The sequence below is a fragment of the Amaricoccus sp. genome (genome assembly GCF_017995835.1).
GTDB lineage: Bacteria > Pseudomonadota > Alphaproteobacteria > Rhodobacterales > Rhodobacteraceae > Amaricoccus.
On record NZ_JAGOID010000009.1, the window covers coordinates 1 to 53,669 of the forward strand.

51 protein-coding genes and 1 pseudogene are annotated in these 53,669 nt (G+C 69.7%); 16 read left to right on the top strand and 36 right to left on the bottom strand.

The window, feature by feature from the left end; genetic code table 11:
* Positions 1 to 344: 344 nt before the first annotated feature.
* Positions 345 to 2,711 (bottom strand): mechanosensitive ion channel domain-containing protein, encoded by a 2,367-nt coding sequence (locus KBA23_RS02775; RefSeq protein ID WP_290736623.1) that lies wholly within the window; start codon positions 2,709 to 2,711, stop codon positions 345 to 347.
* 455 nt (positions 2,712 to 3,166) lie between these two features.
* Between KBA23_RS02775 and KBA23_RS02780 the strand changes: the two genes are divergently transcribed.
* From KBA23_RS02780 to KBA23_RS02805, 6 genes are all read left to right on the top strand, one after another.
* The gene (locus KBA23_RS02780) at positions 3,167 to 5,029 is read left to right on the top strand and encodes an ATP-binding protein (RefSeq protein ID WP_290736749.1); all 1,863 of its coding nucleotides are present in this window, start codon (positions 3,167 to 3,169) and stop codon (positions 5,027 to 5,029) included.
* Entirely contained in the window at positions 5,029 to 5,649 is a 621-nt protein-coding gene (locus KBA23_RS02785) for a response regulator (RefSeq protein WP_290736625.1), read from the top strand. The genes KBA23_RS02780 and KBA23_RS02785 overlap by 1 nt, the downstream gene beginning before the upstream one ends.
* Positions 5,650 to 5,698: 49 nt before the next feature.
* Positions 5,699 to 6,103 carry a response regulator transcription factor gene (locus KBA23_RS02790; RefSeq protein WP_290736627.1) on the top strand — a complete coding sequence of 135 codons (405 nt, stop codon included), beginning with the start codon at positions 5,699 to 5,701 and terminating at the stop codon, positions 6,101 to 6,103.
* A complete protein-coding gene (locus KBA23_RS02795) occupies positions 6,100 to 6,555 on the top strand; it encodes a hypothetical protein (protein WP_290736629.1) in 456 nt (151 codons plus the stop codon). Before KBA23_RS02790 ends, KBA23_RS02795 begins: the two co-directional genes overlap by 4 nt.
* Before the next feature lie 30 nt (positions 6,556 to 6,585).
* Positions 6,586 to 8,145 (top strand): arylsulfatase, encoded by a 1,560-nt coding sequence (locus KBA23_RS02800; protein WP_290736632.1) that lies wholly within the window; start codon positions 6,586 to 6,588, stop codon positions 8,143 to 8,145.
* A 97-nt stretch (positions 8,146 to 8,242) separates the two neighbouring features.
* Positions 8,243 to 9,223, top strand: a complete 981-nt coding sequence (locus tag KBA23_RS02805; RefSeq protein ID WP_290736634.1) for an HAD family hydrolase — start codon at positions 8,243 to 8,245, stop codon at positions 9,221 to 9,223.
* A 270-nt stretch (positions 9,224 to 9,493) separates the two neighbouring features.
* Here KBA23_RS02805 and KBA23_RS02810 read toward each other — a convergent pair whose 3' ends face one another.
* Both KBA23_RS02810 and KBA23_RS02815 read right to left on the bottom strand, forming a co-directional pair.
* Positions 9,494 to 10,084 (bottom strand): DUF924 family protein, encoded by a 591-nt coding sequence (locus KBA23_RS02810; protein ID WP_290736636.1) that lies wholly within the window; start codon positions 10,082 to 10,084, stop codon positions 9,494 to 9,496.
* 65 nt (positions 10,085 to 10,149) lie between these two features.
* A complete protein-coding gene (locus tag KBA23_RS02815; RefSeq protein WP_290736638.1) occupies positions 10,150 to 10,566 on the bottom strand; it encodes a cupin domain-containing protein in 417 nt (138 codons plus the stop codon).
* 81 nt (positions 10,567 to 10,647) lie between these two features.
* Between KBA23_RS02815 and KBA23_RS02820 the strand changes: the two genes are divergently transcribed.
* On the top strand, positions 10,648 to 11,622 hold the full coding sequence (locus tag KBA23_RS02820) for a LysR family transcriptional regulator (RefSeq protein WP_290736640.1): 975 nt from the start codon (positions 10,648 to 10,650) through the stop codon (positions 11,620 to 11,622).
* 77 nt (positions 11,623 to 11,699) lie between these two features.
* On the opposite strand, the gene iolB is transcribed toward KBA23_RS02820, so the two are convergent.
* The 10 genes and pseudogenes from iolB to KBA23_RS02870 all read right to left on the bottom strand — a co-directional run bounded on the left by iolB (position 11,700) and on the right by KBA23_RS02870 (position 19,449).
* The gene (gene iolB, locus KBA23_RS02825; protein ID WP_290736642.1) at positions 11,700 to 12,506 is read right to left on the bottom strand and encodes a 5-deoxy-glucuronate isomerase; all 807 of its coding nucleotides are present in this window, start codon (positions 12,504 to 12,506) and stop codon (positions 11,700 to 11,702) included.
* Positions 12,503 to 12,712, bottom strand: a complete 210-nt coding sequence (locus KBA23_RS02830; protein ID WP_290736644.1) for a hypothetical protein — start codon at positions 12,710 to 12,712, stop codon at positions 12,503 to 12,505. Before KBA23_RS02830 ends, iolB begins: the two co-directional genes overlap by 4 nt.
* Positions 12,713 to 12,716: 4 nt before the next feature.
* Positions 12,717 to 13,187: a TIM barrel protein gene (locus tag KBA23_RS02835; RefSeq protein WP_290736646.1), complete on the bottom strand. Its 471-nt coding sequence runs from the start codon at positions 13,185 to 13,187 to the stop codon at positions 12,717 to 12,719.
* A gap of 2 nt (positions 13,188 to 13,189) precedes the next feature.
* Positions 13,190 to 13,330 (bottom strand): hypothetical protein, encoded by a 141-nt coding sequence (locus KBA23_RS02840; protein ID WP_290736648.1) that lies wholly within the window; start codon positions 13,328 to 13,330, stop codon positions 13,190 to 13,192.
* A gap of 12 nt (positions 13,331 to 13,342) precedes the next feature.
* A complete protein-coding gene (gene iolD, locus KBA23_RS02845) occupies positions 13,343 to 15,178 on the bottom strand; it encodes a 3D-(3,5/4)-trihydroxycyclohexane-1,2-dione acylhydrolase (decyclizing) (RefSeq protein ID WP_290736752.1) in 1,836 nt (611 codons plus the stop codon).
* Positions 15,179 to 15,201: 23 nt separating this feature from the next.
* Positions 15,202 to 17,127: a 5-dehydro-2-deoxygluconokinase gene (gene iolC / locus KBA23_RS02850; protein WP_290736650.1), complete on the bottom strand. Its 1,926-nt coding sequence runs from the start codon at positions 17,125 to 17,127 to the stop codon at positions 15,202 to 15,204.
* Between the two features lie 71 nt (positions 17,128 to 17,198).
* The gene (locus KBA23_RS02855; protein WP_290736652.1) at positions 17,199 to 17,405 is read right to left on the bottom strand and encodes a hypothetical protein; all 207 of its coding nucleotides are present in this window, start codon (positions 17,403 to 17,405) and stop codon (positions 17,199 to 17,201) included.
* A 10-nt stretch (positions 17,406 to 17,415) separates the two neighbouring features.
* Positions 17,416 to 17,625: pseudogene (locus tag KBA23_RS02860) on the bottom strand (hypothetical protein); the annotation flags it as partial.
* On the bottom strand, positions 17,613 to 17,819 hold the full coding sequence (locus KBA23_RS02865) for a hypothetical protein (protein WP_290736654.1): 207 nt from the start codon (positions 17,817 to 17,819) through the stop codon (positions 17,613 to 17,615). The gene KBA23_RS02865 and the pseudogene KBA23_RS02860, both read right to left, overlap by 13 nt.
* A gap of 130 nt (positions 17,820 to 17,949) precedes the next feature.
* Positions 17,950 to 19,449, bottom strand: coding sequence for a CoA-acylating methylmalonate-semialdehyde dehydrogenase (locus KBA23_RS02870; protein ID WP_290736656.1), 1,500 nt, complete (start codon positions 19,447 to 19,449; stop codon positions 17,950 to 17,952).
* A 76-nt stretch (positions 19,450 to 19,525) separates the two neighbouring features.
* Here KBA23_RS02870 and KBA23_RS02875 point away from each other — a divergent pair, with 76 nt between their 5' ends.
* The 3 genes from KBA23_RS02875 to KBA23_RS02885 all read left to right on the top strand — a co-directional run bounded on the left by KBA23_RS02875 (position 19,526) and on the right by KBA23_RS02885 (position 23,335).
* Positions 19,526 to 20,440, top strand: a complete 915-nt coding sequence (locus KBA23_RS02875) for a LysR family transcriptional regulator (protein ID WP_290736658.1) — start codon at positions 19,526 to 19,528, stop codon at positions 20,438 to 20,440.
* A gap of 111 nt (positions 20,441 to 20,551) precedes the next feature.
* A complete protein-coding gene (phaC, locus tag KBA23_RS02880) occupies positions 20,552 to 22,318 on the top strand; it encodes a class I poly(R)-hydroxyalkanoic acid synthase (protein WP_290736661.1) in 1,767 nt (588 codons plus the stop codon).
* A gap of 222 nt (positions 22,319 to 22,540) precedes the next feature.
* Positions 22,541 to 23,335 carry a DUF2189 domain-containing protein gene (locus tag KBA23_RS02885; RefSeq protein WP_290736664.1) on the top strand — a complete coding sequence of 265 codons (795 nt, stop codon included), beginning with the start codon at positions 22,541 to 22,543 and terminating at the stop codon, positions 23,333 to 23,335.
* A 95-nt stretch (positions 23,336 to 23,430) separates the two neighbouring features.
* Here KBA23_RS02885 and KBA23_RS02890 read toward each other — a convergent pair whose 3' ends face one another.
* The 3 genes from KBA23_RS02890 to bcp form a co-directional block, all read right to left on the bottom strand.
* On the bottom strand, positions 23,431 to 23,877 hold the full coding sequence (locus KBA23_RS02890) for a polymer-forming cytoskeletal protein (protein WP_290736667.1): 447 nt from the start codon (positions 23,875 to 23,877) through the stop codon (positions 23,431 to 23,433).
* 52 nt (positions 23,878 to 23,929) lie between these two features.
* Positions 23,930 to 25,213, bottom strand: coding sequence for a DUF5930 domain-containing protein (locus KBA23_RS02895; protein WP_290736669.1), 1,284 nt, complete (start codon positions 25,211 to 25,213; stop codon positions 23,930 to 23,932).
* Positions 25,214 to 25,395: 182 nt separating this feature from the next.
* Positions 25,396 to 25,863 (bottom strand): thioredoxin-dependent thiol peroxidase, encoded by a 468-nt coding sequence (gene bcp, locus KBA23_RS02900; protein ID WP_290736672.1) that lies wholly within the window; start codon positions 25,861 to 25,863, stop codon positions 25,396 to 25,398.
* Positions 25,864 to 25,971: 108 nt separating this feature from the next.
* Between bcp and queA the strand changes: the two genes are divergently transcribed.
* Complete coding sequence (gene queA / locus KBA23_RS02905) at positions 25,972 to 27,024, top strand: tRNA preQ1(34) S-adenosylmethionine ribosyltransferase-isomerase QueA (protein WP_290736675.1); 1,053 nt, start codon at positions 25,972 to 25,974, stop codon at positions 27,022 to 27,024.
* On the opposite strand, the gene KBA23_RS02910 is transcribed toward queA, so the two are convergent.
* Complete coding sequence (locus tag KBA23_RS02910; RefSeq protein WP_290736677.1) at positions 27,008 to 27,889, bottom strand: alpha/beta hydrolase; 882 nt, start codon at positions 27,887 to 27,889, stop codon at positions 27,008 to 27,010. The genes queA and KBA23_RS02910 overlap by 17 nt on opposite strands.
* Positions 27,890 to 28,074: 185 nt before the next feature.
* Between KBA23_RS02910 and KBA23_RS02915 the strand changes: the two genes are divergently transcribed.
* From KBA23_RS02915 to lpdA, 3 genes are all read left to right on the top strand, one after another.
* Positions 28,075 to 29,313, top strand: a complete 1,239-nt coding sequence (locus KBA23_RS02915; RefSeq protein ID WP_290736680.1) for an MFS transporter — start codon at positions 28,075 to 28,077, stop codon at positions 29,311 to 29,313.
* Positions 29,314 to 29,377: 64 nt separating this feature from the next.
* Positions 29,378 to 29,941 (top strand): DUF924 family protein, encoded by a 564-nt coding sequence (locus tag KBA23_RS02920; protein WP_290736683.1) that lies wholly within the window; start codon positions 29,378 to 29,380, stop codon positions 29,939 to 29,941.
* A 75-nt stretch (positions 29,942 to 30,016) separates the two neighbouring features.
* Positions 30,017 to 31,411 carry a dihydrolipoyl dehydrogenase gene (gene lpdA / locus KBA23_RS02925; protein WP_290736685.1) on the top strand — a complete coding sequence of 465 codons (1,395 nt, stop codon included), beginning with the start codon at positions 30,017 to 30,019 and terminating at the stop codon, positions 31,409 to 31,411.
* A 44-nt stretch (positions 31,412 to 31,455) separates the two neighbouring features.
* Here lpdA and KBA23_RS02930 read toward each other — a convergent pair whose 3' ends face one another.
* From KBA23_RS02930 to KBA23_RS02995, 14 genes are all read right to left on the bottom strand, one after another.
* Positions 31,456 to 31,689, bottom strand: coding sequence for a hypothetical protein (locus KBA23_RS02930; protein WP_290736688.1), 234 nt, complete (start codon positions 31,687 to 31,689; stop codon positions 31,456 to 31,458).
* Positions 31,690 to 31,806: 117 nt separating this feature from the next.
* Positions 31,807 to 32,151 carry a hypothetical protein gene (locus KBA23_RS02935; RefSeq protein ID WP_290736691.1) on the bottom strand — a complete coding sequence of 115 codons (345 nt, stop codon included), beginning with the start codon at positions 32,149 to 32,151 and terminating at the stop codon, positions 31,807 to 31,809.
* A gap of 193 nt (positions 32,152 to 32,344) precedes the next feature.
* Positions 32,345 to 34,081 carry an alkaline phosphatase gene (locus KBA23_RS02940; RefSeq protein WP_290736694.1) on the bottom strand — a complete coding sequence of 579 codons (1,737 nt, stop codon included), beginning with the start codon at positions 34,079 to 34,081 and terminating at the stop codon, positions 32,345 to 32,347.
* A gap of 134 nt (positions 34,082 to 34,215) precedes the next feature.
* Entirely contained in the window at positions 34,216 to 34,974 is a 759-nt protein-coding gene (locus tag KBA23_RS02945; RefSeq protein ID WP_290736697.1) for an SDR family oxidoreductase, read from the bottom strand.
* Complete coding sequence (locus tag KBA23_RS02950; RefSeq protein WP_290736700.1) at positions 34,974 to 36,251, bottom strand: L-fuconate dehydratase; 1,278 nt, start codon at positions 36,249 to 36,251, stop codon at positions 34,974 to 34,976. The genes KBA23_RS02945 and KBA23_RS02950 overlap by 1 nt, the downstream gene beginning before the upstream one ends.
* An 80-nt stretch (positions 36,252 to 36,331) precedes the next feature.
* A complete protein-coding gene (locus tag KBA23_RS02955; protein ID WP_290736703.1) occupies positions 36,332 to 37,276 on the bottom strand; it encodes an ABC transporter substrate-binding protein in 945 nt (314 codons plus the stop codon).
* 45 nt (positions 37,277 to 37,321) lie between these two features.
* On the bottom strand, positions 37,322 to 38,317 hold the full coding sequence (locus KBA23_RS02960) for an ABC transporter permease (RefSeq protein ID WP_290736706.1): 996 nt from the start codon (positions 38,315 to 38,317) through the stop codon (positions 37,322 to 37,324).
* A complete protein-coding gene (locus KBA23_RS02965; RefSeq protein ID WP_290736707.1) occupies positions 38,314 to 39,849 on the bottom strand; it encodes a sugar ABC transporter ATP-binding protein in 1,536 nt (511 codons plus the stop codon). The genes KBA23_RS02960 and KBA23_RS02965 overlap by 4 nt, the downstream gene beginning before the upstream one ends.
* Complete coding sequence (locus KBA23_RS02970) at positions 39,846 to 40,580, bottom strand: SDR family oxidoreductase (protein ID WP_290736710.1); 735 nt, start codon at positions 40,578 to 40,580, stop codon at positions 39,846 to 39,848. Before KBA23_RS02970 ends, KBA23_RS02965 begins: the two co-directional genes overlap by 4 nt.
* Positions 40,581 to 40,738: 158 nt before the next feature.
* Positions 40,739 to 41,614, bottom strand: a complete 876-nt coding sequence (locus tag KBA23_RS02975) for an alpha/beta hydrolase (RefSeq protein ID WP_290736713.1) — start codon at positions 41,612 to 41,614, stop codon at positions 40,739 to 40,741.
* On the bottom strand, positions 41,611 to 42,972 hold the full coding sequence (locus KBA23_RS02980) for an alpha/beta fold hydrolase (protein WP_290736716.1): 1,362 nt from the start codon (positions 42,970 to 42,972) through the stop codon (positions 41,611 to 41,613). The genes KBA23_RS02975 and KBA23_RS02980 overlap by 4 nt, the downstream gene beginning before the upstream one ends.
* Positions 42,973 to 42,992: 20 nt before the next feature.
* Positions 42,993 to 45,506 carry an alpha/beta fold hydrolase gene (locus KBA23_RS02985; protein WP_290736719.1) on the bottom strand — a complete coding sequence of 838 codons (2,514 nt, stop codon included), beginning with the start codon at positions 45,504 to 45,506 and terminating at the stop codon, positions 42,993 to 42,995.
* 71 nt (positions 45,507 to 45,577) lie between these two features.
* Positions 45,578 to 45,799 (bottom strand): hypothetical protein, encoded by a 222-nt coding sequence (locus KBA23_RS02990; protein WP_290736722.1) that lies wholly within the window; start codon positions 45,797 to 45,799, stop codon positions 45,578 to 45,580.
* On the bottom strand, positions 45,799 to 47,268 hold the full coding sequence (locus KBA23_RS02995; RefSeq protein WP_290736725.1) for a porin: 1,470 nt from the start codon (positions 47,266 to 47,268) through the stop codon (positions 45,799 to 45,801). Before KBA23_RS02995 ends, KBA23_RS02990 begins: the two co-directional genes overlap by 1 nt.
* Before the next feature lie 217 nt (positions 47,269 to 47,485).
* Here KBA23_RS02995 and KBA23_RS03000 point away from each other — a divergent pair, with 217 nt between their 5' ends.
* A complete protein-coding gene (locus KBA23_RS03000; protein WP_290736728.1) occupies positions 47,486 to 48,640 on the top strand; it encodes an alpha/beta hydrolase in 1,155 nt (384 codons plus the stop codon).
* The gene (locus KBA23_RS03005) at positions 48,630 to 49,277 is read left to right on the top strand and encodes a hypothetical protein (RefSeq protein ID WP_290736731.1); all 648 of its coding nucleotides are present in this window, start codon (positions 48,630 to 48,632) and stop codon (positions 49,275 to 49,277) included. Before KBA23_RS03000 ends, KBA23_RS03005 begins: the two co-directional genes overlap by 11 nt.
* A gap of 359 nt (positions 49,278 to 49,636) precedes the next feature.
* Here KBA23_RS03005 and tsaA read toward each other — a convergent pair whose 3' ends face one another.
* From tsaA to KBA23_RS03030, 5 genes are all read right to left on the bottom strand, one after another.
* On the bottom strand, positions 49,637 to 50,128 hold the full coding sequence (gene tsaA / locus KBA23_RS03010) for a tRNA (N6-threonylcarbamoyladenosine(37)-N6)-methyltransferase TrmO (protein ID WP_290736733.1): 492 nt from the start codon (positions 50,126 to 50,128) through the stop codon (positions 49,637 to 49,639).
* 134 nt (positions 50,129 to 50,262) lie between these two features.
* Positions 50,263 to 50,469 carry a molybdopterin-binding protein gene (locus KBA23_RS03015; protein WP_290736736.1) on the bottom strand — a complete coding sequence of 69 codons (207 nt, stop codon included), beginning with the start codon at positions 50,467 to 50,469 and terminating at the stop codon, positions 50,263 to 50,265.
* The gene (locus KBA23_RS03020) at positions 50,466 to 51,254 is read right to left on the bottom strand and encodes an ABC transporter ATP-binding protein (RefSeq protein WP_290736738.1); all 789 of its coding nucleotides are present in this window, start codon (positions 51,252 to 51,254) and stop codon (positions 50,466 to 50,468) included. The genes KBA23_RS03015 and KBA23_RS03020 overlap by 4 nt, the downstream gene beginning before the upstream one ends.
* Positions 51,254 to 52,297: an iron ABC transporter permease gene (locus tag KBA23_RS03025; RefSeq protein ID WP_290736742.1), complete on the bottom strand. Its 1,044-nt coding sequence runs from the start codon at positions 52,295 to 52,297 to the stop codon at positions 51,254 to 51,256. The genes KBA23_RS03020 and KBA23_RS03025 overlap by 1 nt, the downstream gene beginning before the upstream one ends.
* On the bottom strand, positions 52,294 to 53,340 hold the full coding sequence (locus tag KBA23_RS03030) for an iron ABC transporter substrate-binding protein (RefSeq protein ID WP_290736746.1): 1,047 nt from the start codon (positions 53,338 to 53,340) through the stop codon (positions 52,294 to 52,296). The genes KBA23_RS03025 and KBA23_RS03030 overlap by 4 nt, the downstream gene beginning before the upstream one ends.
* Positions 53,341 to 53,669 lie beyond the last annotated feature (329 nt).

Here is a 53,669-nt window from a genome sequence, read left to right on the forward strand (position 1 = left end):
GTGAGGCATCGGGCGATCCTTTGGAGAGAATCGTCCAGAAAATCACTTCACACCGCCCTCAGCTACCCCAGTGTCGTGCAGTGTGCTAACACGCGTGATAGATAGGGTAACTACCTGAATACACACGATAAAAATCCCAAAGGTCGAAAAAGGTCCGCGAGTCGTTTCATGAGCCCGCCGGTATCATGGCTCGGCAAGCCATTCTCCACCACCCCACGCTACCCCAAATCTCCAAATGCGATTCCCCTGGGTCGGGGCGGGCCCTGCACGTTGCCGGGTCGGCGCCGCGGCCTTCAACGTCTGGTTGAAGGCCGCTTTCGGCCAGCCATGGGGCTGGCCTCGGCCTAGGCAGCAACGGACTGCACGCTTGGCAGATTTCCGGACGTCGCGGTTGCGTCGCCGACGAAGTGGAGCGTCCCCGTCGGGCTGGCGAAGCGGACGCCCATCTCATGTGCGAGGGCCACGATATCTCCAAGCAGCCGATGCCGCGCCGCCTCGACCGCCGCGCCGTCCGTGCTCGCCAGGCTGCCGCTCAGACCGACCTCGATCGACGCCGACGTGATCTGCACCAGTGCGACGCGCGGATCGGTCTTTGCCAGGGGCTGCGTCGCAAAGACCTCGCGCAGCCGCTCGGCGAAGGCGTCGAGGGTCTCGCGTGGCGTCTCGTGGGCTACGCCGATCGTCAGGTCGATGGCGCTGTCCTCCTGCGTCTTCCTGGTCGGACGGCCGTAGTTGTTGACATTGCCATCGGAGAGCTGGGCGTTCGGCACGATCGTCACGGTTCCGTCGTCGGCGCGCAGGCGGGTCGAGCGCAGCCCGACGTGCTCGACGACGCCCTTGAGCCCGCCGGCCTCGATCAGGTCGCCCTTCTTGAACGGGCGGTCGGAGGCGAGGATGCCGGCGCCGATGAAGTTCGACACCGCGTCCTTGGCGGCGATACCCAGGGCGAGGCCGCCGACGCCGAGGCCGGCGATGACGCCCTCGTAGGGCAGGCCGAGCACGTCGGCGGCGAGGATCACGCCGCCGACGATCACCACCACCTTGGCGAGCCCGCCGCCGAGCGCGACGGCGATGTCGTCGATCTGGCTCGTGGTCTCGGTCGCCGAGCGCAGCAGCCAGACGAAGACCGCGTTGACGATGTGGTAGAGGAAGAAGGTGCCGCCGAGGAGCAGGAGCACCGCGGCGATGCCGTTGCCCACCGCCGAGACGTCCTGGCGGAGCCCGATCTCGCGCAGAAGCAGCGTCAGGATGCCGCCGGCGGCGAAGGCCCGTCCCGGCCAGCCGAACGCACGGGCGAGCGCCGCGCGCGTCTCGGGCCAGGCGCCGCGCCAGCGGAGCATGCCGTCGGCGACGACGCCGAGGGTGCGGTTCACCGCCCACGACAGCACGACGGTCAGGAGCACCGAGGCGAGCACGGCGATCCACTGCCAGTTCTCGAGCAGGAACGGTCGCTTCAGGAGCCGCGGCGAGACGTCCTTGATCTCCGAGCGGATGGCGAAGGCGCGGGTCAAAGGCTCGCTTCGCGTCATGCCCTCGGCCAGCGGCAGGTTCTGCATCGCCTCGTAGATCGCCGGCGCCGCCGCCAGCGAGGAGGCCGGGAACTGCCAGCGGACCGCGCCGTCCGCCTGCGTGACGCGGTCGACCTCGATCGAGCCGAGCGCGTGCTCGTAAAGGACGTAGGGCTGCCGGCGGTCGGCGTCGTCGGGCACTTCCTGCGGCACGATCTGGCCGAGGCGGTTGACGATCTGGCGGATGTACTCGGCGGCGATCGGCCCGTCGACGGGGCGCAGCTTCTCCGGGATCTCCGACATGTCGAGGGTGGCGAGCGCCCGCTCGACGCCGCCATCGTTCCAGTTCGTCGTGCCGACGACGAAGTCCTGCACGGCCTGCCTCGGGCTGTAGCGCCGCTTCTCGGCCAGTTCGTCGAAGGTCTTTACGCCGAGCGCCTCGAGCATCGCGAATTCCCGGGTGCGCAGCGTCTCGAATGGCGGCACCACCACGCCCCATTGTCCGCGTCCGGTCTTGACGAACTCGACCGGGAAGGTCCAGTCGACCCCCGCCGGCCCGATGTCGAACTTGGTCCGGCCGGCTTCGTCCTTTGCCGGCGCATCGTCCACGCGGAACGTCGAGAGGTCGATGAGCCTGAGGAACTGCGCAATGCGCTTGGTGCGCTCGCGGGTGTCCGCGTTGGCGTCCTCGAAGACCAGGTAGCGCCGCATCGAGAATTCGGCGGCGCTGTCGCCCTGGGCCGCGGCGTTCGCGGCCGACATCAGCGACGCGAAGGCCGCGCGCGGCGTGGCGACGCCGAAGGCGACCGAGGTGGCGTCGGTATCGTCGAGCCGCTCGCCGTTCCAGTACTCGCCGTTGCCGAAGCGGCCGACGAAGCTCTGCCCGTCGGGCGCCACCGCGAACTCGAACGGGCCCTCCGCCCCCGGCTGCTTCCAGATCCCCTTGATGATGACGCCGTCGAGCGTGCCGCTGATCTCGCCGTTCCCGGGCTCGTAGGAGCCGGTGATGGCCGTGCCGTCCTGCTCGATCTTCATCAGCGCCTGGCCGCCGCGCCAGAAGCTGCGCCAGCTCCCGGTCCAGTCGGCGGCGTCGGCATTCTCCACCACCGCGCCGGACTCTTCCGCCTCCTCGAGCTGCTCGACGGCCTCGGCGTCGGCCGGGGCTGCCGACCTGGCTGCGTCACCGACCTGCTGGGCCTGCACTCCGCCCGCAACGAAAGCGGCCGCCAGAAGGGCCGCGAAAACCGTCCCATGCGTCGCGGCGCGCCCCCGACGGGACCGGGCCTCGATATTTGCTGAAGGATTCTGGAGCATTGCCGCACCTCTGGCCTTGGGAGCGAGAAGGAGGCGCGCCCCGAAGGGCGCGCAGTGAACAGCACCCACCGCCTCACACCACTCCGGCGGGCAAGCAGCAACACATTCACGCAGTCCAGAGGGCCACCGGCGAACTCCGCCCGGACGAACTGGTCAAGCACCGGGTCGTGCAACCCGACACGGGCTGCCCGAGAGACCGCTCGGCATCGAGAGGATGCCGTCCGCTCCCATTCGGGGCGACCCGATCGGAGCGCTCAGAGCCTTGGCGTCGTAGCCAAGATCGCTCAGAATGCGAGCAAACTCTGCACCTGTAATCCCGGGCGAAGAAGTTGGACCAAGTGCCTATGACGCGCCCGGGCGGCCCGTCCTGGCAACGGCTTCGGCGGGCGGCCATCGAGGTGGCGCTCGCCCTTGCGCTCTGGGCGGTCGCGTCGGCCGCGCCGGCCGAGGAGACGCCCGTCCGGCGCATCCTGATCGTCTACCAGCACGACAGCCTGCTCCCGGCGAACATCGAGGCGGCGTCCGGCATCGAGGCGGCGCTCGCCGCCGGTCTCGGGACGCGGCGCGAGACCTTCACCGAATACCTCGACCTCGACCGGTTTCCCGGCCCCGAGCACCGCGCGCGGCTGGTCGAGATGCTGGCGGAGAAATACGCCGACATGCCGCTCGACGTGGTGATCGTGGGGGCATCCGGCGCGCTGCGCTTCGTGCTCGAGCACCGCGACGCTTTCGCGCCGGGCGTCCCGATCGTCTTCGGCGGGCTCAGCGCGCCGGAGATCGAAGAGATAGCGCCCCCGCCGGACGTCTTCGGCGCCTGGAGCGCCTACGACATCCAGGGGTCAGTCGACCTGGCGCGTCGGTTGCAACCCGATGCAGAGCGGCTGGTGGTGATGAGCGGCTCGGCGGGCCTCGACCGCGTCTGGGACAGGCGGGCGCGCAATGAGATCAAGGCGCCGGGGCTCGGCGTCGAATTCCTGACCGACCTCTCCCTTGAGGGCTTCAAGTCCCGGGCGAGTACGCTCGGCCGGGACACGATCCTGCTGGTACTGGGGATGAACCTTGACGCGGACGGACGAACTCTCGTGGGCCGGGCTGCAGCCGCCGAGATCGCCGCCGCATCCGGTGCTCCGGCCTACGGAATCTTCAGCACCTACGTCGGCGTCGGCTTCGTCGGCGGCAGCGTCGAAACCTTCCGCTCGATAGGCGAGGCGATGGGGAACCTGGCGCTGAAGGTGATGGCGGACCCCGCGACCGCGCCGCACCGGATCACGACGCCCGCACGCCCCATGGTGGACTGGCGACAGGTCCGGCGCTGGGGCATCAACCCGGAGCTGCTGCCGCCGGACACGCTGCGGCTCTACTACGAACCGACCGCCTGGGAGCGATACTGGCGCGAGATCGTCCTCGCCGCCGCCGTGATCCTCTTGCAGAGCGCCACCATCGTCGCGCTGATCATCCAGAGCCGGCGCCGCCGCCGCATCGAGGCCGAACTCGCCGAGGAGCGGCTCGAGCTCGCGCACCTCGCCCGCCGCACCCAGCTCGGCGAGCTGTCGGGCGCCGTCGCCCACGAGCTCAACCAGCCGCTGACCGCGATACTCGCCAACGCCGAGGCCGGCGCGAAGCTGCTCGCGCAGGAGCCGCCGGACCTCGCCGAGGTCGGCGCGATCCTCGACGACATCGCCGCCGACGACCGCCGCGCCGCCGACATCATCGCCCAGCTTCGCCGCCTGATGATCAAGGGCGACGCTGAACTCGTCGAGCTTGACCTCAACCAGGTGGTCGCCAACACCGTCGGCCTCGCACGCAGCGAGCTGGTGGCCCGGCAGACCACGGTCGAGGTGCAGACCGGAGAGGCGGCCTTGTCGGTCCGGGGCAACCTGTCGCAACTCCAGCAGATCGTGCTCAACCTCACGCTCAACGCCGCCGAGGCGATGGCCGAGCTGCCCCCCTCGGAACGGAAGATCGAGGTCGAGGCCCGGGCGCGCGACGACGGCACGCGGCTGCTCGCAGTCAGCGACCGCGGACGCGGCATGACCCCGGAGCGGCAGGCCGAGGCCTTCCGTCCCTTCGTCACCAGCAAGCCCGGCGGCCTCGGCTTCGGGCTCTCGATCTGCCGGACGATCGCCCAGGCCCACGGCGGAACCCTCGACTTCGACCTCTCGGTCAAGCACGGGGCGCGGGTCGTCCTCGTGCTTCCGGCGCCATGATGCCCGATCCCGTTTCGACCGCCGTGGTGCATGTCGTGGAGGATGACGCCGGCGTCGCCAGGGCGCTGGTGCGCCTCCTTGCCGCCGCCGGTCGCCAGTGCGAGACGCACGCCGACGCCGAGGACTTCCTCGCGCGCTACGACCCGGCGCAGCCCGGTTGCGCGATCGTCGACCTCGGGCTGCCGGGCATGGACGGCCTGAGCATGCAGGCGACGCTGGTGGCCCGCGGCATCGCCTGCCCGATCGTGTTCCTGACCGGAGCGGGCACGGTGCCCGCGAGCGTGCGGGCGATGAAGGCCGGCGCGGTCGATTTCCTGCTGAAGCCGGTCGACTCGCAGGCGCTGCTCGCCGCCGTCGACGCCGCCCTCGCGCGCGACGCGGCGGCGCGGCAAGCGCGCTCGATGAACCAGGACGGCGCGCGGCGGCTGGCCAGCCTCACCCCGCGCGAGCGACAGGTCCTCGACCTCGTCGTGGCCGGGCGCCTCAACAAGCAGGTCGCCGCCGACCTCGGCACGGCCGAGAAGACCGTCAAGGTGCACCGGGGCCGGATGATGAAGAAGCTCGGCGTTCGCACCGTCGCCGACCTCGTCCGGCTGGTGTCCTCGCTGCGATCCACATAGGCCCCAGGTCCAACTTGGGATACGCCCGGCAAGGGCGTACCCTCGTCCCATGGGCAACGCGCGCAACGTCATCGCGATCGTCGACGACGACGAGGGCGTTCGCCGCGCCCTGCGGCGGATGATCCTGTCGCTCGCGCACGCGCCGGTCACCTTCGCTTCGGGGGAGGAATTCCTCGACGGTCTCGCGGGGGCATCGCCCGACTGCGCGATCCTCGATCTGCACCTTCCGGCCCTGCGCGGGATCGAGGTTCTGGAGCGGCTGCGGGCCGAAGGCTCGATGCTGCCGGTGATCATCGTCACCGGCCTCGACCAGCCCGGCATGCGCGAGCGCTGCCTCGGGGCAGGCGCGGCCGCCTATCTGACCAAGCCGCTCGGCAGCGCCGACGTCTCGGCCGAGATCGAGGCCATCCTCGGAAACGCAAGGCACGTCTCGCAACGGGGGAGGGTCGGGTGAGGGGGTATTCGATTGTCATCATAGCCTTCGCAGACGAGGCGGGCGCGCGCCGCGGCGCCGCTTGCCTCCATGATCTCAAGGGCGTGGACGTGCTGGCGTCGGGGCTCGTCGTCGTCGGCGACGGCCGCTGCACGCGGACGACGTCGGCTGCGCCCGATGGCTGCGCCCCCGCCTTCTCGCGCCTGCTTCGCCGCGCGACCGAGGCGCAGGAAGCCGGGTCGGAGCCATCGTCCGATCCGGCCGACGCCAACAGCCAGGCTCTGGCCGGAGTGCTCGGAGTGCTGCCGAAGGATCACGTGGTCCTGGTGGCCGAGGTCTTCGAGCGCGATCCGTCGGCGCTCGCGCAGAAGATGGCGCATCTCGGCGGGCGGCTGCTTCAGCGACGCCCGGCACACCGCGCGTTCGACGCCGAAGCGCCGCGAGCTGACCCCGCGAAGGGGCACGCACTCTAGTTCAAGCGACAGCAAGAGGGAGGGAGGACGATGCTGAGGAGACTGGGAGCCGCGCTCGCCATGGCGGCGCTGTCGGGGGGCCTCGCTTCGGCCCAGGGCACGCCCGACAAGCCGAACATCCTGATCATCTGGGGCGACGACATCGGCCAGTTCAACACCAGCGCCTACAACCGCGGCATGATGGGCTACGAAACGCCCAACATCGACCGCATCGCCGCCGAGGGCGCGCTCTTCACCGACTGGTACGGCCAGCAGAGCTGCACCGCCGGCCGCGCCGCCTTCATCACCGGCCAGTCGCCGATCCGCACCGGCCTCACCAAAGTCGGCCTGCCCGGCGCGCCCGAAGGGATGATGCCCGAGGATCCGACGATCGCGACGCTGCTGCGGCCGCTCGGCTACATGACCGGCCAGTTCGGCAAGAACCACCTCGGCGACCGCGACGAGATGCTGCCGACGGCGCACGGGTTCGACGAGTTCTTCGGCAACCTCTATCACCTGAACGCCGAGGAGGAGCCGGAGAACCCCGACTACCCGGCCGATTTCGTCATGGCGGACGGCCGCACCTTCAAGGAGGTCTTCGGCCCGCGCGGCGTCATCAGGTCCTCCGCCGACGGGACGATCGAGGACACCGGCCCGCTGACCCGCAAGCGCATGGAGACGATCGACGAGGAGGTGACGGCCGGCGCGCTCGACTTCATGCAGCGCGCCCACGACCAGGACAAGCCCTTCTTCCTGTGGTGGAACTCCACCCGCATGCACATCTTCACCCACCTGAAGCCCGAGTCCGAAGGCGTGACCGGCCAGGGCATCTACGCCGACGGCATGGCCGAGCACGACGGCATGGTGGGCGAGCTGCTCGCCAAGCTCGACGAGCTCGGCATCACCGACAACACCATCGTCATGTACTCGACCGACAACGGCGCCGAGACCTTCACCTGGCCGGATGGCGGCACGACGATGTTCCGTGGCGAGAAGAACACCAACTGGGAAGGCGGCTACCGGGTGCCGACGCTGATCCGCTGGCCCGGCGTCATCGAGCCCGGCACGGTCATCAACGAGGTCGGCGCGCACGAGGACATGCTGACGACGCTGCTCGCCGCCGCCGGCGATCCCGGCGTCAAGGACGAACTCCTCGCCGGCAAGACCATCGGCGACAAGACCTACAAGGTGCATCTCGACGGCTACGACCTCGGCCCGGCGTTCCGGGGCGAGGCCGAGTGGCCGCGCCACGAGTTCCTCTACTGGACCGACGACGGCAGCGTCGCGGCGCTGCGCTACGACGACTGGAAGATCACGTTCTTGGTACAGGAAGCGGAGGGCCTGCGCGTCTGGCAGGATCCCTTCACCGAGCTGCGCGCGCCGCTGCTCACCAACCTGCGCATGGACCCGTTCGAGCGCGCCGAGCACGAGAACGCCATGGGCTACCAGCGCTGGTTCATTGACCGGATGTTCCTGATCGCCCCGGCGGCGAGCTATGTCGGCACGTGGCTCCAGAGCTTCCGCGACTTCCCGCCGCGGCAGAAGCCCGGCAGCTTCAACCTCGAACGGGTGATGGAGGCCGTCACCGCGCTCGCCCCCGGGGCGAACTGAAGTGGGGGACGGCCGTTCTCAGGCGCCGGCCGCTTGCATAGAATGGCCAAGCGGCGCTCCGGTCACCGGGGCGCCGCCCACAGAACGGGAGGCTCCGATGCTGCGACTCGTGCTGGCGTTCCTCGCGATGGCGGCGCCCGCCGTCGCGCAGACCGACCCGCTGCCGTCCTGGAACGACAGCGACGCCAAGACCGCCATCCTCGACTTCGTCGCCGCGACGGCCGACCCGGCCTCGCCGAGCTTCGTCGAGCCCGGCGACCGGATCGCCACCTTCGACAACGACGGCACGCTCTGGTCCGAGCAGCCGCTCTACTTCCAGTTCCTCTACGTGCTTGACAAGGCGAAGCAGCTCGCGGCCGCCGATCCGGCCTGGGCCGCGACGCCGGTCCTGAAGGCCGCCGCGGCGGGCGACGTGCACGGCGTGATCGCGGGTGGCATGGAGGGGCTCGTCGAGCTTTTCGACGCCACCGGGAGCGGCACGCCCGTCGAGGCGTTCCGCGACGACGCCGCCCGATGGCTGGCGACGGCGAAGCACCCCGAGAAGGACCGGCTCCTCGTCGACATGATCTACCAGCCGATGGTCGAACTGCTCGAATACCTGCGCGCCAGCGGCTACCAGACCTTCATCGTGTCGGGCGGCGGCATCGAGTTCATCCGCGCCTTCGCCGAAGAGGAATACGGCATCCCGCCGCCGCAGGTGGTCGGGTCCGAGGGCGAGCTCGACTTCGAGATGGTCGACGGCGCGCCGCAGGTGATGCGCGAGAAGGGCGTGGCCTTCGTCGACGACGGGCCCGGCAAGCCGGTCGGCATCGCCCGCCACATCGGCCAGCGCCCGATCTTCGTCGCCGGCAACTCCGACGGCGACCTCGAGATGCTGCAATGGGGCACGGCCGGCGACGGCGCGCGCATGGGCATCATCGTCCACCACACCGACGCGGCGCGCGAATGGGCCTATGATCGCGACAGCCACATCGGCCGGCTGGACAAGGCGCTCGACCTCGCGCCCGCGGAGGGCTGGATCGTCGTCGACATGGCCCGGGACTGGGGCGCCATCTGGCCGGACGCACCGGCGCAATAGCGGGCCGGCTGGCCGGGCCGCCATCAGGCAGGATTGCCTCCGGCTGCGCATTCACTTCCCCGATCTGTCGACAAATCTGGGCGCGGATCGCAGAAGCGGGGGCGCATCTCCGCAGGTTTCGCCCGAGGCAATCCGACGGAGATCGCATCAGGCCACCCGGCGCAACACGGGCCAACACGCGCTAACACGCGTGATAGATAGGGTAACTACCTGCGCATAAACGATAAAATCGTCAAAAGGCCCGCGAGTCGTTTCATGAGCCCGCCGGCATCATCCGGCGTAGCCGCCGCCGTCGAGGTAGTCCCGCTCTTCCGCCGTCGTGCTGCGCCCGAGAATGGCGTTCCGGTGCGGAAAGCGGCCGAAGGTGCGAACGACGTCGCGGTGATGGCGCGCGTGTTCGGCGCTCTCAGGGATCAGGGATTCTGCGAGACCCACCGACCGCTCCTGATCCGCGAGCCGCTCCGAGTGCCCGAAGGGCAGCAGGAGGAACACGCGGAGGTCGGCCGGCGCGGCGTCCCAGTAGCCGAGCGCCAGGGCCTGCTCCGCGACCAGCCGCGCCATCGCGTCGGTCGCGTACATCCACGGCGTCCCGCGAAACGCATTCCGCGGGTACTGGTCGAGAAGCAGCGCGAGTGCGAGCGCGCCGAGGGGCGAGGCGATCCAATGGGTCAGCGCGCCCTGCACCGCCTGACTGTACGCCGCCGCGAACCGGTCGCGAAAGGCGACGTCGAAGGCCGGATCCTTTGCGAACCACTTCTGCGGCCCGGCTTCTTGCCAGAACGCGACAATCGCCGCGGCCTCCGGGTCGAGGGCCGGGGGTTCGATCGCCGCCGTCGCAGAGGGATGGCTGTGAATGGTCATGGTGTCCTCGTCGGGTGTGGAGAGAGGGAGGGCCCGAACGTCCGCGACGTCCCGGGCCCGGGTCGTCATGTCGAATTCGGCTGGCCGGCGTCGTCGGCAAGCACCGTGTCGAACCGCCGCAGCATGGCGCGCAGGTCGTCGGTCTCCGACCTGGCGAGCAGTTCGGTGATGAGACGGTCGATCTTCGGCGTCAGGAAGATGAGGTATCGGCTCGGCTCGACGGCCGCATAGGTATGCGCCAGACCGGCGGGCACGAACACCGTCGTTCCCGGACCGGCGTCGAATTCCCGGTCCGGGAGCCTGAAGCGGAGCCTCCCCTCCAGCACGTGCCATGCCTCGTCGTCCGACGGGTGAACGTGCATCCATGCCGGGCCGGACATCGTCCACTCGCGAACCACCAGGGACGTTCCGACCGCGGCGATCGGCGGCGAGCCGGGCGCGGCAATGATCGGGCCGGCGAGCGTCTCGGGGGCTTGGGGCATGGGTCGTCTCCGCAGCGAAACCTTCGCCGCAGGAAGATCTCATTTGTCAGCCGCTGAATCCAGTGACATGATTTCACGATCATGCTGAACAGAATTGATCTTGCCCGTGTCGATCTCAACCTCCTCGTCCTGTTCGAGACGGTCATGGAAGAGCGGCACGTCGGGCGGGCGGCGGGGCGGCTGAACCTGTCGCCGTCGGCGATCAGTCACGGTCTGGGACGCCTGAGGCGGCTGCTCAACGATCCGCTCTTCCTGCGGACGCCGAAAGGGGTGGCGCCGACGGACCGGGCGCTGGAACTGGCCGAGCCGGTCGCGGACCTCCTCGCGCGGGCGCGGGCCGTCATCGCGACCGCCGCGCCGTTCGACCCGGCCACCTCCACGCGCCGCTTCACGATCGGCGCGCCCGACGGCGCCTCGGCGGTGTTCCTGTCGCCGCTGCTGGCCGCGGTGCGCCGGCTCGGGCCGGGCATCGACATCGGGATGCGGCAGATCCTGCCGCCCCGCTCCGCCATGATGACCGGCGAGGTCTGGGAGCCGGTTCTCGCCGACATCCAGGCGCGGGCGATGGACGTCGCCGTCGTTCCCGCGGACAGGGTCCCGGCGCGCTTCGTTGCCCGAACCCTCCACGACGAGCAGTTCGTGGTCGCGATGCGCGCCGGGCATCCCTTTGGCGACAGCCCGACGCTCGATGCCTTCTGCCGCGCCGAGCATCTGCTGGTTTCGCTCACCGGCGACGCCTACGGCTTCGTCGACGCGATCCTGGCCGAGCACGGACGTTCGCGCCGCGTGGCGCTCACCGTCCCCAACTTCATGTTCGCGATTTCGGTCGTCGCCGAGACCGACATCATCGCCGTGCTGCCGAAATCCTTCGCGGCGATCTACGCGGCACGCTTCGGCATCGTCAGCGTCGAGGCGCCGTTGCCGCTGGCGCGCTCCCGGATCAGCGCGATTGCATCCCGGGCTTCCCTCGCGGACGCGGGCGTCGCGTGGCTCTTCGACGTACTGGCGCGCACCGCGTCGCCGACACGCCCGTTCCGGAGCCCTGTCGAATCCTGAAAAAGCGGCAACGCGTTCCAGCCAGATAGGATCCCGTCTTTTCTACCGCTTGCCCCGCCCCGCCCGCGAAGGCGGTATCAGGCGTCGCGCTTCATGATCCACTCCACCTCTGGCGCGGGAACGAAGCGCCATTTCCGCAGCGGTCCGGCCATGACGTTGAGGTAATACATCTCGAAGCCATAGGGCGCGCCGCAGGGATGATGGCCGCGGGGGACCAGCACGACGTCCCCGTCCTTCACCGCCATCGTCTCGTCGAGCGTGCCGTCGTCGGTATAGACGCGCTGGACGCCAAAGCCGTCCTTCGGGTTCAGTCGGTGGTAGTAGGTCTCCTCGAGGTAGGTGATCCGCGGGAAGTCGTCCTCGTCGTGGCGGTGCGAGGGGTAGGAGGACCAGTGGCCGGCGGGCGTGAAAACCTCGGTGACGAGGAGCGAGTCGCACCAGTCCTCGGACTCCATGGCGATGTTGTTGATGTGGCGGGTGTTGGCATTCCTGCCGCGGGTCGTGAGCGTGATGCCGTCCGGGCCGATCCGCCGGGCCGGGTGGCCGCCATGGCCCGGCGCCGCGCAGACGGCGAGCACGCAGTCGGTCTCGGCGGTCGCGGTCCAGTCGCTGCCGTTCGGCAGATAGAGCGAATGCGGCGGGGTCTTCTCGAAGACGTCCATCCGCTCGCCGAGCACCCCCCAGTCCTTTCCGGCGCCGGTCAGGCGCGCCTTGCCTTCGACCATCACGAGGATGACCTCGTTGCCGCCTGTCGCCTCGGCGGCGGTGTCGCCGGCGCGGAGGCGGTAGAGCGAGAAGCCGACATGGCGCCAGCCCGCCGAGGCCGGGGTGATCTCGTGCACCTTGCCGTGCGTGCCGAAGGGCTTGCGAAGAAGAGCGTTCATTGGTCCTGCCTGTGGTCTGACCCGGGCCCCGGAAAGGCGATGAGGAGCTGATATGTGCAATAGACGCCGGCGGCGCCGAACAGCATGGCCCAGAACGGGTTTCCGGTCATGACCTCGAGTACGGCCCATCCGAGCGTCACCACGACGATGACGATGCGCCGCCAGAGCGGCGCGAAGAACGGATGCGCGGGATCGAGCAGCTTCATCGGCTCAGGCCCGCAGCGCGTCGCGCGTGTCGAGGCCGGCCTCGCGCGCCATCGCCCTGAGCGCCTTCAGGCCCATGTCCTGGTAGTGGAAGGGCTCGCGGACGGCGCTGTCCTGCTCGGCCTCGATCACCAGCCAGCCGGAATAGCCGTGATCGGCGGCGATCTTCAGCACCGGCTCGAAGGCGACGCAGCCCTCGGGGTCGCCGGGCACGGTGAAGGCGCCGCGGCGCACGCCCTCGAGGAAGGACAGGTTCCGCTCGCGGACTTGCCGAGCGATCTCCGGTCGGACGTTCTTGGCGTGGATGTGCGTCACCCGGTCCATGTACTTCCCGGCCACCTCCGCCGGATCGGCGCCGCCGAAGGTGCAGTGGCCGGTGTCGAGGAGGAGCCGCGTGTGGGGGCCCGCCATCGCCATGAAGCGGTCGATGTCGGCGGCGGACTCGATGATCGTGCCCAGGTGGTGGTGGTAGCCCATCTTCACGCCCTCATCGGCCGCGAAGTGCCGTCGAAGCCGATCTTTCGGCAGTCGCCGAGGCAATCCTCGAGGCTCAGGTGGTCGCCGAGGCTCCAGTCGTCGTCGTTCGACCAGGCGATGGGGTTGGTTCCATAAAGGATCATTTGCGTCGGCCCTCAGTTGAAGACGCGCTGGAGCGCGGCGTTGGCGTCGTAGCGTTCGCGGGCCTTTATGAGCCGCTCGGGGCCGCCGACCTGCGGCACCGCGACGTCCCACCAGTGGCCGCCGGCGCCGGTTCCGGAGACCGCCTCGGTGTCGATGACGATGACGGAAGGGATGTCGCGGCCGCGGGCGGCGACGATCTTCGCCTCGAGGTCGGCGATGCCGGCGGCCTTCTCGGCGTGCGCGCCCATCGAGGCGGCGTGCGCCACGAAGTCGATCTCGGGCTGAACCTCGACGTTCGCGTCCTTGTACATGTTGTTGAACTCGGCGCCGCCACACTCCTGCTGCAGGCGGTTGATGCAGCCGTAGCCGCGGTTGTCGGTCAGCACGATGGTGAAGGGCACGCGGCGCATCACCGCCGTCGCCAGCTCGGAGTTGGCCATCATGTAGCTGCCGTCGCCGACGAAACAGATCACCTCCCGGTCGGGCGCGGCGAGCTTGATCCCCATGGCGCCGGCGATCTCGTAGCCCATGCAGGAATAGCCGTACTCCATGTGATAGCCGCCCTTCGCCGCCTGCCACAGCACCTGCAGCGCGCCCGGCATGGTGCCGGCGGCGCACATGGCGACGGTGTGCTCGGTGGCGACGCGCTGCAAGGCGCCGATCACCTGGGCGTCGGAGGGGAGCTTGTTGGCGTCCTTGGCCGGCGCGGCGGTGACCTTCGCGACGGCGGCGTGCCAGTCGCTGCGCGCCCTGGCGTCGGCCGCGGCGAAACGGGTCTGCCCAAGGGCGGCGTCGATCTTCTCCAGCGTCACCTTCGCGTCGCCGACGACGCCGAGCGCGCCGTGCTTGAGCGCGTCGTAGCCGTGGACGTTGATCGAGACGAGGCGGCGCTCGGGGTTGGCGAAGACCGTCCACGAGCCGGTGGTGAAGTCCTGGAAGCGGGTGCCGACGCCGATGACGAGGTCGGCCGCTTCGCAGGCCGCATTGCCGCAGTCCGAGCCGGTGACGCCGGGCGAGCCGAAGTTCATCGGGTGTTCGAAGCTCGTCGCGCCCTTGCCGGCCTGGGTCTCGAGGATCGGGATGTTCCGCCGCGCGGCGAAGTCCGCGAGCAGCTCCTCGGCGCCCGAGTAGAGCACGCCGCCGCCCGAGACGATGACCGGGGCCTTGGCGGCCTTGATGGCATCCACGACCGCCGCGACCTCGACGGGGTCGGGCTCAGGGCGGCGGATGCGCCAGACGCGGGGCTCGAAGAACGCGGCGGGGTAGTCGAAGGCCTCGGCCTGCACGTCCTGGCAAAAGGCGAGGCAGACCGGGCCGCAGTCGACCGGGTCGGTCATCGTGCGGAGCGCGCGGGGGAGCGCGGTCAGGACGTGCTCGGGCCGGGTGATGCGGTCGAAGTAACGGGTGACCGGCCTGAAGCAGTCGTTCGCCGACACGGTGCCCTCGTCGAAGTCCTCGATCTGCTGCAGCACCGGGTCGGGGCGGCGGTTGGCGAAGACGTCGCCGCAGATGAACAGCACCGGCAGGCGGTTGACGTGGGCGAGCGCCGCGGCGGTGACCATGTTGGTCGAGCCCGGGCCGATCGAGGAGGTGACGGCATGCGCGCGGCGGCGGCGCTTGGTCTTGGCGTAGGCGATCGCCGCATGCGCCATGGTTTGCTCGTTCTGCCCGCGCCAGGTCGGCAGCACTTCGCTATAGCGGTGCAACGCCTCGCCGACACCGGCGACGTTGCCGTGGCCGAAGATCGCCCAGACGCCCTCGATGAAGCGCGTCCCCTCCTCGGTCACCTGCACGCTCAGCCAGCGCATCATCGCCTGCGCCGCCGTCAGCCGCACGGTTCCGCCCATCGGCTCGCCTCCCTTCGTGTCCTTCATGCCACTGCCTCCCGCGCTTTCGTCCGCGCCTTGTCCCAGACCCCGCAGAGCCGGGCATAGCGGCGGGCCATCTCGGCGACCGCCGTGTCGTCGTCGATGTCGCCCTTCATCCAGCCCCGCGCCACCTCGCCGAAGATCGTGCGGCCGACGGCGAAGCCCTTGACGAGGTCGAAGCCAGCCGCGGTCTCGAAGCTCTCGGCCAGCTCCGCCTCCGGCGCGTCGAGACCGAGGACGACGATGCCGCGGGTGTGGACGTCGCGCTCCTCGATCGCCGCGATGGCCGCGCCCCAGGCGGCGCGCGAGGTCATCGGCTCGAGCTTCCACCAGTCGGGCCAGACGCCGGCGGCGTAGAACTGCCGGATCAGCGTCGCGGTGGTCATGTCGTCGACGGGGCCGACCTTCGAGGGGATGATTTCCAGCAGGAATTCAAGCCGGTTGCGCCGCGACGCCTCCCACAGCCGCTTCACCGTCGCCTCCTGCCCGGCGCGCAGCTCCGGCGTGTCATCGGGGTGGCAGAAGCACAGCACCTTCACCACGTCCTCGCGCGCCCACTCGCCGAGCCCGCCGAGGTCGCTGCCAAGCTCGGGCTCCAGCGCCAGCGGCCGCGAGCCCGGCCATTCGCAGGGCCGGCCGATCCAGAGCCCCGAGCCGGAGGCGGCGTGCAGCGCCGCCCGCCCGAGACGGTTGTCGCAGAGGATGCCGTAGCCCGGGTGGCCGTCGGCGACCGCGAGCGCCGCCTTCAGGCACAACGCCTTGAAGGCGCCGATCTTCGCCGGGGTCGCCCCCTCCATCTCCTCGAGCTGCATCCGGTGGTCGAAGGCGAAGACCCGCATCTCCGACCAGTCGCCGCCGTGCTCGCGTTGCCGGTTGGTGGACCAGTGGACCTGTTCGAGCGCTGTGTCGTTCCTGAGGTCGGGTCGGACGACACCGCGATCGAGGAAGAACTCGAGCTCGGTCAGCGACGGATAGGCCGGGGTGCAGCCGTGGCGCGACACCGCGAAGGCGCCGCAGGCGTTGGCGAACTTCAGGCTCGTCGGCCAGTCCTCGCCGGTCAGCCAACCGCGCAGCAGCCCGGAGAAGAAGCCGTCGCCGGCCCCGAGCACGTTGAAGACCTCGATCGGGAAGCCGGGCCCGGTCTGGCCGTCGTCGAGCGAGGCCGGGATCGGCCCCTCGAAGGCCGAGGCGCCGCGGGCGCCGCGCTTGCAGATCAGGGTGGCGTTCGAGACGGCGCGCACGGCGAGCAGCGCTTCGAGCGTGTCGGTCGAGCCGCCGGCGATGTGGAACTCCTCCTCGGTGCCGACGATGAGGTCGAAGAGATGGAGCGTCGATTGCAGCTTCTTCGTCACCGCCGCGCTCTCGACGAAGCGGCTCTCGCCCTCGCCGTGGCCGGCGACGCCCCAGAGGTTCGGGCGGTAGTCGATGTCGAGCGCCGTCTTCGCCCCGTGCTTGCGCGCGAGGGTTAGGGCCTTCAGCACCGCTGCCTCGGTCTGCGGGTGGCTGAGATGCGTCCCGGTGGCGAGCACCGCCCGCGCCTCGGCGATGAAGCCCTCGTCGATGTCGGCCTCGGTCAACCCCATGTCGGCGCAGTTCTCGCGGTAGAAGATCAGCGGAAACCGCTCGTCGTCGCGGATGCCGAGCAGCACCAGCGCCGTCAGCCGCTCCGGGTCGACCTTGACCCCGCGCGTGTCGACGCCCTCGCGCGCCAGCTGCTCGACGATGAAGCGCCCCATGTGCTCGTCGCCGACCCCGGTGATCACCGCCGAGCGCAGCCCCAGCCGCGCCGTGCCGCAGGCGATGTTGGTCGGCGAGCCCCCGATATACTTCGAGAAGCTCCCCATGTCCTCCAGCCGACCGCCGATCTGGTCGCCGTAAAGGTCGACAGACGACCGGCCGATGGTGATCAGGTCCAATGTCTTCGTCATCGCAGAGCCCCCTCCCAATCCTTGCCTGCGGCCGCGTGCCTACGCCCCGGTCCGCTCCGTCAGCTCCTCGGTCACGGCGCCATGCTCGCGCGGAGCGCGGCCTCGGGATCTGCAAGACGAAGCCGAGGGCGACGAGTCTCGCGGATCTGGCGCATGTCAAGCCGGTCGGCCCCGTCGACCAGCACCGGCTGCGGATCGAGCATCGCGTCGACCGCGAGCGCGACGAAGTCCCCGACGGAGAGCTTCGGCGTGGTGATGTGGTTGAGGGCGAAACGCATGGGCCGACCCTCAGGCATGGAGCGCCGGGCGGGCCGGCACGGTGAACGGGACGATCCCCGGCGCTTCCTGCGCCGCGACGCAGGCGTCCGAGGCGATGGCGGCGACGTAGCCGTCCCACGAGGTCGGGCCCGAGGCCGTTCCCCTGGCGGCAGCGTCGTCGATGCGCACGCCCTTCGCCATCTCCAGCAGCACCACCTGCGGATCCCTCAGCCTGGAATGCCGACGCCGGCGTCGGCGAAGGCGCGCTTCACCGTCCTGATGCGGTCGGGAAAGACCCGCGGCGCCTTGAACCACTCGAGGAAGTCGGCCCGGGGGCTGAGCTCCACCCACTCGTAGCCGAGCCCGGCGACCTCCGCCGGCAGGGCTTCGAGCGACAATTGGCGGTGCATGAAAGGGTCGATGGCGAGCTTCATGACGGGACTCCTCGCTGTCGGGCGACAGCGTGCGACGGGATTGCGCCGGACCGGCGCTGGAGCGGACCGGTTCCGTCCCGCCCCCGCCGGTTCACTTGGAGCGATCGAGGTTCCCCCCATAGCTTCCCGATCACCCCATCGTCGGCATGACGAACTCGGCCTCGGCCCGCATCCCCGTCGGCCAGCGCGTCGTGATGGTCTTCAGCCGGGTGTAGAAGCGTACGCCCTCGGGCCCGTGCATGTGGTGGTCGCCGAAGAGCGACGCCTTCCAGCCGCCGAACGAGTGGAAGGCCATCGGCACCGGGATCGGCACGTTGACGCCGACCATGCCGACCTCGATGTCGTGGGCGAAGGCGCGGGCGGCGTCACCGTCGCGGGTGAAGACCGCCACGCCGTTGCCGTACTCGTGCTGGCCGACGAGATCCACGGCCTCGTCATAGTTCCTGGCGCGGACGACGGAGAGGACCGGCCCGAAGATCTCCTCCTTCCACACCGTCATGTCCGGGGTCACGTCGTCGAGCAGCGTGCCGCCGATGAAGTAGCCGTTCTCGTAGCCCTGCGGCGCCTTGAACCCGCGGCCGTCGACGACGACCTTGGCGCCTTCCTTCTCGCCGGCGTCGACATAGCCCCGGACCTTGGCGAGGTGCTGGGCGGTGACGAGCGGACCCATGTCCGAGGCGCGGTCCGAGGCCGGGCCGATCTTCAGGGCCTCGATCTTCGGGATCAGCTTCTCGATCAGGCGGTTCGCGGTCTCCTCGCCGACCGGGACCGCGACCGAGATCGCCATGCACCGCTCGCCGGCCGAGCCGTAGGCCGCGCCCATCAGCGCGCCCACCGCCATGTCGATATCGGCGTCGGGCATGATGATCGCGTGGTTCTTGGCGCCGCCGAGCGCCTGCACGCGCTTTCCGTTGGCGGTGCCGCGGGCATAGATGTAGCGCGCGATCGGCGTCGAGCCGACGAAGCTCACCGCCTTGACGTCGGGGTTGTCGAGCAGCGCGTCGACCGCCTCCTTGTCGCCGTTCACCACGTTGAAGACGCCGTCGGGCACGCCGGCCTGCGTGAGAAGCCCGGCGATGAAGAGCGGGGCGGAGGGATCGCGCTCGGAGGGCTTCAGCACGAAGCAGTTGCCGCAGGCGAGCGCGACGGGGAACATCCACATCGGCACCATGCAGGGGAAGTTGAACGGCGTGATGCCGGCGACGACGCCGAGCGGCTGGCGCAGCGAGTGGCTGTCGACGTTGGTGCCGACGTTCTCGGTCACCTCGCCTTTCAGCAGATGCGGGATGCCGACGGCGAACTCGACGACCTCGAGGCCGCGGGTGACTTCGCCGAGCGCGTCGTCGTGGGTCTTGCCGTGCTCGGCCGAGATCAGCTCGGCGATCCTGTCGGCGTTCTCGATCAGGAGGAACTTGAACTTGTCGAGGATTCGGGCGCGGCGCAGCGGCGGGGTCTTGGCCCAGGCCGGCCACGCCGCCTTGGCGACGGCGACGACCGCATCGACCTCGGCCGTCGTCGCAAGCGGCACGCGCTTCTCCGCGGCGCCGGTCGCGGGATTGAAGACGTCTGCGAAGCGGCCGGACTTGCCGGGGACCTGAGCGCCGGCGACGTAGTGGCTGAGATCGGTCATCGTTTCCTCCTTGCTTGCAGCAAAGGAAGTCGCACTGTAGCCAATGAATAGCAATCGTTCCAGATGAGTAACTGATATGCAGGAAACGACACTCACCTCCGGCCGCCCGGATTGGGACGACGCGCGGATGTTCCTCGCGATCGCCCGCGCCGGACAGATGCTCGGCGCCTCGCGGACGCTTGGCGTCAACCAGGCCACGCTCAGCCGGCGGATGGCGGCCCTCGAGGTTGCGCTGGGCGCCAAGCTCCTTGTCCGGCGCACGCATGGGTGCGAACTGACGGACGCTGGCGCCGTCCTCGTCGAATCCCTGGAGCGCGTCGAAACCGAAATCCTCGCCGTCCAGGCCCGGCTGCAGGGCGCCGACGCCGCCGCCGCGGGCCTGGTGCGGATCGGGGCGCCTGACGGTTTCGGCGTCGGCTTCCTCGCCCCGCGCCTCTCCCGCCTGGCCGACCGGCATCCCGACCTGACGGTGCAGCTCGTCCCGACGCCGCGCGGCTTCTCGCTTTCCCGCCGCGAGGCGGACCTGGCCGTGATGGTCGGCCGCCCCGAGAAGGGCCGTCTCGTCGCGCGCAAGCTGACCGACTACACGCTCGGGCTCTACGCCAGCCCCGCGTACCTCGCGGCCAACCCGGCGCCACGGGAGACCTCCGACCTCATGCGGCACCGCCTGGTCGGCTACGTCGAGGACCTGATCGCGACGCCGGCGCTCAACTATGCCGCCGACTTCCTGCGCGGCTGGCGCTCCACCTTCGAGATCACCAGCGCCGTCGGCCAGGTGGAAGCGGTACGCGCAGGAGCCGGGATCGGCGCCCTGCATGACTACCTCGCCGGCCGGCATGACCTGACGCCGGTGCTGCCGGAACTGAAGGTCGTCCGATCGTACTGGCTCGCGATACACGAGAACCTCCGCGACGTCGCGCGGGTCCGCGTCGCGGCGGAATTCCTGACCGAGACGGTCCGCGAGTCCCAGGCGGCTTTCGTTCGCGATTGACCCAGCGCCGAGAGCGGCGAGGATGAAGGCGTAGCTCCGGATGTCTGTGCTGGCGGTGCGGGCCGTGACGGACTATCGCCGGAAGCAAGGACAAGGACACGGAGGAACCCCATGCTGCCGACTCTTCCCGAAACGACGAAGACCAACCTCGAGCGCCTGTGGACGCTCACGCAGCGCGCGCAGCAGCTCAGCGCCGGGATCGTGGCGACGACGGCCGCCAAGGCGGCAGGTCGGGAATTCTCGATCGTCGACGCCCAGAGCGTCGGCTCCGCCTTCCTGCACGCCATGCAGGAGCTCGCCCAGCGCCCCTGGCAGGTCGCCGCCTACCAGCAGTCGTTGTTTTTCGACGTGGCGCGGGCCTGGACGGGCGCCACCAAGGGCGAGGAGCCGCCAGCGGACCGTCGGTTCCGCGATCCGAAATGGGAGCAGGATCCGACCGGACGGGCGCTGCGCGACGCCCATCTGGCGATTGAGAACGCCACCGTCGGCCTGCTGAAGGCGCTTCCCCAGGGCTCGAAGGAGCAGCTCCGTGCGGAGTTCTACACGCGCCAGCTCCTGAGCGCGCTCTCCCCCAGCAACTTCCTGATGCTGAACCCCGCCGCGCGGGATCGCTTCTTCGAGACCGAGGGCAAGAGCCTCGTCGACGGTTTCGAGAACCTGCTCGACGACCTCGAGGAGGGCGGCCGCCTCGACATCTCGACCAACGACCGCGAGGCCTTCGTCGTCGGGCGCGACCTCGCCACCACGCCGGGCAAGGTCGTCTGGCAGACGCCGCTGATGCAGCTCATCCAGTACGAGCCCACGACCGAGACCCAGTTCCGCAGGCCGCTGCTGTTCGTGCCGGCCTGGATCAACAAGTTCTACATCCTCGACATGCGGCCGAAGAACAGCGTGGTGCGCTACGCGCTCGACCGCGGCCACACGGTCTTCGTGATCTCCTGGGTCAATCCCGGCAAGGAGCACGCGGAGATGTCCTTCGAGGACTACATGAAGCACGGGCCGCTGGCCGCGCTCGACGCCATCGAGAAGCTGACGGGCGAGCGCCAGGTCGACATCCTCGGCTTCTGCATCGGCGGCATCCTCGTCACCGCGACCCTCGCCTACCTCGCCGCCAAGGGCGAGGGCGCGCGCATCGCCACGGCGACGACCCTCGCCACCATGGTCGACTTCACCGACGTCGGCGAACTCGGCGTCTTCATCGACCGCGACCGACTGGCGACGCTGCGCGCGCACATGGCGGAGACCGGCTATCTCGAGAACCACCACCTGCAAGACATGTTCTCGATGATCCGCGAGAACGACCTCGTCTGGTCGTTCCACGTGATGAACTACCTGATGGGTCACCGCCCGCCCGCATTCGATCTGCTCTACTGGAACGCCGATTCCACTCGGCTGCCGGCGGCGATGCTGCTCTGGTACCTCGAAAAGATCTACATCGAGAACGGCCTGAGGAAGCCGGGTCACCTGACGATGGACGGGGTGCCGATCGACATCTCCAAGGTCACGACCCCGTGCTTCGTGCTCGCGACCAAGGAGGACCACATCGCCCCCTGGACCTCGGTCTATCCCACGACCCACCTCCTCGGCGGCGAGGTACGCTTCGTCCTCGGCGGCTCGGGCCACATCGCCGGCGTGATCAACCCGCCGGGCGGCCGGCAGAAGTACGGCTACTGGACCCGCGACGACTACCCGGCCTCGCCGCAGGAATGGCTCGACGGCGCGACCTTCACGTCGGGCTCGTGGTGGCCGACCTGGGCGGAATGGATGGAGGCGAGGGCCGACGGCGAGAAGGTTCCGGCCCGGCATCCCGGCGCAGGGGGCCGGGGCAGGAAGAAGGCCCTGGAGCGGGCGCCGGGGAGCTTCGTGGCGGCGCCCTGAGGCGGCAAGTCACGCGCCGGGGCGGCGTCCGCGCCGCGAGCGCGCGCCCTGGACGGCGATGGCGTTCCATCCTGCCACGATCGCAGCGCCTCCTCGCTCTGCTCCCTGTCCCTCGCAAGCGTGAGGATGCGGTTTTCCGTCGCCCGGGGCTTGATCTGGAGTAGGGTTGGACGTCATTGAGCGACCAGCCTGCGCGTCGGACGCTGGAGGAGGAAGACAAGCATGACCGTGACCGCCACGCCGTCCGTCGGCGCGCCTCGGCCGCAGGTGCGGCCGATCACCAGGGACGACGTCTACGCGTCGCTCCACGCCGGATGGCTCGATTTCCGCGCCGCGCCGCAGTTCGGGCTGTTCTTCGGCGCGATCTATGCGCTCGGCGGCATGGCGATCTTCCTCGAGCTCTGGCGCCTCGAACAGCCGCTCTGGATCATCCCGCTCGCGCTTGCCTTCCCGCTGCTCGGCCCGTTCCTCGCCATCGGGCTCTACGAGGTCAGCCGCCGGCGCGAGGCGGGCGAGCCCCTCGACTGGTCCGATGTCCTCGGGGTGATCTGGCGCGAGCGCAACCGGCAGATGCCGACGATGGCCTTCATCGTGCTCGCGGGCTTCATGGTCTGGATGTGGTTCGCGCGGCTGATCCTGGCGGTCTCTCTCGGGCGGATGCGCTTCGCGGTCTATTCCGACCTCGACATCCTGTTCACGACCGGCGCCGGGCTCGGGATGCTGGTCGCGGGAACTCTGGTGGGCGGCGTGATCGCGCTCGTGCTCTTCTCCCTGACCGCCGTGTCGCTGCCGCTCCTGCTCGACCGCGAGGTGGACTTCGTCACCGCCATGGCGACGAGCGTGAAGGCCGTGACGATGAACCCGGCGGCGATGCTGACCTGGGCGCTGATCATCGCCGTCTCGCTCGCCGTCGCGATGCTGCCGTTCTTCCTCGGCCTGCTGGTCGCGCTGCCCGTCCTCGGCCACGCGACCTGGCATCTCTACCGCCGGGTGATCGCCCCTGTGGGGGCCGGCTGACGGGAGATCACCCCACGTCGGGCGGGCGGCCGGCGCGCGTGACGCGCGGCGGCCGCGCAGGCGGCGAACGATTCTCGGCGAAGCTCAGGCAGACGTCAGGGCGTCGCCTCGGCGAGGGCGCCCGACTGGCGCGACGGCCCGGTGATTCGGGCCGGCTGGCCTTGGCCGATCGGATCGTCCTGCCGGTGAACTGACCCCTCGAAATGCGCGCCGTTCTCGATCGCGATCGTCTTGTGGACGATGTCGCCCTCGACCCGCGCGGTGGCCGACAGGCGGATCTTGATCCCGCGCAGTCGACCGACGACCCGGCCGTGGACGACGACTTCCTCGGCGACGATCTCGCCCTGGATGGTCGCGGCCTCGCCGACGATCACCACCTGGGAACGAACGTCGCCCTCGACATTCCCCTCGATCTGGATGTCGCCGCTCGAGCGGATGTTGCCGCTGATCGTGATGTCCGAGGAGAGAACCGAGGCCGCGGGCTTCGGCTTGGGCGCGCTCGGCGCGAAGCTCGCGCGCGGCTCCGGCGCCGTCTCCGTCATCCCTGTCCCCGGGGGCGGGGCTGGCTGCGGCACCACGTCCGGCGTGCGGCTCTTAGAAAACATCCCGGGCGGCCTCCACATAGGTCATTGGGTTCACGGGACGGCCGTTGAGGTGAACCTCGTAGTGGAGGTGCACTCCGGTCACGCGCCCCGTTCGTCCCATATCACCGATGTGGTCCCCGCGCGAGACCCGTTGTCCGGGCTTCACGAGCATGCGGTTCTGGTGGGCGTAGAGGGTCTCGAAGCCGAACTCGTGGCGGATGCGGACGGCGAGCCCGTAGCCCGACTCGCGCCCCGCGCTTTCCACCACCCCGTCGGCGGCGGCATAGATCGGCGTGCCCTGCGGGGCAGCGAAATCGACGCCCGAGTGCATCCGCCGTCCGCCGCCCTTGGGGTCGCGACGATAGCCGAAGCCGGAGGTGAAGCGGTGGGGATCCTTGACCGGCATGGCGTAGGGCACCTTGCCGAGCGCGATGCGGAGCAGGTTGACCCGGTCGACGTCGACCATCAGCTCGTCGAACCTGCTCGCGGTCGGGTCCTCGCCCGGCACGGAGCGGCTGGAGACGCCGATCGGCACGAGCGGCCCGCCCTGGCCGGAATAGGCCATGCGCGTCGCGGCCAGCGTGCTGTCGACGTCGAGCCCGACTTCGCTCAGCGCGTTCTCGAGCGCGTCGCTCGACGAGGCGACGGCGGAGCGCAGCTCGTCGATCATCTCGTCCTGCCGCCGGTTGGCGAGGCGGATCTCCAGCTCGGCGGAGGCGAGTTCGCTCGACAGCGTGGCGCGCTCGGCCGCGACGGCGTCGCGATCCACCACCACCTCGGAGAGCTTGCCCGTCACCTTCTGAAGCGTCGCGATGAGATCGGCCGGGGACACGCCCTCGGCAAGGCGCTCCTTCTCGGCGACCGCCATGTCGCGCGCCTCGATGGTCTCGCGCAGCCGGGCCCGGGAGGCTTCGAGCGCGCCTTCCAGCTCGCGCTGCCCCTCGATCGCGCCGAGAATCGCGGTCTGCTGCTGGGCGATCTGGTCCATCGCCATCTGAAAGCGCTTCTGGGCGGCGACGGCTTCGACCGCCTTCGCGTCGCGCTCGGCGATCAGCGCATCGAGGCGGGCCTGATAGGCGGCGCTCAGCGCCGCGCCCGGTTCGCCGTCGCCGTCGGCCGCGATCCGGTCGACCGCGAAGTCGGCCGTGGCGGCGACGAGCCAACCTCCGAGCACGAGGCCCGCGACCACCAGAAGGGCCTGGGCCGCGGTGGAAATCCTGAGATAGCGGGCGCCGCGGTCGGTGTGGATGAAGATCCGCCGCTCCGGCAACGTCGCGGAGACGGCCCCCTTCAATCCTCGACCACGTCTTGTCATCGCCCGCCCGTCGGTCCGCTTCGCTCCGTTTGGCCCCCCTCGGACGCCGCGCGGACACTTACGGAGCGTTTTGCTGCCGTGCAATACGACGAGGCCGTGAATGGCGCGGGCGGGCTTCGGTCGGCGGATACCTGCTCACGCGGCGGGCGAGCGAGGCCCGGTCAGAAGGACTTCGCCGCCGCGAGAACCTCCTCGACATGGCCGGGAACCTTGACCTTGCGCCAGACCCTCGCCAGCTTTCCCTCGGCGTCGACTAGGAACGTCGCGCGCTCTATCCCCATGTATTTCTTGCCATACATCGACTTCTCGCCCCAGACGCCGTAGCGTTCGGAGACGTCGGATCCCTCGTCCGACAGCAGGATCACCCCGAGCGCGTGCTTGTCGCGAAACTTGTCATGGCTCGCCACGCTGTCCTTGGACACGCCGAGGACGATTACCCCCGCGGCCTCGAAATCCGTCGTCCGGGCCGAGAACTCGACCGCCTCGAGCGTGCATCCGGACGTGTCGTCCTTGGGGTAGAAGTAGACGACGACCTTGCGGCCGCGCAGGTCGGACAGCGCCACCTCGCCGCCCCCGTCGCGGGGCAGACGGAAGTCGGGCGCCATCTCTCCGGGGGCGAGATCGGTCATGGTCATTTCCTCCTCGGGCTCGAATTCCGGAGTCACCGCGAAACAACATGGGCCGCGGCCGGTCAAGCGCCGATTGTGGCGCGCCGCGTCGGCAACTATAGGCGCGGGATGCGCCTCGAGGACTTCGACTTCACCCTGCCGGAGGAACTCATAGCCCTCCGCCCGGCGCGCCCGCGGGCGGCGTCGCGGCTGCTCGTCGCCGACGGCGAGGCGATCGCCGATTCGACCGTCGCGCGCCTGCCCGACTGGCTCGCGCCGGGCGATCTGCTGGTGCTGAACGACACACGGGTGATTCCCGCGCGCCTGACCGGCACGCGCGCCCGCACCGGCGGCGCCGGCGCACACATCGAGGTCACCCTCGTCCAGCGCGAATCAGGCGCCGTCTGGCGGGCGCTCGCCCGGCCGGGAAAGCGCCTCGCCCCCGGCGACCGAATCGACTTCGCCGCGCTCTCGGCGGAGGTGCTCGACAAGGACGGCGCCGAGGTGCGGCTGCGATTCGACCGCGAGGGTGAGGCGCTGGCGGCCGCGCTGGATGCCGTGGGCGAGACGCCGCTGCCGCCCTACATCGCCGCCCGCCGCAAGGCCGACGCCGCCGACCGCGAGGACTACCAGACCGTCTTCGCGACCCGCCCGGGGGCCGTCGCCGCCCCGACCGCGGCGCTCCACCTCGACGAGACGCTCCTCGCCGCGCTCGCTTCGCGCGGGGTCGCCACGACCCGCGTCACCCTCCACGTCGGGGCGGGCACTTTCCTGCCGGTCAAGGACCTCGCGACGCACCGGATGCACGCCGAGTGGGGCGAGATCGGCCCCGCCGCCGTCGAGGCCGTCCGCGCCGCACGCGCCCGTGGCGGTCGGGTCATCCCGGTCGGCACCACGGCGCTGCGCGTGCTGGAAACTGCCGCCGCCGCGACCGGCGACCTCGCGCCCTGGCGCGGCGAGACCGACATCTTCATCCGCCCCGGCCACCGCTTTCGCGCCACGGACGGGCTGATGACCAACTTCCACCTGCCGCGCTCGACGCTCCTGATGCTCGTCGCGGCGCTGATGGGCCTCGACCGCATCCGCCAAATCTACGCCCACGCCATCGCCAACGGCTACCGGTTCTTCTCCTACGGCGACAGCTCGCTGCTGCTGCCCGGCGGACTCACGGCGCGCCGATGAAGCCGAGCGCCAGCTTGCCGAAGGCGTCCGCGTCCTCGATCGGGCCGCCATGCCCGACGCCTTCCATCACCGCGGTCGCGGCATGAGGCAGGCAACCCGCCACCGCCTTCGCCATCTCGGCGAACGCCGGCAGCGTCGTCGCGCCGGTGACGATCAGCGTCGGCGCCCGCACCTTGCCGAGTTCGTCGCAGGTCAGCGCCTTCGGCTTGTCGCCGCCGTTCCAGAACGCGGCGAACGAGGCGGCGTTGTCCTCCTGCATTTCCCGGATCGCGGGCGGCTCCTTGGCGAAGCCGCCGTCCCCGAGCCCGAGCACGGCCTCGACCGCCGCCCGGGTCGCGCCCTCTGTGTCGCCGGCCTCCATCGCCGCGGCGGTCGGCCCCCAGATGCCGTCGAAGGCCTCGGCCGCCGCGTCCGCCTCCGGCGTGCCGCCGAGCATCTCGGGCACGAAGGGCTCGAACAGCACCACCCGCCGCACCTGGTCGGGCTTCTCCGCCGCGACGCGCAGCAGGATCGGCCCGGAATAGGACCAGCCCACCAGATCGACCGGCTCGCCGAGGGTCGCGAGAATGTCCCCGAGGTCGGCGGTGTGCCGGTCCCGCGAGAACGACGCCTCCGGCCAGGCGCTGGTCCCGAACCCGCGCTGGTCGTAGGCGACGAAGCGATGCCCGGCGCCCACCGTGGCCTCCTCCACCCCGCGCCACGCCCGGCTGTCGCCGAGCATGCCGTGGACGAACACCACCGGGCTTCCCTCCCCGGCGACGATCGCCGGGTAGGACGTGCCCCCGGCCTCGATCGCCGTCTCGCCGGCGAGGGCGGGCAGAGCCGAGGCGAGCAATGCGGCGGGAAGAAGCGAACGCATGGTCATGATCCTGTCTCCGCGAAAAGTCGGGCGGCTGACGCGTCGTGCAGCCGATCCTACACCCGCGGCGCCACGCTGTGGAGCGCCGCCACCCGCCGCCGCAGCGGAATCGGCGTCCGCATGTCGGCTCCGGCGCAGCGCGGCGGGCTGCCGCGGTGCAGACTCGCCGCAAACCTGACACGGAAACCGCCATGCTCGCCGTCCTGAACCAATCCTGGGCGCTGCTCCTCGGGATGCTTCTGCTCCTCCTCGGCAACGGCCTCCAGACCACCGTGCTCGGCATCCGTGGCTCGATCGAGGGCTTCAACGCCGAGACGATGTCCTACGTGATGAGCGGCTACTTCGTCGGCTTCCTCGCCGGATCCTACCGCGCCCCCGGCATGATCCGCCGTGTCGGGCATGTCCGCGTCTTCGCCGCGCTGGCCTCGCTGATCTCGGCCGCGTTCATCCTCTACCCCGCGGTGCCCGAGCCCCTGGCCTGGACGGCGATGCGGATGATCGTCGGCTTCTGCTTCGCCGGCGTCTACGTGGTCGCCGAGAGCTGGCTCAACGCCGCCTCGACCAACGAGACGCGCGGCCAGACCCTTTCGCTCTACATGCTGACCCAGATCGTCGGCATCATCGCCTCGCAGGCTTTCGTCACCCTCGCCGACCCTTCCGGCTACGCGCTCTTCATCGTCATGTCGGTGCTCGTCTCGGTCGCCTTCACGCCCATCCTGCTGACGCCCGTCGCGGCGCCCGCCTACCAGGCGGGCAAGCGCATGTCGCTCGGCGAGCTGTTCCGCATCTCGCCGCTCGGCTGCGTCGGCACCTTCCTGCTGGGCGGCGTCTTCGCCGGCATCTTCTCGATGTCCTCGGTGTTCGGCGCCGAGAAGGGGCTCTCCGTCTCGCAGATCGCGCTCTTCGTCGCGATCAGCTACACCGGCGGCCTGGTCTTCCAGTTCCCGATCGGCTGGGTCTCCGACCGCATGGACCGCCGCCTGCTCATCATGGGGCTGACCGCCTTCGGCGCGGTCTTCACCTTTGCCGGCATGTTCTTCACCGGCCACATCGCCGCGGTCATGGCGATCGGCTTCGTCCTCGGCGCGGTGGCGAACCCGCTCTATGCGCTGATCATCGCCTACACCAACGACTTCCTCGACGCCGCCGACATGGCGGCGGCCTCGGGCGGGCTCCTCTTCATCCACGGCGTCGGCGCGGCGATCGGGCCGATCCTGATCGGCTCGGTGATGCAGCTTTTCGGCGCGGACGCCTTCTTCGCCTTCGTCGGCGGCTGCCTCGCGCTCATCGCGACCTATGCCGCCTGGCGAATGACGCAGCGCGCGGCCCCGACCGCAGCGGAGACCTCGTCCTACGCGCCGATGCTCGCCACCGCGACGCCGGTCGCCGTCGAGGCCGCGCTCTCGACCTCGGACGCGCCGGGACGCTGAACCGCCGCTTCCCTTTTTCCCGCCGCTCGGCGAGAATGCGGGAAACACAACGGGGGAAACGGCCGTGCGCGACTGGGAAGGGCTCCTGCGCTTCTGGTTCGACGAAATCGGGCGGGACGGCTGGTACAACGGCGGCGAGAAGGTCGACGCCGCCTGCCGCGACCGCTACCTCGACCTCTGGAACGAGGCCCGCGACGGGGGGCTGCGCGAGTGGATCATCGCGCCGCGCTCCGGTCTCGCGCTGATCATCCTGCTCGACCAGTTTCCGCGCAACATGTTCCGCGGCTCGGCGACGTCCTTCGCCACCGACGCCCGCGCCATGGCGGGCGCCAAGTGGATGCTGGGGCGCGGCCTCGACGCCACGCTCGAGCCCGTCGCGCGCCAGTTCATCCGGCTGCCGCTCATCCACTCCGAGTCGCTCCAGGACCAGGAGCAGGGGATCCGTCGCTGCCTGCTCGGCAAGGCGTCGGCCGACGAGGTGCGGCACGCCCGCGCCCATCGCGAGGTGATCCGCCGCTTCGGCCGCTTCCCCTTCCGCAACGCGGCGCTCGGAAGGGTCTCGTCTCGCGCCGAGACGGACTGGCTCGCCGGCGGCGGCTACGCGGCCGCGCTTCGCGCCGTCTCCTGAGCGCCTTCTCCGGGTTGGCGACAGGTTCCGCGATAGGCTAACGAGACTCGAACGACTCAACGGAGGAAACCGCTCATGGCCGCCAAGACCTACGACGTCGCCGTCATCGGCTCGGGACCGGGGGGCTACGTCGCGGCGATACGGGCGGCCCAGCTCGGACTCTCGACCGCGGTGATCGAACGCGAGAACCTCGGCGGCATCTGCCTCAACTGGGGCTGCATCCCGACCAAGGCGCTGCTGCGCTCGTCGGAGGTCTTCCACCTGATGCACCGCGCCAAGGAGTTCGGGCTCAAGGCCGAGGGCATCGGCTACGACCTCGACGCAGTGGTGAAGCGTTCGCGCGGCGTCGCCAAGCAACTCGCCGGCGGCGTCGGCCACCTGCTCAAGAAGAACAAGGTCGCCGTGACGATGGGCGAGGCCACCCTGACCGGCAAGGGCAGGATCAGCGTCAAGACCGACAAGGGGACCGAGGAGGTCGAGGCGAAGTCGATCATCCTCGCCACCGGCGCCCGCGCCCGCGACCTGCCCGGGCTCGAGGCCGACGGCAAGCGCGTCTGGTCCTACCGCCACGCGCTCGTGCCGCCGCACCAGCCGAAAAAGCTGCTCGTCATCGGCTCGGGCGCGATCGGCATCGAGTTCGCGAGCTTCTACAACACCCTCGGCGCCGAGACGACCGTCGTCGAGGTGCTGCCGCGCATCCTGCCGGTCGAGGACGAGGAGATCTCGGCCTTCGCCAAGAAGCAGTTCCTGAAGCAGAAGATGACCATCCTCGAAGGCGCAACGGTCAAGAAGCTCGACCGCGGCGCCGACAAGGTGACGGCGACGATCGAGCAGGGCGGCAAGACCACCACCGCCGACTTCGACACCGTGATCTCCGCCGTCGGCATCGTCGGCAACGTCGAGAACCTCGGCCTCGAGGCGCTCGGCGTGAAGATCGACCGCACCCATGTCGTGACCGACGAATACTGCCGCACCGGCGTCGACGGGCTCTACGCCATCGGCGACGTCGCCGGCGCGCCGTGGCTGGCGCACAAGGCGAGCCACGAGGGGGTGATGGTCGCCGAGCTGATCGCCGGCAGGCACCCCCACGCGGTCAACCCCATGTCGATCGCCGGCTGCACCTACTGCCAGCCGCAGGTGGCGAGCGTCGGGCTGACCGAGGCCAAGGCGAAGGAGGCGGGGTACGAGGTCAAGGTCGGCCGCTTCCCCTTCATCGGCAACGGCAAGGCGATCGCGCTCGGCGAGCCCGAGGGCATGATCAAGACGGTGTTCGACGCAAAGACCGGCGAGCTTCTCGGCGCGCACATGGTCGGCGCCGAGGTGACCGAGCTGATCCAGGGCTATGTCGTGGCGCGGACGCTGGAGACCACCGAGGCCGAGCTGATGGAGACGGTGTTCCCGCACCCGACGCTCTCGGAGATGATGCACGAGTCGGTGCTCGACGCCTACGGCCGCGCCATCCACTTCTGAGGACCACCGCCCCCCTCGCGCCCGGGTCGGCGCTGCGCCGCAGGTCACGCGCGCAGCGCCGTCTTCGGCGACCGGCGATAGGCGATCGCGGCGGGGATCAGGGCGCAGAGGCCGGCCGCGGCCAGGAGGCCGAGGAGGAGCCGGACGTCGCCGGCGTGGAACTCCACCGGCATCTGCATGCCGCGGGCGGCCCGGAGCTGCCGCGAGATCGCCCGGGCGACGCCGTAGCCGAGGGCGACGCCCGCGGCCCGCGGACGCCAAGGCTCGCCATCGCTCATACCGGCGAGTCTACCAGGCCACCCGGCGCAGCACGGGCTAACACGCGTGATAGGTAGGGTAACTACCTGAGTACACACGATAAAAGTGTTGAGGCTCAAAAAGGTCCGCGAGTCGTTTCATGAGTCCGCCGGTATCAGACCCTCTCGAAGCGCGCGCCGCGGAATGCGCACGAGGCTGACGAAGCCGGTCTCGGGATCGGTCCAGGAGCCGAGCTCCAGCTGGCCCGCGACCTCGATCCGCGCGTTCGCCTGTTCGAAGGTCTGCGCCCGGTCGAGATAGACGACGACGATGTCGGCCGGCCAGTCGGCGTCGGAGGAGCAGAACGGGCAGAGCGCCATCGGCCGCTCGGTCAGCACGAAGAACTTCGCCTCGGCCTTGAGCGGCGGGGCCATGAAGCCCTGCATCCCCACCGGCCTGCCGTCGAGGCTCTCGAGCTTGTCGGAGAAGGTCATCCCGAGCACGCGGACCGAGCCGTAGAGCTCGCCGAAGGCGAGCGCGCCCGGATCGCCGCCGGCGCGGACGGGCCCGGCCGCCGCAAGCGCGAGGGCGGCGAGAAGAAGGCGGCGGCGGTCAGGGCGGTGCGTCGGGTCTCCTCCCGAAAGCGCGGACGTGGCGCGCAGGGATGCGCACCACGATCGTCGCGGCAGGATCGGCTCAGTTCGACGGCTTGGACGGGGCGAGCGCCAGGATCTCGGCGATCACCCGGTAGACGTCGCTCTGCTCCATGTAGCCGTGGAAGCGCTCGGCGCCGGCGCCCGAGGCCTGCAGCAGGATGTCGTCGACGGCATGGACGCCGGTGTCGGCCGATTTCGGCAGGTTGCCCTCGCGCAGGACGGCGCCGGGGACGTCCCGGTACGCCTCGTTGGCGACGTAGTCCTTGTTCCCGTTCTGCACTGCCGGCTCGAAGGGGCCGTCGAGCTTCGGGCCCCAGGTCTCGTAATGGTCGGGGAAGTTGTTCGAGAACATCGCGATGCGCGGGGCGACGTCGAGGGCGTCGGGATAGCCGTCGTCGTTCGCATCCTCGTAGCCGAGGAAGCCCGCATCGGCATAGACGCCGACGCTCTCGCGGCCGGCGCCGCGGGCCGGGTCGATCGAGCCGATGAGCGCGTTGCCGTGGGTGTGGTCGCCGGTGACGACGAGCAGCGTGTCGGGATGCTCGGCGACGAACTTCCGCGCGACGCCGACCGCCTGGTCGAACTCGATCATGTCGATCATCGCCCGCTCCCAGTCGAGCGTGTGCTTCTGCTTGTCGACCGAGGCGGCCTCGATCACCGCGAAGAAGCCCTCCGGGTCCTTGGCGAGCTGGCCGAGCGCGACCTCGGTCATCCGCACGAGGCCGGGCTGGTCCGGGAACGTGTCGACGCTGCCCTTCTTCAGGAACATCCGGTCGAGCGCCACGTCCATGTTGCCGGTGTGGAAGAGGCCGAGGATCCGGCCCGAATTCGAGCCCGCCGCCGCCTCGAGGCCGGCCGCGTCGGTGGCGAGCGCATAGCCCGCGTCCTGGAACTGCTGGACCAGGTTCTCGTCGTCCTTGCGCTTCGAGCCCGGGGTCGACTGCGGCAGGAAATAGGCCGAGCCGCCGCCGAGCAGCACGTCGGGCTGGCGCTCGAAGATCATGGCGGCGATGGCGGCCTTGTCCGCGCGCTTGCGGGTATGGGCGACCGTGGCGGCGGGGGTGGCGTCCTGGAGCTCGGCGGTGGTGACGATGCCGATGGCCTTGCCGCCGGTGCGCGCCAGCGCCTCGGAGATCAGCTCGACCCTGGGGTCGTCCTGGCTGTCCTCGGTGCGGTCGGCATAGACGCCGAGGGCGTTGATCGCAGTCTTGTGGCCCGACATGTAGGCCGAGGCGGTGTTGGCGCTGTCGGTCGCCATGGAATTCGTCGAGGAGGTGCCGATCATCGCGGCGTATTGCAGGTCGTCGAGGTTCAGCCGGCCGTTCGCCTTGCCCTCGGTCATGCCCTTCGACATCAGCCGGGCGGCGGTGCGGTCGGCCATGCTGAGGCCGTCGGCGACCATGAAGATCACGTTCTTCGCCGCCGGGGTCTCGGGGGTGCCGTAGACTTCCCAGGAGACGGTCCGGGTCTCGTCGCCGGCCTTCGCCTCGACGGTGTAGACGCCCGGCGCCGTGATCGCGCCCGCGTCGATGCGGATCGCCGAGGCCTCGACGCCCGGCTCCTTCTCGATGAAGACCGCCTCCTTGCCGAGAACTTCCGCCGCCGGCCGGCCGTTGATCGTGACTGCGGCCTCGGGCGTCACCACCTTGTCGAACTCGACCTTCAGGTCGAAGGGCGAGCCGGCGAGGATCGTCGCGCGGTCGAGCGGCAGGATCGTGGCCGCCTGCGCGGCCGGCGCGAGGCAGGCGGAGGCGAGCAGCAGGGCAAGTCGGCGCATGATGAGTTCCCGTTCCAGCGGATCCGTGGTCCCCTACGCCGCGTGGGTGTCGGGCAGGTGGCGCTTCGATGACAATCGCATGTCGCACAGCCCGGCTCCAGAAGCCGCGCCCGTCGACCCGGGCCGTTCCGCCGTCAGATCGCCCGATCGAGGTGGGCGTAGCCGCCGTCGGGGAAGAGCCACTGGCCGGTGGTGTGCCCGGCCCGCTCCGAGAGCAGGAAGGCGCAGGTGTCGGCAATCTCCCGGGCCGTCGTCATCCGGCGGCCGAGCGGGATGCGGGCGGTGATCCGGGCGAGGGCCCCGTCCGGATCGGGCAGCGTGTCGAGCCAGCGGCGATAGAGGGGCGTCATCACCTCGGCGACGACGATGGCGTTGACCCGCACCCCGTCGGGCAGGAACTCGACCGCCCATTCGCGGGTGAGCCCGAGCTGCGCCGCCTTCGCGGCGACGTAGGCCGAGGTTCCGCCCTGGCCGGTCAGCGCGGTCTTGGAGGAAATGTTGACGATGGCCCCCCTCGTGGCGCGCAGCGCGTCGGCGAGCAGGTGGACCGTCGTGTAGTAGTGCACGAGGTTCGCGTCGAGGCTGGCGCGGAAGGCCTCCGGCCCCTTGTCGAGACCGACCCCGTCGTTGGCGCCGGCATTGTTGACGAGGCCGTGGATCGCCGGATGACGTGCGCGGATCGCCGCGATCGCCGCCCGGCAGGCGCCGTCGTCGGAAAGCTCGACCGGCTCGAAATCCGCGCCATGGGCGGCGAGCCAGCCGGCGTCGGGCGCGCGCCGCGCGAGGATCACCGGGACCGCGCCCTCCTCGGCGAGCACTTCGGTGATCCCGGCGCCGATGCCCGAGCCGCCGCCGGTGACGACGACGACCTTGCCGGCGAGCCCGAGGTCCATCAGGCCGCCCCGAAACGATAGGCGGCAAGACTCTCGGGCTTCATCTCGATCGAGAAGCCCGGCGCGTTCGGCGGCATGTAGGCGGCGTTCTCGATAACGCAGGGGTGCAGGAAGTGCTCGTGCAGGTGGTCGACGAACTCGATCACCCGGCCCTCGCGCGTGCCCGAGACGCAGACGTAGTCGATCATCGACAGGTGCTGGACGTATTCGCAGAGGCCGACGCCCCCGGCGTGCGGGCAGACCTTGAGGCCGTGCTTCGCCGCCATCAGCAGCACCGCGAGGATCTCGTTCACCCCGCCGAGGCGGCAGCTGTCGATCTGCACGACGTCGATGGCGCCTTCCATGATGAACTGCTTGAAGAGAACGCGGTTCTGGCACATCTCTCCGGTCGCGACCTGTACGGGCGCCACGCCCGCGCGGATCTTGCGGTGGCCGGCGACGTCGTCGGGCGACGTCGGCTCCTCGATGAACCACGGCTTCGCGAACGCGAGCTTGCGCGTCCACTCGATCGCCTGGTCGACCTCCCAGACCTGATTGGCGTCGATCATCAGGTTCACGTCCGGCCCCACCGCGTCACGGGCGATCGTCAGCCGCCGGATGTCGTCCTCCAGATCGCGGCCGACCTTGAGCTTGACGTACTTGAAGCCGGCGTCGACCGCCTCGCGGGCCAGCCGGCGGAGCTTCTCGTCGTCGTAGCCGAGCCAGCCGGCCGAGGTGGTGTAGCAGGGATAGCCCTCGGCCTTCAGCGTCGCGATGCGCTCCGCCTTGCCCTCCGCCTGCTTCGCGAGGAACTCGACAGCCCATTCCGGCGTGATGCAGTCGGTCAGATAGCGGAAGTCGATGCAGCGCACGAACTCTTCCGGGCTCATGTCGGCGACCAGCCGCCAGACCGGCTTGCCTTCGATCTTCGCCCAGAGATCCCAGACCGCGTTGACGACCGCGCCGGTCGCGAGGTGGATGGCGCCCTTGTCCGGGCCGATCCAGCGCAGCTGGCTGTCGCCGGTGACGTGCCGCCAGAAGCGGCCCATGTCCGCGGCGATCCACGCCATGTCGAGGCCGACCACCAGCGGGCGCAGCGCCTCGATGGCGGCGACGCAGATCTCGTTGCCGCGGCCGATGGTGAAGGTGAGGCCGTGGCCCTCGTGCGGACCGTCCGTCTCGAGGACGACATAGGCGGCGGAATAGTCCGGGTCGGGGTTCATCGCGTCCGAGCCGTCGAGCGCCTGGCTCGTCGGAAAGCGGACGTCGAGGGTGCGGAGGCCGGTGATCCTGGTCATGCTTGTCCCTTCACCTGCAACGGCGCGGCCGGCCGGACGACCGGGCGGCGAGGGACTGCCCCGCCGCCCGGCGCGTCGGATCAGTCGTAGAGGACGGCCGCGATCTCGGGGGCGTCGATGTTGGTCTTGTCGTACCAGTAGAAGCCGGTGTCGATGTTCTTCTCCACCGTCTCACCCTTGGCGGCGGCGACGGCGGCCTTGACCGTCTCGTAGCCGATGCCGATCGGGTTCTGGGTGATCGCGCCCGCCATCCTGCCGTCGCGGATCGCCGCCTTCTGCGCCGTGCCGCTGTCGTAGCCGATCACCACGACGTCGGAACGGCCAAGCTCGGTCACCGCGTTGACGACGCCGATGGCCGAACCCTCGTTTCCGCCGAACATGCCCTTGAGGTCCGGGTTCGCGGTCAGGATGGCCTTGGCGATCTCGGTCGACTGCAACTGGTCGCCGGCGCCGTACTGGATGTCGACGATCTCGATGTCGGGGTACTTCGCCTCGACCTGGTTCACGAAACCGTCGCGGCGGTCGATGCCCGTGCGCGAGGTCTGGTCGTGGACGACGAGCGCGACCTTGCCCGCGCCGCCGATCAGCTCCGCCATCTTGTCGGCGGCGAGAGCCGCGGCGGCGAGGTTGTCGGTCGAGGCGGTGGCGACGGGGATGTCGCTCTCGACGCCGCTGTCGAAGGCGATCACCGGGATCCCGGCCTCCTGCGCCTGCCGCAGGAGCGGGATCGCCGCCTGGCTGTCGAGCGCGGCGAAGCCGATCGCGGCCGGCTTCTTGGCCAGAGCGGCGGCCAGCATGTCGATCTGCCGGTCGACCTGGGTCTCGTTGTCCGGGCCCTCGAAGGTGACCTCGACGCCGAACTCCGCGGCGCCCTTGTCGGCGCCGGCCTTCACCGCCTGCCAGAACTGGTGCTGGAAACCCTTGGAGATCAGCGGGATGTACATTTCCTGCGCCTGCGCGAAGCTCGCGCCGGCAAGGAGTGCTGCGGCGCCGATGACGCCGAACAGGCTGCGACGTGCAATCATTCTGGTCCTCCCCTTGGATCCCGAGTCGTTTGTTCGTTCGTGCGGTCAGCCCGCCGCCTTGCCGCGGCGGAACATGTCGAGATACACGGCGGCGATGATGATGAGGCCGGTCACCACGGTCTGCCATTCCTGGGCGACCGACAGGATGCGCAGGCCGTTCAGCAGTACCGCCATGATCAGCGCGCCGATCACGGTGCCGAGGATCGAGCCGCGGCCGCCGGCGAGCGAGGTGCCGCCGATCACCACCGCGGCGATGGCGTCGAGCTCGTAGCCGAGGCCGAGCGCCGGCTGGGCCGAGTTCAGGCGCGACGAGATGATAAGCCCCGCGACGCCGCAGATCGCGCCGCCGAGGACGTAGATCGCGGTCTTCCACCAGCGGGTGTCGACGCCCGAGAGCCGCACCGCCTCCTCGTTCGAGCCGATGGCGAAGCAGTAGCGCCCGAGCACGGTGCGGTTCAGCACCCAGCCCATGAGCGCGGCGAGGAGGAACAGGATCAGGACCGCGTTCGGGACCGGCACCGCCGGGATCAGGTCGCCGATCAGCGACCCCTGCGCGATCTCCGGATAGGAGGGCGTGTCGTTGAAGTAGATGGGCTTCGTTCCGGAGACGACGAGCGAGAGACCCTTCAGGATCAGCATCATGCCGAGCGTGGCGATGAACGGCGGGATGTTCATCCGGCTGACGAGCGTGCCCGAGACGAGGCCGCAGAAGGCGCCCATCCCGATCGCGCCAAGCACGCCGAGCGGCAACGGCAGGCCCCAGAAGGTCAGGATGACCCCGGCCGTCACCGCGCAGAACGTCATCAGCGTGCCGATCGACAGGTCGATGCCGCCGGTGATGATGATCATGGTGACGCCGATCGCGAGCACGCCGTTGACCGCGGTCGCCTGGAGGATCGCGAGGATGTTCGAGGTCTGAAGGAAGTTCGGCGAGGCGACCGAGAAGAAGACCAGCAGCACGATCAGGCTCGCGAAGGCGAGCAGCTTCTGCGGGACGGCGATGCGCCGCGGCGCGGCGGCGGAAGCGGGGGCGTCGGTCATGCGTGGGCCTCCGCGAGCGTCGGGCGCAGGGTTGCGAGATGCATGATTTCCTCCTGTGTCGTCGCCGCCCCGCCGGGCAGGAACCCGGTCAGCCGGCCTTCGCACATGACCGCGATGCGGTGGGAGAGGCGCAACACCTCGGGAAGCTCGGACGAGATGACGATGATCGCCTTGCCCTGCGCCGCGAGGTCCTGGAGCAGTCGGTAGATCTCCGCCTTGGCGCCGACGTCGATGCCCCGGGTCGGCTCGTCGAAGATCAGGATGTCGCAGTCGCGCAGGAGCCACTTGGCGATGACGACCTTCTGCTGGTTGCCGCCGGAGAGCAGCCGCACCTCCTGCCGGTCGGAAGGCGTGCGGATGCGCAGGGTCGCGATGTAGTCCTTGGCGATCTCGCCGAGCTTGCCCTCGTCGATGCGCCCCAGCCGGTCGGCGTAGCGCGTCAGCGACGCCATCGCCACGTTGGCGCGGACGTCCATGCCGAGCGCCAGGCCGAAATGCTTGCGGTCCTCGGAGAGGTAGCCGATGCCGGCGCGGACCGCATCCCCGGGGCTCGCGATCTTCACATGGCGGCCGTGCACGATGATCTCGCCGGCGTCGCGGGGGTCCGCGCCGAAGATCGCGCGCGCGACCTCGGTGCGGCCGGCGCCCATCAGCCCGGCGAAGCCGAGGATCTCGCCTTTCCTGAGGCTGAAGCTGACGTCGCGCAGCTCCTTGCCCCGCCGGATGCCGCGAACCTCGAGCGCGGTTTCGGCGTGCTCAAGGTCGGGGATTTCCGGCGTCTCGTCGGTCAGCGCGCGGCCGACCATCATGGCGATGATCGTCTCGATCGGCGTCGTCGCCGCCTCGACCGTGCCGACATAGCCGCCGTCGCGCATCACCGTCACCCGGTCGGAGATGCGGCGGATCTCGTCCATCTTGTGGCTGATGTAGACGATGCCGACGCCCTCGGCCTTCAGTCCGCGAATGATCGCGAACAGCTCGGCGATCTCGGCGTCGTTCAGCGCCGCCGTCGGCTCGTCCATGATCAGCACGCGCGAGCGGTGCGAGAGCGCCTTGGCGATCTCGACCATCTGCTGGCGGGCGATGGTCAGGCCCTCGACCGGCGCGGTCGGGTTCATGCTCACGTTCATCTGCGCAAACAGCGCCGCGGCGTCGGCGTTGAGCTTGCCCTCGTCGACGCGGCCGAACGACTGGCGCGGCTCGCGGCCGATCCAGATGTTCTGGGCGACGGTCAGATCCTTCATGAGCGCGAGCTCCTGATGGATGATGCCGATGCCGAGATCCTGCGCCGCCTTCGGATTCGGCAGGCTCGCTTCCTGGCCCGCGACCAGTATTCGGCCGCCGTCGGGCGTGTAGACGCCCGAGAGGCACTTCATCAGCGTCGACTTGCCGGCGCCGTTCTCGCCCATCAGCGCATGCACCTCGCCGGCGCGAAGGTCGAAGCTGACCGAGCGCAGCGCATGGACGCCGGGGAAGCGCTTGTCGATCGCCTCCATGCGGACGATTTCGGGATGCGCCAGCGGCGCCGTCATATCGTCACGCCGCCATCGACCAGGAGCGCCTGTCCGGTGATGAAGCGGCTCTCGTCCGAGAGGAGGTATACGACCATGCCGGTCATGTCGTCGACGGTCGCGAGCCGGCCCATCGGCTGGCGGGCGATGAAGTCCTTCTCCGCCTGCACCGGGTCCGCCGCGCCGGCGATCCGGCCGCGCAGGCTCGGCGTGTCGACGGTGCCCGGGCAGAGCGCGTTGCAGCGGATGCCCTGGCGCACGTAGTCGGCGGCGATCGCCTTGGTCAGCCCGATCACCGCGGCCTTGGACGCCCCGTAGGCGCAGCGGTTCGGGAAGCCTTTGATCGACGAGGCCATGGAGGACATGTTCAGGATCGACGCCGAGCCGGTCTCCGCGGCGCGGGCGAGCATCCCCGGCAGCACGGCGCGCGTCAGCCGCATCATCGCCGTGACGTTGAGCGCGAAGGCGAAGTCCCAGTCCCGGTCGTCGATGTCGAGAAGGGCGCCGTTGTGCACCACCCCTGCGCAGTTGAAGATCCCGTCGAGCGGCCCGACCTCGGCGACGACGGCGGCGACGGCCGCCGGGTCGGTCACGTCGAGCGCCCGCGTCTGCATGTCGAGGCCGTCGAGGAAATCGGCCTTCAGGTCGGTCGCGACGACCTCCGCCCCTTCTCGCGCACACGCGACGGCGGCGGCGCGGCCGATGCCCTGGCCGGCGGCGGTGACGAGAATCCTGCGGCCCGCAAGGCGCATCCGTTCCCTCCCGATGATTCGTTCTTGTTTCTTAGCGGCCCATCTATCCATGAATGTCCGCGCAAGAGCTAGGCTCTGCGCATCGAACGCAGCTGGAGCGACTTCCAAAATCGCTCCGACTTGAGCCTCGGCCCGGCTCTGCCGGGACGGACTCCGCTCTAGACCTCGACCCCGCTGAGAAATCCCCCGAGATAGCCCGCATAGAGCGCCGGTTCCTCGAGGTTCATCGAATGGCCGATGCCCGGCACGGCGACCAGGCGGCAATGCGGCATCTCCGCCGCCATCCGCTTCACGTCCGCCGCCGGGATCCAGCCGTCGAGCTCGCCCCAGAGCACAAGGTGCTCCTGGGCGATCTCGTGCATCCGCCTCGCCACGTCGCCGCTCTCGTATTCGAGGTTGAGGTTGTGGGGCGTGCCGAACCAGATGCCTTCGGCCACGGCGAAGGTCTGGTCTACGATCTTCTCGAAGAATGCCTGGAGCTCGCCCACCCCCTCGCGGAACTTCGGCGCCGACCCTGGCGTCAGGCTGTCGGCGAGGAACAGCGAGGCGGCCGCCGTGGCCATGCCGGCCCGCGTCACCTCGCGGCTCGCCTGCATGGCGCGGAACACCGCCATGCCTGCGGCGTCGAACTTCAGCCCGAGCGGCGTCACCGGGTCCAGCGCGAGGCACCGGCCGAAGCGGTCGGGCTCGGCCAGCATCATTCGGGCGGCGATGATCCCGCCCGTCGAATGGGTGGCGAGATGGCAGCGCCCGATCCCGAGGCCGTCAAGAGCCGCCAGCATGTCGGCCGCATGCTGGGCCATGGTGTAGTTGGCGTAATCCGGCTCGGCCGCCGGCTTGTCGCTGTCGCCGCACCCCCGCCAGTCGACGCCCACCACCCGCAGGTCCTCGGGGAACCAGCGGGCGGCGCGCTCGATCCAGTCCTTGCTGGCAAGGTTGCCGTGGATGAACAGCACGGGGATGGGGCCTTCGCCCCATTCCCGCCAGGCGAGGCGAACGCCGCCGCCCACCTCGACCTTGCCGCTGCGGCTCACTTGGAGAGGCCCGCGGGCTTCGCCGCCGGCGCCGCGCCGCCGCCCCCGGCGCCGGCGCCCGGCGCCTGGATCGACACGAGCGCGGTGTTGTCCACGAAGGACTTCACCTGGTCGTGCAGCACGTTCGGCGCCTTGAAGACCCCGTAGTGCGCCGTCGGGTCGGCGAAGCTGAGGAACCCCGCCCCCGGCACCTTCTTCGCCGCCTCGAGCGCGTTGCCGACCATCAGCCAGTTGTCGGTGTCGATATGGATCACCAGCGTCCGCGCCGTGATGCGGTCGAGTTCGTCGTTGATGTTGTAGGTCCAGCCGCCGGCGTTGCGGTACCAGTAGTCGTTCGGATCCTCCGACTGGGTGCGGACGATCCAGGCCGCCGTCTGGTTGCCCGTGGGCTCCCAGTAGAACACCTCGCGCTCCACCATCGACCACGGCTGGGCCGAGCGGAACTCGAAGGTGAAGCCGGTCTGCTGGAGGATGGACCACAGGAACTGCAACCCCTGCTTCGGGTGCTGGTCCGCGGGCAGATCGTAGAAGTTGCCCCCCGTCTCGCGATAGACCGGATCGCTCTCGATCGCGGCCTGGGCGAGGCGGAAGGTCCATTGCCCGATCGGGTCGGCGCCGTCCGAGGCGGTGGTGCCGCCGATCGGCATGATGGCGTCCACGTAACCGGAGGGCGAATACATCACCCCCCAGACCCAGCTTTGCGTCGCGCCCATCGAGGCGCCGAAGGCGAGATGGACGTTGGCGACGTTGAGATGATCGCGCAGGAGCTGGTAGTTCGCCTGCACCATGTCGAAGTAGCTGTACTGCGGGAACTTCCGCCCCAGCCCCTCCGACGGCTTCGACGCGCCCCAGAGGCCGATCGAGTCGAGGAAGACCACATAGTACTTGTTGGTGTCGATCACGAGGCCAGGCCCGACCACCGGCGAACCGCCCGCGAGCGCGTTCGAGGCCATGGGCGCCCAGATCGAGAAGCTCGCCGCCGAGTCGCCGGAGTAGTGCGGGCTGATGATCACCGCATTGACGATCTCGCCCGCCTCGTTGCGGATCGGCGTGCCCATGTCGATGTAGGCGGTCTTGAGCGGCCCCATCCCGAGGCTTTCCAGCGTCGTCCCGCCCTGTCCGCCGTCGCGCCAGGTGGCGGGATCGGCGTCGAGGTCGTAGGTCCCGCCGATACGGAAGTTCGGGATGTCGTAGTACTTCTTCAGCGAGGCGAGCGACGGCACGCTGGACGCGGGCGTCCAGGTCTCGATCGGCGGCGGCGCGGCGCTGCGCGACAAGAGGTCGGCGCGCGCCGGCAAGGCGGCGAGCGTCGCAAGGGCGGCCGCGAGGGCGAGGGACTTCAGCGAGGGCGTGTTCATGGCGTCTTTTCCCCTGCGCATCACTTGGAGAGGCCGGCGGGCTTCTCGCCCGCGCCGACATTTCCCGGACCCCCGGCCGTGGCCGCGATGGTCAGGCCGTTGATCAGGGCGTCGATCACGTCCGGAGAAACGGCGTTCACCCGGCCGGTGCGCATGAAGTCGGTGGTGTCGCGGGCGAATTCATACGGCACGTCCGTATGGATGAAATGCCCGACCCCGGGATAGATCTTGGTCTCCACCGGGTTGCCGGCGTCCTGCATCCGCTGCTCGAAGGGGATGATCACCTCGTTCGCCATGTCGGTCCAGCCGTTCAGCGCGGTCGAGGGGATGAAGGGCTCCTGCGCGCCGAAGGCGAGGAAGATCGGCGCCTTGATCTGCGGCAACCGGGCATAGAGGCTGTTCGGGTCGCCCTGCACCAGCTCCTTGCCGATCGAATAGACGTCGAAGATGAAGGCGAAGACCCACTGCTCGAACTCGTCCGGGTTGCCGGTGATCATCGCCACCCGCTGATCGGTGTGGAGCCGGGCGTATTCGGTATCGCGCTTGAAGTAGCCGAACGGGCTCGGGCTGACCGCCCCCGTCACCGGGTCGCGGGTCTGGAAGTGGAAGAAGTCGCGCACGTTCTGGGCGTCGCGGCTCATCTCGCCCGCGAGCATGCCGGTCGGTCCCCAGACCTCTTCCCAGAGCGCCTTGTTGTTGTCGATGGCCGGGTCGAAGAGATGGTAGGACTGGCCGCCGAACTCGACCGACTCGGGGAATTCCTCGAGACCTGCCGGGCCTTCGAGGATCAGCCCCTCCACCGCCTCGGGCCAGTTCAGCGCATAGCCGAGCACGATCTGCCCGCCCATGGAATGGCCGAGGTAGTAGGCCTTCTGGATCCCGAGCTGGTTGACGATCACGTCATGGAAGGCGACGCGGATGTCCTGGAGCGACCGGGCCGGGTTCTTGCCGAGGTTGCCGGGGCCGGACAGGCCGTAATCGGGCGCGTCGAGCGCCACCACGCGATAGCCCTGCTCGACGGCGAACTTGATGAGATAGCCGTAGTGCGAGGCGAAGGCGCCCTTGCCGTGGACCACCACCAGCGTCTTCTGGTCCGGGATGCCCTCGCAGGCCACGTCGAAATAGCCGATCTCCCATTCCACGCCGCGGTCGTCGCTCGCCTTGGTGAACTTGACCGGGAAGGGATGACGCATCTCGTCCTTCCAGAAGGACTTCGCCGGATCGGGGTTCATGTTGACCCGCGGCGAGATGTAGTCGGGCGCGTCGCAGACCTTGCCGAAGGTGGGCAGGATCCCGATGTCGTGCAGGAAGCTCGACAGCATCGGGTCGTCGTCAAGCGTGTTGAGGGCGCTGAACGTTGCGTAGTGCGCGATCGGGCTCCGCTCGGTGGCGAGTTGGGCGCCCGGAATCAGGCCGACGCTTTCGCGGGCCTTGTCGATGGTCAGCCACTGGTCGTTCTCGATGTGGATGACCATGGTGCGCGGCTGGTAGTCCGGCAGGTACTCGTTGATGTTGTGCTTCTCGCCGACCTCGACGCGGTACTTCAGGTCGACCGCGTCGAAGGTCTCGCCAAGCCGCATCACGTCGGCGCCGAAGCCCTCCTCGGGCGGATCCCAGGCGAAGACGCTGCCCTTGACCGCGTCCCAGCCCAGCGACTGGCGATGCGCCAGGTCATAGCCGGTCAGCGACAGCATCGACCAGTGGAACGCCGGGCCCTGAACGGGATGCTCGGCCTTGGGCAGGTCGTAGTAGCGACCCCCGGTCCTCTGCCAGATCGGATCGCCCTCGAGCCCCGCCTTGGCGTTCTGGAACGACCACGCGGCGATCGGCGCGGTGCCGTCGGTCGCGGTGGCGCCGCCGACCGGCATGACCGCCGAGACGAACTCCGGATGCATCAGCCCCCAGACATAGGACTGCGTCGCGCCCATCGAGACGCCGGTGGCGAGCACGACATGGCCGACGTTCAGGTGATCCGTCAGCAGGCGATAGTTGGCCTGCACCATGTCGAAATAGCTGTAGCTCGGGAAATCCATCCCCAGCCCGTCCGAGGGCTTGGAGGCGCCCCAGAGCCCGAGCGCGTCGAGCATCACCACATAGAAGCGGTCGGTGTCGAAGAGCTTGCCCGGCCCGATCAGCGCCCCGCCGGAAAAGCCGTTGCCGCCCTGCCCCTCGTACCAGTTGAAGTACATCGAGGTGGCGTCGCCCGAGTAGAAGCTCGAGATGACGATGGCGTTGTCGATCTTGCCGTCCGGCCCCTCGTGCGGCGTGCCGACGGCGATGTAGGCGGTCTTGAGCGGCGCCGCGCCGAGGCTTTCCAGCGTCGCGCCGTCAGGGGCGCCGTTGGCCCAGGACTCGGGGGCCGACAGGTCATAGGTCCCGCCGATGCGGAACTCCGGGATCTCGACGGTCAACTTGAGGTTGTCGAGATCGGCGACGGACGACCGGGCGGTGATCGGCGCGTCCTGCTGCGCGACCGCTCCCAGCGGAACGAGCAGGAACGCCGCAACCGCGACGGTCCTGGTGACTATCAACATGTCCTTCCTCCCCTCGCCGGGCCATTCCGCCCGACCTGACAATCAGTCTCTGGAAAACCGCCGCGCTGCCGTCAGATGCCCGCGCCGACTTCCGCATCGACTTCGGCCTGTTCGCCCGGTGTGCCGAGCGGCTGCTTGCTGCCTGCGATCACGAAGGCGCCCTCGGGCCCCGAGAAGGCGCCCGGGCGAACCTGCATCTCGTTCGCCCCCATCTGCGGCGGGTCCATCGGCGTCACCCCGGCGCAACCCGCAAGGGCCGCGCCGGCGATCGCGAGGACCGCGATCCTTCGCATCAGAACCGCACCATCAGGCCGGCCTGATAGAGGGTCATGTCGTTGACGTCGTAGCCCGGAACGGTGAACTCGTTCTGGGTGATCCCGAAATAGGCCTCCGACCCGATCTTGTCGATGTTCTGCGAGAAGCCGACGCCGTAGAGCTTGAAGTCGGTCCCCTCGACATAGAAATCCTCGTACTTGGAGTACTGGAGCGCAAAACCGGTGCGGCCGATGTCCCAGATGTTGCGCGTATAGGTCAGCTTGCCCATCCAGGTGGTAGGCTCGTTGTCGAGGTCGTCGAACGTCATCTTGGCGTACTGGATCGCGGCGCCGACGCCGTTCCACCACTGGTCGCTCTTGAGCACCAGCGAGCCCGAGGCGCTGATGCCGTCGAAGCCGCCGTCCGAAGCGTCGGTCCACCACGAGGCGCCGGCCGCCATCCGCGCCCATTCGGTCTCGCCGGCGTAGCGCAGCGCCACGTCGTAGCGGTCCTCGGTCGCCGCCGAGCCCGAGAGCTGGAAGCCGTTCCAGACCGGCGTGTTGTAGCGCACGCGCACCAGCCGGCTGAGGCCGTCGAGCGCGTTGCCCAGCGTGAAGACGTTGACGAAGTTCGACGAGGCCACGGCGAAGTCGCCGAGCGCCGCCTCGTATTCCTCCTCGGAGGCGTAGTCGCCGCGATCGGGGGCCGGCCGGCGCGGGATATAGTCGAAATCCTCGCCGTTCACCGTGGGCAGCATGCCGCCGAAGGCGAAGGTCTGGCCCGACCACAGCGGCGTCGTCACCCCGGTGATGTCCATCTCCGAGGTGCCGTCCGAGGCCATCCAGCCCTGGCCGATGAAGAACGAGCCGTAGCGGTTGTTGCTGAGCCCGACTTCGAGCAGGCGCAGGTTGAAGGTCCTGTTGATCGAATCCGACACCGACTGTTCGAGTTGGCTGACGTCGAGCGAGCCGTTGACCGGCCATTCGAACTCGAAGAGCGCCAGCGCCTGCGTCTCCTCCAGCGCGTTCGATTCCCCGAGGAAGCGGAAGCGCGACGAGGCGTTCTCGTTGTCAACCTGGTAGAGGTCGGTCGACAGCCCGTCGTCCACGGTGTTGAGCGCGCGGTTGATCTGGCCCGAGAAGGTCAGCCGGACGTTCTGGTTGCCGGTCGCCATGACGTTGGTCTCGCGGCCGTCCGGCAGCGCGCCGTAGAACGGATGGCCGGCGACGCCCGGGCTTGGCGGGGTGCGCAGCGTTCCCTGCATCCCGGGCGAAACCCCCGTCGCCTCGGCCACCGCGATCTGCTGGGCGCCCGACTGCGCGGCTGCCTGCGCCGGGGCGGGCGCCGTGGCGACCTGCTGGATCTGGCGGGCCTGCTGGGTCTGCTCGGCCTTCATCGCCTGGATCTCCTGCATCAACAGGTTCAACTGCGCCTCGAGCGCGGCGATGCGTGCGGCCTGATCCTGTGCGAACGCCGGCAAGGGCGCGGCGGCGGCGATGACGGTCAATGCAAGACACGATGACGCCGCAAGGCGTCGCCGAACAGACGAGCGCAACATTCCTGTCCCCCGACTATGCGACGACAACCATTGATGGCTGCTGCTCGGCCTCGCCGCTAAGATTCTTCTTGTTAGAGGAAATTGCGCGCCACCTATGAGTGTGTCAACAGTCTTGTATGATTGCCTTGGCGCGCGGGCATCGTTGCGGATTCGGGGAGACAGGGGAATGGCCGAGGTTCTGATAGGAAATCATCGGGTCCGGTTCCGCCTCGATGGCCCGGCAGACGGCCCGGTTTTCGCCTTCGTCAACGGACTCACCCAGTATTCCGACCTCTGGACATCCTATGCCGCACACTTTTCGGCGCTCGGCTTCCGCGTCCTGCGCTTCGATCTGCTCGGCCAGGGCGATTCCGACAAGCCGGCGCTCGGGGTGCGGTTCGAGGACCACTGGCGCACGCTCGACGGCATCCTCGACCACCTCCGCGTCAAGCAGGCCCACGTGGCGGGCATATCCTACGGCGGAACGGTGGCGTTGCAGTTCGCCTGCGAGCGCCCGGAGCGCTGCGCCTCGCTGACCGCGATGAGCTGCTTCGCCGAAATGCCGCCGCAGCTCTACCAGATGGGCTGCGGCCTCTACGAGGCGCTGGTCCAGGTCGGCCTGCCCTCGCTCCAGCGCTGGCTGATGCCGATGAACATGAGCGACGAATGGCTGGAGGCGAACAAGGGCGCGCTGGCCGAGATGATGCGGCGCGGCTACGCCATCAACGATCTCTATGCGTTGCAGAACCTGATGGAGTCGGTCAACGACTTCCGGCCGATCACCGACCGGCTCGGCGACATCGCCTGTCCGACGCTGATCCTGAACGGCGAATACGACTTCTTCACGCCGCGCAAGTGCCACGAGGTGCTTCGCAAGGGCATCCGCCGCTCGCGGCTGGTGATCGTCCAGCACGCCTACCACGCCTACACCCTCGAACACCCGGCGGTGACCATGCGGCTGATCGGGGCGTTCCTGGACCTCGTTCGGGCCGGCGCCTGGCCCGGCGACCAGACGGTCTGGGTCGCCTCGGACGACCCGGGCTCGGCCGAACCCTGGTTCCCGTGCGTGGGCGACCACCTGCGGGCGGTCCCGCTCCCGATCGCCGCGGCGCCGCCCGGAGCCCCGCCCGAACCCGAGCCGGCGCCCGAGCCCGAGCCGGCGCCCGAGCCCACGGCGCCGACTGCGCACGAGACTCAGCCCGAGCCCAAGGCGTTGCCTGCAACCAAGGCTCGGCCCAAGGCCCCGCCTGAACCCAAGGCGCCGACTGCACCCAAGGCGCCGCCGCGCCGCCGGGCCGCTCGGCGGCCATCTCGCACCAAGGGGACCGCCGATGCATCTTGAACAGTACGACCGCATCCGCGCCCGGATCGCCGCCGAAGGATTGACCCCGGAGATCGAGACGCGCGTGGCGATCTTCGTCTGCGCGTCGAAAGCCGTGAACCTTCCCTTCCTCGCGCTCGCCGGCGCCGGCATGCCGACCCTCTGGCCGGGCGCCGCGGCGGGCGCCGGCGCGAATGCAGCCGGGCTGGTCTGGCAGCACCTCAACACCCAGCTCTTTCGCGAGAGCGAGGCGCTGACGCTGCTCTGCCGGGTGACGCGCTGGTCGTCCGATCCGGTCGTCTATGCCGGGAGCGCGCCGCTGGTCGCGCCGCTTTACGCCGAATGCGCCTTCGTCGGTTTCACCACCCGGCCGCGCGCGGGCCAGACCCTCGGCGCCGACGCGCTGGCGCTCGGGCACGCGCTGCTGGCGACGGTGCGCCTCACGCCGATCCTGCCGGCCGAGGAGGCGCAGAACCCCTTCGCCGTGGCCCTGAGCCGGATCGAACAGGAGAACGGCCGTCTGCTCCAGACCCAGATCCGGCTTCTCAAGGACGGCTACCCCTCGGTTCCGCCGGCCGAGCTCGAGGCGATCATCGCCGCCAAGGTCGCCCTCGTCGAGCGCGCCTTCGACAAGTTCCTCGACTCGCTCGCGCGATAGGGGGAGACACTCGAGCCGGGATGCGCCGGCTCCGTGATATACCGTCTCCGCCTGATCCCTTCGGCATGGCCTGCTCCGCGCAACCTCCGGCTGCGCCGGACCGATTTCTCCCCGGATCGCACTTGCCGGGCGCCAGTGGCGCCCGCGCGATCCGGTCGGCCCGCGCCGCAAGCGCGGGCCGAGGGGCCATCCGTTATCCCCGAAGCTCGCATCGGCACGCGACTGCCCTGGCGGGCGCGGAACGCGCCTGCCCCGGACAGGGCAGTCGCGTGCCGATTTCGCCAACGGTCGAAATCGGCGGGGATATCGGCGAGGTCTCCGCAACGCATCGACCGAACCGATCAACCGCAGCGGTATGGTCAACCGGTCTCGAAGTCGCCCGGCTGCGGCGGCGCGATCGGCCGGAACGCCGTCCGATCCGGCTTCAGGTCGAGGAGCGGCGTGCAGTCGAGGCAGTCGAGCCCCTGCACCAGCAGGGTGTCGCCGTTCTCGACCCCGAGCAGCCGCACGACCGAAGTGCCGATCGGATTGGGGCGAACCGGCGAGCGCAGCGCGAAGGTTCCCCGCACCTTGCCGTCATTGGCGGGACTCTGGAGGACGAGATCGCGTCGCGACTCGTGCAGCCAGTAGAGCACCTCGAGGCGCTCGTGCGCCTCGATCCCGGCGAGCGCCGCGGTCCACGGGAAGAAGACCTCGATCCGGCAGACCGGTCCATCGTCCCGGCCCTGCCGCGGGGTCATCAGCCGCGACGTCCAGGGCGTGCGGATCCGGCCGATGAACGCAACCGACGCATCGGCCGGAGGCGGCTCCACCGCAACCTCCCCGGCCCGGATTTCCTGCTCGCGCACCATCGGCCCTCTCCGGTCGGGGCGTCGTCAGAAATCCCCGAGTCTTTTGGTTAGCATACGGGTCGTGCATGGCCTGTGCATGGCCCGTGCATGCACCGATTTCGCCAACCCGCCGTCATCGTTCGGCAAGAAATGCCTCAGTCGATCCCGACCATGACGTCGGACGCCTTGATCACCGCATAAGCCGTCTTGCCGACCGCAAGGCCGAGTTCGTCCACGGACGTGTTGGTGATCGAAGCGGTGACCACGGTTCCGCCGACGTCGATCTTCACATGGCTGGTGGTCGCGCCCTTGTTCACCTCGACGATCTTGCCCTTGAGCGCGTTGCGCGCACTGATCTTCATGGGATCCTCCCGGTTTCAGCGATGGAAGGGGCGCAGACATGACGTCCCGCCTCCTCGAGCCAGGCCACGGCCACGGCGACGCCATAGAGGCGCTGGAGCGCGCCCGCCGTCAAGACCCGGTCCGGCGGCCCGAGCGCCACGATCCGCCCGCGCTGCATCAGCGCGACCCGGTTCGCGCAGGCGAAGGCGTGGCCGGGGTCGTGGGTCGAGAGCACCACGGCAATGCCGCGGGCGCCAAGCTCGCGGATTCGCTCGATAACCCGCGCCTGGTTGCCGAAGTCGAGGCTCGCGGTCGGCTCGTCCATGACGATGAGGCCGGGCTCCTGCGCCAGCGCCCGGGCGATCAGCGTCATTTGCCGCTCGCCGCCGCTGATCTCGGTGAAGCGCCGGCCGGCGAGATGGGCGACGCCGATGGTCTCGAGCGCGGCCCGCGCCGCGGCGTGGTCGGCCGGCGAAGGCGCGGCGAAGGTGGCGATCCGGCTGGCGCGCCCCATGAGCACGACGTCGAGCACGGTGAAGGGAAAGGTCGGCGCCCCCGCCTGCGGCACGTAGCCGACCCGCCGCGCGAAGGCCGCGCGCGAAAAGCCGGCGACGGGCCGCCCGTCGAGCTCGACCCGGCCGGCCCGCGGCGGCAGCAGCCCGAGCAGGGTGCGAAACAGCGTGGTCTTGCCGCAGCCGTTCGGCCCGAGCAGGCAGAAGACCTCGCCGGGCTCGATGTCGAGGGTCACGTCCCGGCCCACCGGCGCGCGACCGTAGCCGAAGGCGAGGTCGCGCGCCGCGAGCATCAGCGCCAGCCCTGCCGCGCCGTCAGCAGCAGCCAGAGGAAGAACGGCGCGCCGATCGCGGCGGTGAGGATGCCGAGCGGCACCTCGATCGGCGCCATGGTGCGGGCGAGCGTGTCGACGGCGACGAGGTAGCCGCCGCCGAGCATCAGCGCCGCCGGCAGCAGCCGCGCGAAGTCGGGGCCTGCGAGCGCCCGGGCGACATGCGGCACCAGCAGGCCGATCCAGCCGATGATGCCGGAGATCGAGACCGCAGCGGCGGTCATCAGCGTCGCCGCGGCGATCAGCACGAGGCGCAGCCGCGCCGTCTCGACGCCGAGGGCGCGCGCCTCCTCCTCGTCGAGGGTCAGAAGGTTCATCCGCCAGCGCAGCAGCGCCATCGGCGCGAGCCCGAGGAGGATCGCGGGCAGGATCGAGAACAGGTCGCCGCGGGTCGCGCTGGCGAGGCTGCCGAGCAGCCAGAAGGTGATGGCCGGAAGCTGGTTGTAGGGGTCCGCGAGCACCTTCAGGAGCGAGATGCAGGCGCCGAGCAGCGCGCCGATCGCGACGCCGGCCAGCACCAGCACCAGCACCGGATCGCGCCCGCGCGCCGCCGAGCCGATGGCATAGACGAGCGCCACCGCGACAAGCCCGCCGGCGAAGGCGAGCCCCTGGATCGCCGCGACCGACAGCGACAGGAAGATGCCGGCGACCGCCCCGAGGCTCGCCCCGGCCGAGACGCCGAGAATGTCGGGCGAAACCAGCGGGTTGCGGAACAGCCCCTGATAGACCGCCCCCGAGGCGGCGAGCGCGGCGCCGACGAGGAGCCCGGCCCCGACGCGCGGCAGGCGCACCTGCCAGACCACCGTCTCGGCGGTCTCCGGCAGCCCGCTCGGGAGCCCCGCGAGCTTCGCCGCGACGATCCGCAGGATGTCGGGCGGCGACACCGGATAGCGGCCGACGCCGAGCGCGAGAAGCACGACGGCAAGCAGCAGCAGGAGCGGCGCTCCCCAGGCCAGCGCGACCGCGACGCGGGCGGGCGCCGCCGCGGCGCGGTCGCCGCTCACTGTCCCGGCGCCGCCTCGGCGACCAGGGCGTCGAGCTGGGCGTCGGTCAGGTCGACGTGGTAGAAGAGCTTGTAGAAATCCCGCGTCGCGCCGCGGAGGTCGCCCTCACCTTCGCCCGCCTCCGGGTAGAGCACGTCCGTCAGCCATTCGACGCCGATCACCCGGTTGATCCCCGGCGGCGTGTCGAACCAGCCGAAGGGCAGCGCCGGCGCACGATAGACCCGGCCCTCGCGCACCGCGGCGAGGTTCGCCCAGACCGGGTCGCTCGTCACCGCCTGCTCGAACGCCGGGTCCGCCGCGAGGATCACGTCCGGATTCCAGGCGAGCACCTGCTCGACCGAGACGTTGGCGAGCCCGCCCGCCCCGGCCGCCTCGGCGACATTGGTCGCACCGACCGCGTCGAGCACCTCCATGTTGATCGACCCGGCGAGCCCGGTCTCGAGCCCGTCGGGGCCGCGGCCGTAGTAGACCCGCGGCCGTTCGGCGTCGGGGATCGCGGCGACCCGCGCCTCGAGCCGGGCGAGCGCCCGCTCGGCGAAGGCGGCCTGCGCCTCGGCAGTGTCGGCGACCCCGAGCAGCGCCCCGACCTCGCGCAGGGTCTCGGGCGTTCGGGCGAAGCGGCCGTCGATCAGCACATAGGGGATGCCGGTCTGCTCCTGCACCCGATCGGCGAGCGAGGCATAGGTCTCGTCCACCGATCCGACGTCGAGGATGAGATCGGGCTGCATCGCCAGCACCATCTCGATGTTGGCGGTATTGCCGCGCCCGGTCAGCCGGCCATGGGTCGGAAGATCGCGATAGGGCGCGGCGAGGAAGTCCTTCTCGGCCGCTCCCGGCTCGCGCACCCAGCCGACCATCTTCTCCGGCGCCAGCGCGTAGAGCAGCACCGAGGCGGGCGGGCCCGCGGCGAGCACGCGCTGCGGCGCATCGGGGATCTCGACGCAGCGGCCGGCGGAATCGACGAATGTGCGGGTCTCGGCCAGCGTCGCCTGGCCGAGACCGAACGCAAGCGCAAGCGCCGCAAGGAAAGTCCGCCGAAACATCCCCACCTCCGTGATGATCTGCTCGCTATGTTTGCATCGCTACATCGCGATGGCAACGGTCTCGGCGGCGACGCGCGCCGTCGGAACCTTGCATGGCCGAGTGATACCGGCGGGCTCATGAAACGACTCGCGGACCTTTTTGACCTTTAACACTTTTATCGTGTGTATTCCGATAGTTACTAGGCTATCACGCGTGTTAGCCCGTGTTGCGCCGAGTGGACTGGTAGACTCGCCGGTATGATACCCTCGCTGAGCCTGCGGATCCTGCGGGGGCCGGCCGGATCGCCGCCCGCGCGTCCCACTATCGGAACTTCCGGTCGACCTACTCC

Bases quoted from the DNA above. Each gene is read 5' to 3' on its own strand.
- KBA23_RS02865 (WP_290736654.1), bottom strand. From the start codon at position 17,819: ATGAAGCTCGCCATCGACCCTTTCATGCACCGCCAATTGTCGCTCGAA.
- KBA23_RS02990 (WP_290736722.1), bottom strand. From the start codon at position 45,799: ATGCGAAGGATCGCGGTCCTCGCGATCGCCGGCGCGGCCCTTGCGGGT.
- tsaA (WP_290736733.1), bottom strand. From the start codon at position 50,128: ATGGTGCGCGAGCAGGAAATCCGGGCCGGGGAGGTTGCGGTGGAGCCG.
- KBA23_RS02915 (WP_290736680.1), top strand. From the start codon at position 28,075: ATGCTCGCCGTCCTGAACCAATCCTGGGCGCTGCTCCTCGGGATGCTT.
- KBA23_RS03020 (WP_290736738.1), bottom strand. From the start codon at position 51,254: ATGCTCGCGGCGCGCGACCTCGCCTTCGGCTACGGTCGCGCGCCGGTG.
- KBA23_RS02810 (WP_290736636.1), bottom strand. From the start codon at position 10,084: ATGACCATTCACAGCCATCCCTCTGCGACGGCGGCGATCGAACCCCCG.
- KBA23_RS02875 (WP_290736658.1), top strand. From the start codon at position 19,526: ATGCAGGAAACGACACTCACCTCCGGCCGCCCGGATTGGGACGACGCG.
- KBA23_RS02955 (WP_290736703.1), bottom strand. From the start codon at position 37,276: ATGATTGCACGTCGCAGCCTGTTCGGCGTCATCGGCGCCGCAGCACTC.
- KBA23_RS02855 (WP_290736652.1), bottom strand. From the start codon at position 17,405: ATGCGTTTCGCCCTCAACCACATCACCACGCCGAAGCTCTCCGTCGGG.
- KBA23_RS02980 (WP_290736716.1), bottom strand. From the start codon at position 42,972: ATGAACACGCCCTCGCTGAAGTCCCTCGCCCTCGCGGCCGCCCTTGCG.
- bcp (WP_290736672.1), bottom strand. From the start codon at position 25,863: ATGACCGATCTCGCCCCCGGAGAGATGGCGCCCGACTTCCGTCTGCCC.
- KBA23_RS02830 (WP_290736644.1), bottom strand. From the start codon at position 12,712: ATGAAGCTGCTCGATCCCGCGCATCCGTTCTTCGCGCCGCTCTGGCGG.
- KBA23_RS03030 (WP_290736746.1), bottom strand. From the start codon at position 53,340: ATGTTTCGGCGGACTTTCCTTGCGGCGCTTGCGCTTGCGTTCGGTCTC.
- phaC (WP_290736661.1), top strand. From the start codon at position 20,552: ATGCTGCCGACTCTTCCCGAAACGACGAAGACCAACCTCGAGCGCCTG.
- KBA23_RS02805 (WP_290736634.1), top strand. From the start codon at position 8,243: ATGCTGCGACTCGTGCTGGCGTTCCTCGCGATGGCGGCGCCCGCCGTC.
- KBA23_RS02945 (WP_290736697.1), bottom strand. From the start codon at position 34,974: ATGGACCTCGGGCTCGCCGGCAAGGTCGTCGTCGTCACCGGCGGCGGC.
- KBA23_RS02840 (WP_290736648.1), bottom strand. From the start codon at position 13,330: ATGATCCTTTATGGAACCAACCCCATCGCCTGGTCGAACGACGACGAC.
- KBA23_RS02890 (WP_290736667.1), bottom strand. From the start codon at position 23,877: ATGACGGAGACGGCGCCGGAGCCGCGCGCGAGCTTCGCGCCGAGCGCG.
- KBA23_RS02870 (WP_290736656.1), bottom strand. From the start codon at position 19,449: ATGACCGATCTCAGCCACTACGTCGCCGGCGCTCAGGTCCCCGGCAAG.
- KBA23_RS02790 (WP_290736627.1), top strand. From the start codon at position 5,699: ATGGGCAACGCGCGCAACGTCATCGCGATCGTCGACGACGACGAGGGC.
- KBA23_RS02960 (WP_290736706.1), bottom strand. From the start codon at position 38,317: ATGACCGACGCCCCCGCTTCCGCCGCCGCGCCGCGGCGCATCGCCGTC.
- iolC (WP_290736650.1), bottom strand. From the start codon at position 17,127: ATGACGAAGACATTGGACCTGATCACCATCGGCCGGTCGTCTGTCGAC.
- KBA23_RS02885 (WP_290736664.1), top strand. From the start codon at position 22,541: ATGACCGTGACCGCCACGCCGTCCGTCGGCGCGCCTCGGCCGCAGGTG.
- KBA23_RS02800 (WP_290736632.1), top strand. From the start codon at position 6,586: ATGCTGAGGAGACTGGGAGCCGCGCTCGCCATGGCGGCGCTGTCGGGG.
- KBA23_RS02785 (WP_290736625.1), top strand. From the start codon at position 5,029: ATGCCCGATCCCGTTTCGACCGCCGTGGTGCATGTCGTGGAGGATGAC.
- KBA23_RS02940 (WP_290736694.1), bottom strand. From the start codon at position 34,081: ATGCGCCGACTTGCCCTGCTGCTCGCCTCCGCCTGCCTCGCGCCGGCC.
- KBA23_RS02970 (WP_290736710.1), bottom strand. From the start codon at position 40,580: ATGCGCCTTGCGGGCCGCAGGATTCTCGTCACCGCCGCCGGCCAGGGC.
- KBA23_RS03000 (WP_290736728.1), top strand. From the start codon at position 47,486: ATGGCCGAGGTTCTGATAGGAAATCATCGGGTCCGGTTCCGCCTCGAT.
- KBA23_RS02910 (WP_290736677.1), bottom strand. From the start codon at position 27,889: ATGACCATGCGTTCGCTTCTTCCCGCCGCATTGCTCGCCTCGGCTCTG.
- KBA23_RS03015 (WP_290736736.1), bottom strand. From the start codon at position 50,469: ATGAAGATCAGTGCGCGCAACGCGCTCAAGGGCAAGATCGTCGAGGTG.
- KBA23_RS02965 (WP_290736707.1), bottom strand. From the start codon at position 39,849: ATGACGGCGCCGCTGGCGCATCCCGAAATCGTCCGCATGGAGGCGATC.
- queA (WP_290736675.1), top strand. From the start codon at position 25,972: ATGCGCCTCGAGGACTTCGACTTCACCCTGCCGGAGGAACTCATAGCC.
- KBA23_RS02780 (WP_290736749.1), top strand. From the start codon at position 3,167: ATGACGCGCCCGGGCGGCCCGTCCTGGCAACGGCTTCGGCGGGCGGCC.
- iolB (WP_290736642.1), bottom strand. From the start codon at position 12,506: ATGAACGCTCTTCTTCGCAAGCCCTTCGGCACGCACGGCAAGGTGCAC.
- KBA23_RS02815 (WP_290736638.1), bottom strand. From the start codon at position 10,566: ATGCCCCAAGCCCCCGAGACGCTCGCCGGCCCGATCATTGCCGCGCCC.
- KBA23_RS02930 (WP_290736688.1), bottom strand. From the start codon at position 31,689: ATGAGCGATGGCGAGCCTTGGCGTCCGCGGGCCGCGGGCGTCGCCCTC.
- KBA23_RS02835 (WP_290736646.1), bottom strand. From the start codon at position 13,187: ATGGGCTACCACCACCACCTGGGCACGATCATCGAGTCCGCCGCCGAC.
- iolD (WP_290736752.1), bottom strand. From the start codon at position 15,178: ATGGGCGGAACCGTGCGGCTGACGGCGGCGCAGGCGATGATGCGCTGG.
- KBA23_RS02950 (WP_290736700.1), bottom strand. From the start codon at position 36,251: ATGACCAGGATCACCGGCCTCCGCACCCTCGACGTCCGCTTTCCGACG.
- KBA23_RS02985 (WP_290736719.1), bottom strand. From the start codon at position 45,506: ATGTTGATAGTCACCAGGACCGTCGCGGTTGCGGCGTTCCTGCTCGTT.
- lpdA (WP_290736685.1), top strand. From the start codon at position 30,017: ATGGCCGCCAAGACCTACGACGTCGCCGTCATCGGCTCGGGACCGGGG.
- KBA23_RS02820 (WP_290736640.1), top strand. From the start codon at position 10,648: ATGCTGAACAGAATTGATCTTGCCCGTGTCGATCTCAACCTCCTCGTC.
- KBA23_RS03005 (WP_290736731.1), top strand. From the start codon at position 48,630: ATGCATCTTGAACAGTACGACCGCATCCGCGCCCGGATCGCCGCCGAA.